General features: G+C 66.0%; 59 protein-coding genes (2 of these 59 only partly in view). 32 read left to right on the plus strand and 27 right to left on the minus strand.

Annotated features, from left to right (window positions below; translation table 11 throughout):
• The 4 genes in view from EPL00_RS14070 to EPL00_RS14085 are tightly spaced (at most 33 nt apart) and all read left to right on the plus strand, a layout consistent with a single transcriptional unit that may run on beyond the window.
• Positions 1-98, plus strand: the end of a protein-coding gene (locus EPL00_RS14070; protein ID WP_162224224.1) for a hypothetical protein. The gene continues 448 nt to the left of window position 1, outside the view; only the last 98 of its 546 coding nucleotides appear in the window; its start codon lies beyond the left edge, outside the window; the stop codon is at positions 96-98.
• Positions 99-131: 33 nt separating this feature from the next.
• On the plus strand, positions 132-425 hold the full coding sequence (locus tag EPL00_RS14075) for a ubiquitin-like small modifier protein 1 (protein WP_135853779.1): 294 nt from the start codon (positions 132-134) through the stop codon (positions 423-425).
• Positions 422-694: a hypothetical protein gene (locus EPL00_RS14080; RefSeq protein WP_135853778.1), complete on the plus strand. Its 273-nt coding sequence runs from the start codon at positions 422-424 to the stop codon at positions 692-694. The genes EPL00_RS14075 and EPL00_RS14080 overlap by 4 nt, the downstream gene beginning before the upstream one ends.
• 25 nt (positions 695-719) lie before the next feature.
• Entirely contained in the window at positions 720-1,079 is a 360-nt protein-coding gene (locus EPL00_RS14085; protein WP_135853777.1) for a hypothetical protein, read from the plus strand.
• 5 nt (positions 1,080-1,084) lie between these two features.
• Here the strand turns inward: EPL00_RS14085 and EPL00_RS14090 are convergent, their stop codons facing one another.
• Positions 1,085-2,383 (minus strand): trans-sulfuration enzyme family protein, encoded by a 1,299-nt coding sequence (locus EPL00_RS14090; protein ID WP_135853776.1) that lies wholly within the window; start codon positions 2,381-2,383, stop codon positions 1,085-1,087.
• 225 nt (positions 2,384-2,608) lie between these two features.
• Positions 2,609-3,106 (minus strand): GNAT family N-acetyltransferase, encoded by a 498-nt coding sequence (locus EPL00_RS14095; protein WP_135853775.1) that lies wholly within the window; start codon positions 3,104-3,106, stop codon positions 2,609-2,611.
• 188 nt (positions 3,107-3,294) lie between these two features.
• Here EPL00_RS14095 and EPL00_RS14100 point away from each other — a divergent pair, with 188 nt between their 5' ends.
• Both EPL00_RS14100 and EPL00_RS14105 read left to right on the plus strand, forming a co-directional pair.
• The gene (locus tag EPL00_RS14100) at positions 3,295-3,465 is read left to right on the plus strand and encodes a hypothetical protein (protein WP_162224225.1); all 171 of its coding nucleotides are present in this window, start codon (positions 3,295-3,297) and stop codon (positions 3,463-3,465) included.
• Between the two features lie 88 nt (positions 3,466-3,553).
• Positions 3,554-3,856: a type II toxin-antitoxin system RelE family toxin gene (locus tag EPL00_RS14105; RefSeq protein ID WP_162224226.1), complete on the plus strand. Its 303-nt coding sequence runs from the start codon at positions 3,554-3,556 to the stop codon at positions 3,854-3,856.
• An 11-nt stretch (positions 3,857-3,867) separates the two neighbouring features.
• Here the strand turns inward: EPL00_RS14105 and EPL00_RS14110 are convergent, their stop codons facing one another.
• Positions 3,868-5,799, minus strand: coding sequence for an aldehyde ferredoxin oxidoreductase family protein (locus EPL00_RS14110; protein ID WP_135853773.1), 1,932 nt, complete (start codon positions 5,797-5,799; stop codon positions 3,868-3,870).
• A gap of 155 nt (positions 5,800-5,954) precedes the next feature.
• Here EPL00_RS14110 and EPL00_RS14115 point away from each other — a divergent pair, with 155 nt between their 5' ends.
• Together EPL00_RS14115 and EPL00_RS14120 are read left to right on the plus strand one after the other, a co-directional pair.
• Positions 5,955-6,407: a VanZ family protein gene (locus tag EPL00_RS14115; protein WP_202932649.1), complete on the plus strand. Its 453-nt coding sequence runs from the start codon at positions 5,955-5,957 to the stop codon at positions 6,405-6,407.
• A gap of 297 nt (positions 6,408-6,704) precedes the next feature.
• Positions 6,705-7,790 (plus strand): archaeosine biosynthesis radical SAM protein RaSEA, encoded by a 1,086-nt coding sequence (locus tag EPL00_RS14120; protein WP_135853772.1) that lies wholly within the window; start codon positions 6,705-6,707, stop codon positions 7,788-7,790.
• Between the two features lie 360 nt (positions 7,791-8,150).
• Here EPL00_RS14120 and EPL00_RS14125 read toward each other — a convergent pair whose 3' ends face one another.
• The gene (locus EPL00_RS14125; RefSeq protein ID WP_135853771.1) at positions 8,151-8,690 is read right to left on the minus strand and encodes a hypothetical protein; all 540 of its coding nucleotides are present in this window, start codon (positions 8,688-8,690) and stop codon (positions 8,151-8,153) included.
• On the minus strand, positions 8,690-9,364 hold the full coding sequence (locus EPL00_RS14130; protein ID WP_135853770.1) for a hypothetical protein: 675 nt from the start codon (positions 9,362-9,364) through the stop codon (positions 8,690-8,692). The genes EPL00_RS14125 and EPL00_RS14130 overlap by 1 nt, the downstream gene beginning before the upstream one ends.
• A 473-nt stretch (positions 9,365-9,837) precedes the next feature.
• Here EPL00_RS14130 and EPL00_RS24070 point away from each other — a divergent pair, with 473 nt between their 5' ends.
• Complete coding sequence (locus tag EPL00_RS24070) at positions 9,838-9,963, plus strand: hypothetical protein (protein ID WP_255457533.1); 126 nt, start codon at positions 9,838-9,840, stop codon at positions 9,961-9,963.
• Complete coding sequence (locus EPL00_RS14135) at positions 9,924-10,175, plus strand: hypothetical protein (RefSeq protein WP_135853769.1); 252 nt, start codon at positions 9,924-9,926, stop codon at positions 10,173-10,175. The genes EPL00_RS24070 and EPL00_RS14135 overlap by 40 nt, the downstream gene beginning before the upstream one ends.
• 36 nt (positions 10,176-10,211) lie before the next feature.
• Here the strand turns inward: EPL00_RS14135 and purQ are convergent, their stop codons facing one another.
• Together purQ and purS are read right to left on the minus strand one after the other, a co-directional pair.
• The gene (purQ, locus tag EPL00_RS14140) at positions 10,212-10,889 is read right to left on the minus strand and encodes a phosphoribosylformylglycinamidine synthase I (RefSeq protein ID WP_135853768.1); all 678 of its coding nucleotides are present in this window, start codon (positions 10,887-10,889) and stop codon (positions 10,212-10,214) included.
• Positions 10,886-11,137, minus strand: a complete 252-nt coding sequence (purS, locus tag EPL00_RS14145; RefSeq protein ID WP_135853767.1) for a phosphoribosylformylglycinamidine synthase subunit PurS — start codon at positions 11,135-11,137, stop codon at positions 10,886-10,888. The genes purQ and purS overlap by 4 nt, the downstream gene beginning before the upstream one ends.
• Before the next feature lie 154 nt (positions 11,138-11,291).
• Here purS and EPL00_RS14150 point away from each other — a divergent pair, with 154 nt between their 5' ends.
• Together EPL00_RS14150 and EPL00_RS14155 are read left to right on the plus strand one after the other, a co-directional pair.
• Entirely contained in the window at positions 11,292-12,290 is a 999-nt protein-coding gene (locus EPL00_RS14150; protein ID WP_135853766.1) for a formyltetrahydrofolate deformylase, read from the plus strand.
• A gap of 119 nt (positions 12,291-12,409) precedes the next feature.
• Positions 12,410-13,828: an arylsulfotransferase family protein gene (locus tag EPL00_RS14155; RefSeq protein ID WP_135853765.1), complete on the plus strand. Its 1,419-nt coding sequence runs from the start codon at positions 12,410-12,412 to the stop codon at positions 13,826-13,828.
• Between the two features lie 453 nt (positions 13,829-14,281).
• Here the strand turns inward: EPL00_RS14155 and EPL00_RS14160 are convergent, their stop codons facing one another.
• A complete protein-coding gene (locus EPL00_RS14160; protein ID WP_135853764.1) occupies positions 14,282-15,358 on the minus strand; it encodes a phosphoribosylaminoimidazolesuccinocarboxamide synthase in 1,077 nt (358 codons plus the stop codon).
• Positions 15,359-15,665: 307 nt separating this feature from the next.
• On the opposite strand from EPL00_RS14160, the gene cofH reads away from it, so the two are divergent.
• From cofH to EPL00_RS14185, 5 genes are all read left to right on the plus strand, one after another.
• Positions 15,666-17,057: a 7,8-didemethyl-8-hydroxy-5-deazariboflavin synthase subunit CofH gene (gene cofH, locus EPL00_RS14165; RefSeq protein ID WP_135853763.1), complete on the plus strand. Its 1,392-nt coding sequence runs from the start codon at positions 15,666-15,668 to the stop codon at positions 17,055-17,057.
• A 48-nt stretch (positions 17,058-17,105) separates the two neighbouring features.
• Positions 17,106-17,663, plus strand: coding sequence for a metal-dependent hydrolase (locus EPL00_RS14170; RefSeq protein WP_135853762.1), 558 nt, complete (start codon positions 17,106-17,108; stop codon positions 17,661-17,663).
• A gap of 80 nt (positions 17,664-17,743) precedes the next feature.
• Positions 17,744-19,195, plus strand: coding sequence for a sensor histidine kinase (locus tag EPL00_RS14175; protein ID WP_162224227.1), 1,452 nt, complete (start codon positions 17,744-17,746; stop codon positions 19,193-19,195).
• The gene (locus EPL00_RS14180) at positions 19,188-19,640 is read left to right on the plus strand and encodes a response regulator (RefSeq protein WP_135853760.1); all 453 of its coding nucleotides are present in this window, start codon (positions 19,188-19,190) and stop codon (positions 19,638-19,640) included. Before EPL00_RS14175 ends, EPL00_RS14180 begins: the two co-directional genes overlap by 8 nt.
• Positions 19,633-20,793 (plus strand): hybrid sensor histidine kinase/response regulator, encoded by a 1,161-nt coding sequence (locus tag EPL00_RS14185; protein ID WP_135853759.1) that lies wholly within the window; start codon positions 19,633-19,635, stop codon positions 20,791-20,793. The genes EPL00_RS14180 and EPL00_RS14185 overlap by 8 nt, the downstream gene beginning before the upstream one ends.
• Before the next feature lie 27 nt (positions 20,794-20,820).
• On the opposite strand, the gene cofG is transcribed toward EPL00_RS14185, so the two are convergent.
• The 3 genes from cofG to EPL00_RS14200 are packed head-to-tail and all read right to left on the minus strand — an operon-like array spanning position 20,821 to position 23,868.
• Positions 20,821-21,948 carry a 7,8-didemethyl-8-hydroxy-5-deazariboflavin synthase subunit CofG gene (gene cofG, locus EPL00_RS14190; RefSeq protein WP_135853758.1) on the minus strand — a complete coding sequence of 376 codons (1,128 nt, stop codon included), beginning with the start codon at positions 21,946-21,948 and terminating at the stop codon, positions 20,821-20,823.
• A 55-nt stretch (positions 21,949-22,003) separates the two neighbouring features.
• On the minus strand, positions 22,004-22,612 hold the full coding sequence (locus EPL00_RS14195) for a hypothetical protein (RefSeq protein WP_135853757.1): 609 nt from the start codon (positions 22,610-22,612) through the stop codon (positions 22,004-22,006).
• Positions 22,613-22,617: 5 nt separating this feature from the next.
• Entirely contained in the window at positions 22,618-23,868 is a 1,251-nt protein-coding gene (locus EPL00_RS14200) for an ATP-binding protein (RefSeq protein WP_135853756.1), read from the minus strand.
• Between the two features lie 277 nt (positions 23,869-24,145).
• Between EPL00_RS14200 and EPL00_RS14205 the strand changes: the two genes are divergently transcribed.
• Positions 24,146-24,937, plus strand: coding sequence for a TrmB family transcriptional regulator (locus EPL00_RS14205; protein ID WP_135853755.1), 792 nt, complete (start codon positions 24,146-24,148; stop codon positions 24,935-24,937).
• An 8-nt stretch (positions 24,938-24,945) separates the two neighbouring features.
• Here EPL00_RS14205 and cofC read toward each other — a convergent pair whose 3' ends face one another.
• The 4 genes from cofC to EPL00_RS14225 all read right to left on the minus strand — a co-directional run bounded on the left by cofC (position 24,946) and on the right by EPL00_RS14225 (position 29,064).
• Entirely contained in the window at positions 24,946-25,635 is a 690-nt protein-coding gene (cofC, locus tag EPL00_RS14210; protein WP_135853754.1) for a 2-phospho-L-lactate guanylyltransferase, read from the minus strand.
• Positions 25,636-25,917: 282 nt separating this feature from the next.
• Positions 25,918-26,706, minus strand: coding sequence for a DUF4398 domain-containing protein (locus EPL00_RS14215; RefSeq protein ID WP_135853753.1), 789 nt, complete (start codon positions 26,704-26,706; stop codon positions 25,918-25,920).
• Complete coding sequence (locus EPL00_RS14220; RefSeq protein WP_135853752.1) at positions 26,684-27,865, minus strand: tubulin/FtsZ family protein; 1,182 nt, start codon at positions 27,863-27,865, stop codon at positions 26,684-26,686. The genes EPL00_RS14215 and EPL00_RS14220 overlap by 23 nt, the downstream gene beginning before the upstream one ends.
• A gap of 311 nt (positions 27,866-28,176) precedes the next feature.
• Positions 28,177-29,064 carry a complex I NDUFA9 subunit family protein gene (locus EPL00_RS14225; RefSeq protein ID WP_135853751.1) on the minus strand — a complete coding sequence of 296 codons (888 nt, stop codon included), beginning with the start codon at positions 29,062-29,064 and terminating at the stop codon, positions 28,177-28,179.
• A 136-nt stretch (positions 29,065-29,200) separates the two neighbouring features.
• Between EPL00_RS14225 and tmk the strand changes: the two genes are divergently transcribed.
• The 3 genes from tmk (at position 29,201) to deoC (ending at position 31,111) form a co-directional block, all read left to right on the plus strand.
• Complete coding sequence (gene tmk, locus EPL00_RS14230) at positions 29,201-29,794, plus strand: dTMP kinase (RefSeq protein WP_135853750.1); 594 nt, start codon at positions 29,201-29,203, stop codon at positions 29,792-29,794.
• Positions 29,795-29,824: 30 nt separating this feature from the next.
• The gene (locus EPL00_RS14235; RefSeq protein WP_135853749.1) at positions 29,825-30,277 is read left to right on the plus strand and encodes a hypothetical protein; all 453 of its coding nucleotides are present in this window, start codon (positions 29,825-29,827) and stop codon (positions 30,275-30,277) included.
• A 192-nt stretch (positions 30,278-30,469) separates the two neighbouring features.
• The gene (gene deoC / locus EPL00_RS14240; RefSeq protein ID WP_135853748.1) at positions 30,470-31,111 is read left to right on the plus strand and encodes a deoxyribose-phosphate aldolase; all 642 of its coding nucleotides are present in this window, start codon (positions 30,470-30,472) and stop codon (positions 31,109-31,111) included.
• 161 nt (positions 31,112-31,272) lie between these two features.
• Here deoC and EPL00_RS14245 read toward each other — a convergent pair whose 3' ends face one another.
• Together EPL00_RS14245 and EPL00_RS14250 are read right to left on the minus strand one after the other, a co-directional pair.
• Complete coding sequence (locus EPL00_RS14245) at positions 31,273-32,043, minus strand: mechanosensitive ion channel family protein (protein ID WP_135853747.1); 771 nt, start codon at positions 32,041-32,043, stop codon at positions 31,273-31,275.
• Between the two features lie 451 nt (positions 32,044-32,494).
• The gene (locus EPL00_RS14250) at positions 32,495-33,499 is read right to left on the minus strand and encodes a sodium:calcium antiporter (RefSeq protein WP_238398209.1); all 1,005 of its coding nucleotides are present in this window, start codon (positions 33,497-33,499) and stop codon (positions 32,495-32,497) included.
• A gap of 99 nt (positions 33,500-33,598) precedes the next feature.
• Between EPL00_RS14250 and EPL00_RS14255 the strand changes: the two genes are divergently transcribed.
• Together EPL00_RS14255 and EPL00_RS14260 are read left to right on the plus strand one after the other, a co-directional pair.
• Positions 33,599-33,817: a hypothetical protein gene (locus EPL00_RS14255; RefSeq protein WP_135853745.1), complete on the plus strand. Its 219-nt coding sequence runs from the start codon at positions 33,599-33,601 to the stop codon at positions 33,815-33,817.
• 102 nt (positions 33,818-33,919) lie between these two features.
• Positions 33,920-35,170, plus strand: a complete 1,251-nt coding sequence (locus EPL00_RS14260) for a tRNA (N(6)-L-threonylcarbamoyladenosine(37)-C(2))-methylthiotransferase (RefSeq protein ID WP_135853744.1) — start codon at positions 33,920-33,922, stop codon at positions 35,168-35,170.
• Between the two features lie 38 nt (positions 35,171-35,208).
• Here the strand turns inward: EPL00_RS14260 and EPL00_RS14265 are convergent, their stop codons facing one another.
• From EPL00_RS14265 to EPL00_RS14275, 3 genes are all read right to left on the minus strand, one after another.
• Positions 35,209-36,039, minus strand: a complete 831-nt coding sequence (locus EPL00_RS14265) for a plastocyanin/azurin family copper-binding protein (protein ID WP_135853743.1) — start codon at positions 36,037-36,039, stop codon at positions 35,209-35,211.
• A gap of 131 nt (positions 36,040-36,170) precedes the next feature.
• Positions 36,171-37,097, minus strand: coding sequence for a cation diffusion facilitator family transporter (locus EPL00_RS14270; protein ID WP_202932650.1), 927 nt, complete (start codon positions 37,095-37,097; stop codon positions 36,171-36,173).
• Between the two features lie 56 nt (positions 37,098-37,153).
• Positions 37,154-37,696, minus strand: a complete 543-nt coding sequence (locus EPL00_RS14275; RefSeq protein ID WP_135853742.1) for an HIT family protein — start codon at positions 37,694-37,696, stop codon at positions 37,154-37,156.
• A 416-nt stretch (positions 37,697-38,112) separates the two neighbouring features.
• Between EPL00_RS14275 and EPL00_RS14280 the strand changes: the two genes are divergently transcribed.
• On the plus strand, positions 38,113-38,313 hold the full coding sequence (locus tag EPL00_RS14280) for a DUF7835 family putative zinc beta-ribbon protein (RefSeq protein ID WP_135853741.1): 201 nt from the start codon (positions 38,113-38,115) through the stop codon (positions 38,311-38,313).
• 258 nt (positions 38,314-38,571) lie between these two features.
• Here EPL00_RS14280 and map read toward each other — a convergent pair whose 3' ends face one another.
• Entirely contained in the window at positions 38,572-39,468 is an 897-nt protein-coding gene (gene map / locus EPL00_RS14285; protein WP_135853740.1) for a type II methionyl aminopeptidase, read from the minus strand.
• 266 nt (positions 39,469-39,734) lie between these two features.
• Here map and EPL00_RS14290 point away from each other — a divergent pair, with 266 nt between their 5' ends.
• Entirely contained in the window at positions 39,735-41,294 is a 1,560-nt protein-coding gene (locus EPL00_RS14290; RefSeq protein WP_162224228.1) for a hypothetical protein, read from the plus strand.
• A gap of 30 nt (positions 41,295-41,324) precedes the next feature.
• Here EPL00_RS14290 and EPL00_RS14295 read toward each other — a convergent pair whose 3' ends face one another.
• Positions 41,325-42,263 (minus strand): isoaspartyl peptidase/L-asparaginase, encoded by a 939-nt coding sequence (locus EPL00_RS14295; protein ID WP_135853739.1) that lies wholly within the window; start codon positions 42,261-42,263, stop codon positions 41,325-41,327.
• Positions 42,264-42,377: 114 nt separating this feature from the next.
• Here EPL00_RS14295 and EPL00_RS14300 point away from each other — a divergent pair, with 114 nt between their 5' ends.
• The 3 genes from EPL00_RS14300 (at position 42,378) to EPL00_RS14310 (ending at position 45,509) form a co-directional block, all read left to right on the plus strand.
• Entirely contained in the window at positions 42,378-43,085 is a 708-nt protein-coding gene (locus EPL00_RS14300; protein ID WP_135853738.1) for a hypothetical protein, read from the plus strand.
• A gap of 95 nt (positions 43,086-43,180) precedes the next feature.
• Positions 43,181-44,458: an NADP-dependent isocitrate dehydrogenase gene (gene icd / locus EPL00_RS14305; RefSeq protein ID WP_135853737.1), complete on the plus strand. Its 1,278-nt coding sequence runs from the start codon at positions 43,181-43,183 to the stop codon at positions 44,456-44,458.
• 160 nt (positions 44,459-44,618) lie between these two features.
• A complete protein-coding gene (locus EPL00_RS14310; RefSeq protein WP_135853736.1) occupies positions 44,619-45,509 on the plus strand; it encodes a hypothetical protein in 891 nt (296 codons plus the stop codon).
• A 317-nt stretch (positions 45,510-45,826) separates the two neighbouring features.
• Here EPL00_RS14310 and EPL00_RS14315 read toward each other — a convergent pair whose 3' ends face one another.
• From EPL00_RS14315 to EPL00_RS14325, 3 genes are all read right to left on the minus strand, one after another.
• Positions 45,827-46,165, minus strand: a complete 339-nt coding sequence (locus tag EPL00_RS14315; protein WP_135853735.1) for a cupin domain-containing protein — start codon at positions 46,163-46,165, stop codon at positions 45,827-45,829.
• Positions 46,166-46,245: 80 nt separating this feature from the next.
• Complete coding sequence (gene hmgA, locus EPL00_RS14320) at positions 46,246-47,502, minus strand: hydroxymethylglutaryl-CoA reductase (NADPH) (protein WP_135853734.1); 1,257 nt, start codon at positions 47,500-47,502, stop codon at positions 46,246-46,248.
• A gap of 462 nt (positions 47,503-47,964) precedes the next feature.
• The gene (locus tag EPL00_RS14325) at positions 47,965-48,495 is read right to left on the minus strand and encodes a DUF5817 domain-containing protein (RefSeq protein WP_135853733.1); all 531 of its coding nucleotides are present in this window, start codon (positions 48,493-48,495) and stop codon (positions 47,965-47,967) included.
• Between the two features lie 249 nt (positions 48,496-48,744).
• Between EPL00_RS14325 and EPL00_RS14330 the strand changes: the two genes are divergently transcribed.
• The 4 genes from EPL00_RS14330 (at position 48,745) to EPL00_RS14345 (ending at position 52,480) form a co-directional block, all read left to right on the plus strand.
• Positions 48,745-49,068: a hypothetical protein gene (locus tag EPL00_RS14330; protein WP_135853732.1), complete on the plus strand. Its 324-nt coding sequence runs from the start codon at positions 48,745-48,747 to the stop codon at positions 49,066-49,068.
• A gap of 305 nt (positions 49,069-49,373) precedes the next feature.
• Positions 49,374-50,345, plus strand: a complete 972-nt coding sequence (locus EPL00_RS14335; protein ID WP_135853731.1) for a ribose 1,5-bisphosphate isomerase — start codon at positions 49,374-49,376, stop codon at positions 50,343-50,345.
• A gap of 101 nt (positions 50,346-50,446) precedes the next feature.
• Positions 50,447-51,034, plus strand: coding sequence for a DUF302 domain-containing protein (locus EPL00_RS14340; RefSeq protein WP_135853730.1), 588 nt, complete (start codon positions 50,447-50,449; stop codon positions 51,032-51,034).
• Positions 51,035-51,103: 69 nt separating this feature from the next.
• A complete protein-coding gene (locus EPL00_RS14345; protein WP_135853729.1) occupies positions 51,104-52,480 on the plus strand; it encodes a M28 family peptidase in 1,377 nt (458 codons plus the stop codon).
• Between the two features lie 124 nt (positions 52,481-52,604).
• Here EPL00_RS14345 and EPL00_RS14350 read toward each other — a convergent pair whose 3' ends face one another.
• Together EPL00_RS14350 and EPL00_RS14355 are read right to left on the minus strand one after the other, a co-directional pair.
• Positions 52,605-53,393, minus strand: coding sequence for an ABC transporter permease (locus EPL00_RS14350; protein ID WP_135853728.1), 789 nt, complete (start codon positions 53,391-53,393; stop codon positions 52,605-52,607).
• Positions 53,390-54,155 carry the 3' portion of an ABC transporter ATP-binding protein gene (locus EPL00_RS14355; protein ID WP_135853727.1) on the minus strand. It continues 338 nt past the right edge of the window, so the window shows 766 of its 1,104 coding nt (coding positions 339-1,104); the start codon falls outside the window, past its right edge; it ends in the stop codon at positions 53,390-53,392. The genes EPL00_RS14350 and EPL00_RS14355 overlap by 4 nt, the downstream gene beginning before the upstream one ends.

Below are 54,155 nucleotides of genomic sequence, written 5' to 3' on the forward strand. Positions count from 1 at the left end.
TCGGTGCCGTCGTCGGCGCTGTCGTCGGGGGCGTCGGCGGCCGTCGGAAGCGTCGGCACCTGCGAGGAGACCCGCCGGAGCGCGAGCGCGACGCCTGAGTGTTTATACTCGCGGGACTCCAACGGCGTGATATGACTCTCGAACTCCGCTTCTTCGCCAACTTCCGAGAGGCGGTCGGCCAGAAGACCGTCGAACGCGAGTACCCCGACGACACCACCGTCGGCGAGGTCCTCGCCGACCTGACCGACGAGTACGGCCTCGACCTGTTCGAGGAGGGCGACCTGCGACCCCAACTGTCCATCATGAAGAACGGCAAGGACGTGGTTCACCTCGACGGCGTGGACACGCTCCTCTCGGACGGCGACACGTTGAGCGTCTTCCCGCCGGTCGCTGGCGGAAGCTACCGGCCCGAAACGACCACATGAAGCGCATCGAGAAGTCCTATCGCGGCATCTCCGAACGCCTCGCCAGACGCTACCTCTCGAACCTCGGCGGCGACATCGAGGGCGGCGACCCGGAGGGCGACGGCGACGTGATCGGCGACGAGTGGCGCGCCAGCGTCTCCTCGGAGAAAGTACAAATCGGCGCGTCCGTCACGCTGACGGAGGTCACGGTCGTCTTCGAGGGCGAGGAGGACGCCCTCGACGGGCTAATCGAGAAGTTCTCCCAGAAGGCGATGCGAGCGGGCGGGTAAGCGTGGATTGGAAACGTCTTCGACCATGACCGCCGACAACCCCATCGAAGGCCAGATTCTCGTCCTCACGGCCGCGAAGGCCAGCGTCGGGGGCGAGCGCGTGCCCGACCTCGTGGCCGAGGCCCGCCGAGCGGTCGAACCGCGGGCCGATGAGTTGCGCCGCCGGTACGAGCGCGTCCACCGAGACGAGGTGCGCGAAATCTTCCTCGTGCCCGATGGATTTTGGGCCGACGAGGGCGAGAAACTGGGCTGGTCGCGCCGCGCTCACGAGGCGGTCGCCCGCGCCCACGCCGAGCAACTGTTACGGGTGGGCAAGCGCGAACAGCGCCGCGACGAGTTCGAGACCGCCTTGGAGGTGCGCGAGGCCGTCGTTATCGGTGCGTAGGCGTCTCAGTCGTCGTCGGATGTCGCTTCGGCGACGGTCTCCTCAGACTCGCCGCCGTCACCGGTCGCGGCCGCCATCGCGTCGAAGCCCCGTTCCAAGTCCGCGAGCAGGTCCTTGGGGTGTTCGACGCCGACCGAGACCCGGAGGAGACCGTCGGTGATGCCCAACTCCGCGCGCTCGTCCGCGGGGAGCGGCGAGTGGGTCATGCTCGCGGGATGCTCGATGAGGCTCTCGACGCCGCCGAGACTGACCGCGAGGGTGAACTCCTCCAGCGCCGCCACGAAGTGTTCGACGGCTTCGAGGCCGCCCTCCAACTCGAAGGAGAGGACCCCGCCGTGACCGTCCATCTGGTCGTCGGCGAGGTCGTGTTGGGGATGCGATTCCAGACCGGGATAGTGGACCGCCGCGACCTCCTCGTGAGATTCGAGGTAGGCCGCGACCTCCGCGGCGTTCTGCTCGTGCTGGCGCATGCGCAGGGGCAGGGTCTTCATCCCGCGCAGGACCATGTAGGCGTCGAACGGAGCCATCACGTTGCCCATCCCGACCTGCTGGAGGAAGCCGATTTCTCGGGCGTACTCGTCGTCCGAGAGGACCGCCACGCCGCCCAGCGAGTCGCTGTGACCGTTGATGTACTTCGTCGTGCTGTGGACCACCACGTCCGCGCCGAGTTCCAGCGGCCGCTGGAAGTACGGTCCCATGAAGGTGTTGTCCACGCCGAGGAGCGCGCCGTTCTCGTCGGCGATGGCGGCCATTTCTGCGATGTCACAGAGCCGAAGCAGTGGGTTCGTCGGCGTCTCCATCCACAGCAGGGCGGTCTCGTCGGTCGCGGCCGCCCGGACCTCCTCAGGGTCGGTCGCGTCCACGAAGTCCACCGCGACGTTCAGTTTGTCGCGGAACAGCTCCTTGAGCATCGTGTTGGTGCCGCCGTAGAGGTCCTCGAAGGCGACGACGTGGTCGCCCGGTTCGACCGCGGCCATCACGGTCGAGACGATGGCGCTGGTGCCCGAGGCGAACGCCATCGCGTGGTCGCCGCCCTCCAGCGCCGCGACGCGCTTCTCGACGGCGTGGCGGGTCGGGTTCGAGAGCCGCGTGTAGAGGAACTCGTCGGCGTCGGGGTCCAAGTCCTCCAAGGCGGTGTCCATGTCGATGCCCTCGACCGCGTAGGTCGAGGCCAGATGAATCGGCGAAGTCACGTCGCCCACGCCGTTCGAGAGGTCCGGCTCCTCGCCGTAGGTCACGGATAGCGTCTCGAATCGTCGGTCGCTCCGCCCGTCGTCAGCCCCAGTCGGTTTTTCGGAAGACATACACAACCATCGGAACTCCGACGGAGAGCTATTTTATTCCTTCGACTGTGTAATGCGCCGAAAGAATGTATTCTCGGGAGAGATTACCACGGCGAATACCGGCAGAAATTGCCATCCCTTTCAGTAAAATTTCATCCCCGTGCAATATCGGATGGAAGTGAATCGGAGTCAGGCGCGCTCGCGCGTGAGTGCGCCGGGACAGCGACCGCACGCCCGGCGGGCGAGTCACGACGCCTTCGCGTAGACGTTCTCGGTCCGGGTCGTCCCGTCGAGTTGGGTCTCGGCCTCGCCCACCTTCTCGAAGCCGCGCTCCTCGTAGAAGTCGTTACCCATCTCGTTGTCGGCCAACACCATCGCCTGCATTCGCTCGGCCCCCATCTCGGCGAGTCGGTCTTCCATCGCGTCCAACAGCGCGGACCCGATGCCCTCGTGCCAGCGGTCGGGGTGGACGTAGAGGCGCAACACGTCGCCTTCGCCATTATCGGTCGCGCCGTGTGCGAACCCGACGATTGCCTCGTCGCCGCTCCGGTCGTCCACCGCGACGAGACAGACCTGTTCGTCGTCGCCGACGATTCGGGTCATCGTCTCGTCGGCGTACCACTCCGCGACGGCCTCCTCGATGATAGATTCCGGTACCACGTCGGCGTACGCTTTCAGCCACGATTCGCGGGCGACCGACCGGACGGTGGGTACGTCGTTGAAACTCGCGTCTCGGATTTCCATGACTCATGTTAGCGTGCGACGAGGATAGCCGTAGCGGTCGGATTCTGCTCTGCAACTCCCTGAACGATGAGAGAAAAGTGAAACGGGGAAGCCAGCGCGCTCAGTCGTCGCCCGAAGCCGCCGAACGGCCGGAACTCACGCCGATTCCACCGGAATGCTTTTGTTTCAGACGGCCTATCTGTACCGACATGGCCGCCGATTCAGGGAGCGATGCGGACGAGCAGGACGGAATCGACCGCCGCGACCCGGAACTCGCAAACGGTGACTCCGTGAGCGAACGCCTCGACGAAATCGAGTTCGAGGAGAGCGAGGGGCACTCCGTCGCCGAGATGCGTGAGAAGCTCGATGCCGATAGCTGATTTAGTCTAAATAGCTAATTTTATCCCCCGTTGCGGCCGTTAGCTTCTCCACATGCACAACGTCGGGACGGTGGAGATACACGACTGCGTGAGCGACGACCTCGCACAGTTCGACCCACCCGAACAGGAGCGAATTCTCGGCGACCACGACAGAGGGATTCAAAAGGTGGAGAGGAAAGTCGAGGAGTGGGGTGCCGACTTTCGGAACTACGTCACGCCCCTCACGGTCGCTACCGACGAAACCGTCTACCGGCAACAAATCGGAAAAAGCGATTACCGGGCGTACTACGTCAGACGAGAGGATACGCTCTGGTGTATCGGCGTCGGCAAGCGCGACACCACCTACGAGAGAGACCTCGATAGTATCGTGAATCGCGCAGAAAGACTGTAATCGAAGCCGTTTCAGTCGTCGCCCGACGCCGCCGCGCCGCCCGAACTCACGCCGGTTCCGGGACCGATGTCGATGCCGAGTTCGTCCAGTTTCTCGTCGGGGACTACGCCGTCCTCCCAGCCGCGGACCTCGTAGTACTCGTCTTTGAGTTGGTCGAGTTCCACGAGTTGGCCCTCCGAGCCGCCCTGTCCGGGGATGGCCTTGGGGTCGCCCTCCACGAACCGGGCGGGTAGGTCGTCGTCGCTCCCGTCGAAGCCGACGAGGTTGTTGTAGTAGCGTTCGAGGTTGTAGATGCGCTCGCCCGCCTCCATCAGTTCCTCCTCGGAGAAGTCCAGTCCCGTCATGCCGTTGAACTGGAGGACGTACTCCTCGATGCCCTCCGCGAAGGCGTTGAACTTGCAGATGTCGAACGAGTCGCTGATGGCGTGGAGGTCTTGGAACGTCGCGCAGAGTTCGCCCTTCCCCTCGGGTTCGCTCGGGTCCACCTTGGTCGGGATGCCCAGAATCTCGGCCGAGGGCGTGTACCCCCGGAGGTGGCAGGCCCCGCGGTTCGAGGTGGCGTAGCCGATGGCCATCCCCTTCATCGCCCGCGGGTCGTAGGCCGCCATCGTCTGGCCCTTCACGTCGAGGCTCATGTCGGGGTCGCCGAACTCGGCGGCCGCCCTGCCCGCGCCCTCCGCGAGCGAGTCCGCGAGGTCGTCCTCGCGGTGGGCGATGCGCTCTATCATCTCTATCATCGTGTCGGCGTCGCCCCAGTCGAGGCCCTCCTCGATGTGGCCCTCCTCGGTCGCCTCCATCGCCATCGCCATCGTGTTGCCCACGTCGATGGTGTCCACGCCCATGTCGTTGCACCGGTCTATCATCATCGCGACCTTGTCGCGGTCGTCGCTCATCGAGTTGGGACCGAGCGCCCACGCCGACTCGTACTCGTAGGACTCCATCCGGATGTTGTGGTCCTCGCCCTTGTGGTGAACGTCAACCTCGACCTCCTTCTTACACGCGACCGGACAGGAGTGGCAGGTCGGTTCGTCCACGAGGATGTTCTCGCGGACGTTCTCGCCGGAGACGTTCTCGGCGTCGATGTTGGGTTCCGAGGGGTCTTCTTCCGCCTCGCTACTGGTCGAGGTGTTCTTCGCGTTGCGGGTGGGGAGACCGTCCATCTCCTCGGTCAGGTTCATCAGGACGTTGGTGCCGTACATCGAGAGACCGCCCTCGTTGGGCGCGGTCACGTCGGACTCCTGAATCACCTGCATCGCCTGCTTGTGGCCCTCTTGGAACGTCTCGGGGTCGGCGGGCTTGGGCATCTTTGTCGAGGACTTGACGACGACGGCCTTGAGGTTCTTCGACCCCATCACCGCGCCGGTGCCGCCCCGACCCGAGGCGCGGTCGTCCTCGTTCATGATGCAGGCGTACCGGACCTGATTCTCGCCGCCGGGACCGATGGCCATCACCGAGAGGTTCTTGCCGACCTCGCCGTCCACCTCGTCGCCGAGTTCGTCTATCGTGTCGTGGACGCCCCAACCCCAGAGGTGGGAGGCATCGCGGAGTTCGACCTCGCCGTCCTCCACGACGGCGTAGACGGGGTCCTCGGCCTCGCCATCGAACAGCAGGCCGTCGAATCCGGCCCACTTGAGGCGCGCACCGGACCACCCGCCGTGGTGGGAGTCGGTCACGGTGTTCGTGAGCGGCGACTTCGTGACGACCGCGATGCGCCCGCTCATCACGGTCTGAGTTCCGGTGAGCGGCCCGTTCATGAACGCGAGCAGGTTGTCCGGGCCGAGGGGGTCCACGTCCGGCCCTTGGTCGAAGACGTACTTCACCCCCAAGCCGCGCGCGCCGATGTACTTCCGAGCGTCCTCGTCGTCGATGGGCTCGTAGGCTACCTCCTCGTCGCTCAGGTCGATGCGGGCGACGTTGTCTTGGAATCCGCCGAGGTCAGTCATAGTAACGTTGTACACTTGTATTAGGGCGGTAACGTGTTAGTGGTTGCCGTACGGGCGTAACCGATTGTGGTTACGTCGAACTCCGCACCGAGGAGCCCCACCTCCAGCGTCGCCGACCGTCGCTTTTTAGCGCCGGACGCGCCAACGCTCGGTCAATGAAGACGAGCGCAGTTCGGCCGCCGACGTGGCTCCGCTGGCTCGCCGTCGCGGTCGCGGCCGGTGGCATCTTCTTCGCCTCCGTGTTGGACCCGCCCTCCTCGGGCGTCCCGCCGGTGGGTCCGCTCGGGCTCCTCGGGTTCGACAAGTGGCTCCACGCGCTGGCCTACGCGGGCCTCGCGGGGGCGCTCGCCACCGCGCTCGCGCCCAGCCACGGTCCCGCGGCCAGTCGCAGTCCTGCGGTCACGGCCGCGCTCGCGGGCCTGCTGGCGGTCGGCTACGGCGTCGGCATCGAGTTCGTGCAGGCCCCGCTTCCCGAACGCTCCTTCTCGGTGCTTGACATGGCGGCCAACGCGACCGGTGCGGTGGTCGCGGTTCTGGGATGGCGGTTACTGGTCGGCTTCGTCGCCGGGTCTCGGAGTCCCAGCGAGTCGTCGGAAGTAGAGTCGTGATACGAGTCGGCAGTAGCTAGTTTCTCTAATTTTTCAGCCAGTATGCGCTAGCTCCTGCCGACAAAAAGGAGTCAACTGCACCGCTCCGCACAGCACCGCGCCTCGTCCTCCCCAACCTCCTGCGTTGTCTGCGAACTGCGTTCGCAGACTACTCGTCCCTCGCGCGATTGGCGGACCACGAGGGTCCGCCAGCACGCGCCAAATGACCGTCATACCAGCAGTCGCGGGAGAACCGAGGAGAAACGGGGTGAGTCGGACCCGAAGCCGATTTACGCGCCCGAACGCTACCAACGCCCAATGAGCAAGCCGACGCCCGACGTGTACGAGCAGGGTAGGGGGATGGACGCCCACAACAAGGTGATGCGCGAGATTCGCGCGGAGAAGGACAAGACGTACGACCCCCACGAGCCGACGCGAGTCTGGATAGACGAGGACCGCACGCCCGGCGGCGTCTACCAGAGTCTCACCATCATCCTCAACACCGGCGGATGTCGGTGGGCGCGCGCTGGCGGCTGTACGATGTGTGGCTACGTGGCCGAGTCGGTCGAGGGCGGGTCGGTGGCCCACGAGGCGCTGATGGACCAGATTCAGGTCTGTCTCGACCACGAACAGGAGCAAATCGAGGCGGGCGAGGCCGACGGCGAGTCGGGACTTATCAAAATCTACACCTCCGGGTCGTTCTTGGACGAGCGCGAGGTCGGCGCGGAGACTCGGCAGGCCATCGCCGAGACGTTCGCGGACCGCGAGCGCATCGTGGTCGAGAGCCTGCCCGACTTCGTGTCACAGGAGAAAATCGAGGACTTCACCGAGCAGGGCCTCGATACGGACGTGGCCATCGGGCTGGAAACCGCGACCGACCGCGTGCGCCACGACTGCGTGAACAAGTACTTCGACTTCGAGGACTACATCGAGGCGAGCGACGAGGCCGAGGCCGCCGGAGCAGGAATCAAGGCCTACCTCCTGATGAAGCCGCCGTTCCTCTCCGAATCGGAGGCCATCGAGGACATGAAGTCCTCGGTGCGCAGGTGCGCCGAGTACGCCCACACGGTCTCGATGAACCCGACCAACGTCCAGCGGTACACGATGGTAGACCAGTTGTACTTCCGGGACGGCTACCGCCCGCCGTGGCTCTGGTCGGTCGCCGAGGTGCTGGAATCGACCGCGGACGCCGACGCCATCGTGGTCTCGGACCCGGTGGGCCACGGGTCGGACCGCGGCCCGCACAACTGCGGTGAGTGCGACGACCGCGTGCAGAAAGCTATCAAGGACTTCGACCTGCGCCAAGACCCGAGCGTCTTCGAAGAGGTCTCGTGCGAGTGCGAGGCGACGTGGGAGGCCGTCGTGGAGCGCGAGAAGAGCTTCAGCCTGCCGCTCGCGCGGTAAGGGTCGTCACGCCTCCGTCGTCGTTCTCTCTGTCCCCGTTCTTCGACTGGTAGACTATCGGTCGTATTCTCTCGGCTCTCCACCGCGGCGCGTGCGGGCGGACCCTCGTGGTCCGCCCAGCGTGCGAGGTCTGCGCGAACGGATGTGAGCGCACGGCTCGGGAGACGCGGTTCGTCTCCCGGTGGATGAGGACCGCAGGCCTCGGCCGAGGACCGCAATCGGTTGGGGAGGCGTGAGGCCGTCGCGGTCGCGGTGCCGTGCGGTTTCGGTAGCGGTGACTCCATCGCTCAAGCCTGAAGCTAGCTTCTCGCCGTTGTCGTCAGTTGGTCGGTTCCCACCGTCACTCTCGGGTGGTCGATTCTACCACAACCCACCACCACAGCCCTTCTCGGTCGTGACGCTCGCCACGTCGAATTTCTCGTCTCGAATCACCACGTCGGTCGCCGTGGCGTTGCAGTCGAACCACGACTTCGGGTACTCGACGGTCTCCGAGCGGTCGCCGACTCGGACGCGAATCGCGTAGTCGCGCTCCTCGCGCAGGTCGATAGCGAGGTTCGCCTCGGCCGCGAGGTCGTAGGTCTCCCGAAACCACGGCTTTGCGTCGGCGCTCCCGCCGATTTCGATTGCGACCGACCGACTCTCGCCGGTCTCGTTCCAGACCCAGATCTGCTCGTCCCGGTCCTCGCCGTCGCCGACGACCAACGTCGCGTGGGTCGAATCGGCGTAGAGGGTCGAGTTCGCAGGCTGAAGTCGGGGTGGGGATAGCCCGGTCTCCTCGCGGACCTCGGGTGGACCGCCGACCAGCGGCACCGAGGAGAGACACCCCGACGAGGCTACCCCTAACCCGACGAGCGCGAGCGCCGACCCGCCGCCAGCGAGGAGGTCCCGGCGCGTCGCCATCACTCACCTCCGGCGGTGGTCGTGCAGGCCGCCGCCGTCGAAATCGTGCCGGACTCGATGGTCTCGGGCCGGACCCGCACGTCGGTCGCGGTGGCGTTGCACCGGAACCGGTCCGGGCCGACGGTGACGGTCTCGTCGCGGTCGCCGACGCGGACCGCCACCTCGTACGTGCGCGGCTCGTAGAACACGACCGCGAGGGGCGCTCCGGCCGGGAACTCGGTCTCGACGCGGTGGAGTTCGGTATCGTCGGTCGCGACCGTGACCGCGACGGTCGCCGGTTCGCCGGTCAGGTTCCAGACCCAGACCGCGGGCGTCTCGTAGAAGTTACCGGGCGAGTCGGGACGGTCGCCGACCACCACGCCGCGGAACGGTTCGTAGGTCTCGGACTCGATGGTCGGCAACCGGGGCACGCCGCGCTCGGCGACCGCGGACGGGGCGGCCTCCTCGGCGGTCGGCAGTGGGGCGGTCGTCTCCGCGGGCGGTCCGCTGGTCTCCTCGGTCGGCCGCTCGCTGGTCGTCTCGCCCGGCGGCCCGGTAGTCGTCTCGCTCTGCGACGAGGAGTCGGTGTCGGCCGTCGTTCCGCCGGGCGCATCGACGCCGGAGCCGAGACAGCCAGCGACGCCGAGGAGCGTCCCGCTGGCGACGGTTCCCAAGAGCGCGCGTCTGGAGGGCATGGCCGGGAGGTGGTCGGCGGCCGACAAGTGTCTTCTGCCGCGGGTGAGTTCGAAAGACGCATTTTCGTTTCTTATGGAATTGTTTTTGTTGCTTTTAGGAGCCTCTATCCACGTCTACACCTCGTCGTACACGTCCGTTCGCTCCGGGCCGTCGGTACCGACCGAACGGCCGACGTGCCCGTCGAGCGGCCGGAGCGTCCGCACTACCGAACCCCCGGAGAAAATATATCCTACCCGAATATAATCGGTGAATCGACCCACCGGTAGGCGCGTCGAAACGAACGAAACTGCCAGCAGGCGGGAGGTAACGGTTCGTTCAATCACCGTTGCGAGCGCCTAAGCCGACCCTACCCGCCGGATACCGGCCGGATAACAAAGTCCTCGCTCGCCATCTGTCGTCGTGGGGGTGGCACACTGGGGCGGCGTCCGGCGACCGGGGAGTTCGTCGGACCGCCGTCCGGTGTGTCGGACACATGTCCGAGGGATGGGGCGACTACGAAACTATCTTCTGTTCGAACGGCTGGATAGAGATTCGGAACAGCGACGAGACCGACGACCAGTGGATAGCCAGCGACACGCCGGTCTCTATCGAACGATGACGGTCGGCAACGGTTCGCTGGCGGTCGGCGCGAGTCCGATACCGGGGGTGTCGGGCGCGTCGGCCCTCGCCGGAGACCCGCTGGCGGTCGCCGCCGGGCCTGTCTCGGCGTGGTCGGTCGCGGTCGTCGTCGGTTGGCTCGTCGTCGTGCTACTCGTCTGGTCGCTGTTCTACGCCTACGGTCGCGCCAATCGCCGAACCTCTCGGCCCTGAGCGGTCGCTCGGCCCGAAACGACGCTCGGCCCGAAGCTACGCCTCGAAGCCGCGCAGGATGCCCTGCCCGTCGGTCCCGCCGATGTCGGGCAACGAGATGCGCTCGGGGTGGGGCATCAACACCGCTACGGATTCGTTCTCACCGAGGACGCCAGCGACGTTCTCCTTCGAGCCGTTGGGGTTGGCCTCGTCGGTGACCGCGCCCTCCTCGTCGCAGTAACGGAAGAGGACGCGATTCTCGTCGTTCAGTTTCGCCAGATGCTCGTCGGTCACTTCGAAGCGGCCCTCGCCGTGGGCGATGGGCAACTCGATTACCTCGCCCTCGTCGTAGTTCGCGGTCCACGGCGTGTCGGCGTTCTCGACGCGGACGTGGACGCGCTCGCACTGGAACCGCGAGGAGGCGTTGGTCGTGAACGCGCCGGGCGTGAGCCGAGACTCCGAGCCGATTTGGGCACCGTTGCAGACGCCGAGGAGGGGCACGCCGTCGGCGGCCGCCTCTCGAATCTCGGCCATGATGGGGCTGTTGGCCGCGATAGCCCCGGCTCGGAGGTAGTCGCCGTAGGAGAACCCGCCGGGGAGCATGATGCCCGAGGGGTCTTCGGGCAGGCCCTCCTCGTGCCAGACGAGTTCGGCGTCGATGCCGAGGTGCGAGAGTGCGCGCCGGGCGTCCCGGTCGCAGTTGCTCCCGCCGAACTGAATTATGGCTACGGTCATCGCTCCTCGACTTCGACCTCGTAGTCGTGGATGGTCGGGTTCGCCAGCAGGCGCTCGGCCATCTCGTCGGCGCGCTCGGCGGCCGAGTCGGCGGACTCCGCGTCTACGTCCACCTCGAACTGGTCGGCCGACCGCAGGTGGTCCAACTCGAAGCCGAGTCGTTCCAGCGCCCGCTTGGTCGTCTCTGCCTCGGGGTCGAGGACGCCCTCCTTCAGGCGGACCGTCACCGTGGCGGTGTAGGCAGTCATCGGTTCGAGATGGTCGTTCATGCTCAAAAGCCCTTTCGGAATCCGAGTTCGTTTCACAAACGTGCATATCTCCGGGAATGTTGCGCCGAAGCGTCCCCTTTTAGTGTCGAGTCCCGTCGATACCTGCATCTATGTCCCCCGAGCAGGTGGTCCGATGACCCGGAGCGAACTGACCGAAATCACCGTCGTCGGCGACGACGACACCGGACTGGTCGCCCGCGTTACGACCTTGCTGTTCGAGCGCGGAATCAACATCGAGGACTTGGACCAAGCGGTCCGCGACGACCTCTTCCGGATGACGATGCACGTCGATGCCACCGGGATGGCGGGGACTCGCGAGGAGCTTCGCGCGGACCTCGACGAACTCGGCGACGACCTCGGGGTGGACGTGCGCGTCCGATTCCCCGACGACCGCGAGACCAAGCGCATCGCGGTGCTGGTCACGAAAGAGAGCCACTGTCTCGAACAGCTCTGCGAGGCCGAAGACGAGTTGGACGCCGAAATCTCGGTCGTCATCGGGAACCACCCGGACCTCCAACCGGTCGCCACCGAGTACGGCATCCCGTTCCACGACATCGGCGACGAGCAGGGCAACGCCGACGAGGACGAACTCCTCGACCTGCTCGGGGAGTACGACACCGACCTCGTGGTGCTGGCCCGCTACATGCGCATCCTCGGGCCGAACGTGGTCTTCCGCTACGAGGGCCGCATCGTCAACGTTCACCCGAGTCTCCTCCCCGCGTTCCCCGGCGCGAAGGCCTACCGGCAGGCCAAGGAGGCGGGCGTCCGACTGGCGGGCGTGACCGCCCACTACGTCACGACCGACTTGGACCAAGGTCCCATCGTGGCTCAGCGCGCGTTCAACGTGCCCGACGGCGCGAGCGTCGAGACGCTGAAAGAGCGGGGGCAACCCCTCGAAGCCGACGTTCTCCTCGAAGCGGTTCGGCTCCACCTCAACGACGACGTGAGCGTCCACCGGGGTCGGACCGAACTCCGGGACGACGCCGCGGAGGTAGCGACGGCGGAGAACGAAGCGGACGGCGAGCGCGACGCCGACGCCTACCAACTCGGGATGCCCGCCGAACTCGACCGGGCGACCCCCGACGAACCGACCGACGAGCGACCGGTCGCGCCACCCCGGTCCGACGACTGACCGAGACCTGACTCGGCGTTTCTTTCCGGTTCCGTCCTTCGATTCTCCGGCCGGTAACGCGACGATGCGCGCGCTTAGTCGGTGGATAACAAAGACGGTTCGTCGTCAACTCCGAGTCGATGCGTTTTCGGGATGCCGTTAGGGTGTTGTTCGTCGGTATCGTCGTCGCCTCCTCGTTCGTGGTCGCCTCCGGCTACATGTCCGCGGAAGCCTCGTCGTCGTCCGCGGACGGGCGACCGACGTTCGACGCGGCCCCGCGCGACGGAATCACCGTGGTCGCCACCGACTCGAACACGTGGATGGGGAAGGCCGGAGACGGGCCGCGAGCGCGCGCCGAACTCGTCGCGTTCGCGCCCGACGGGAGCGTGATGTACTACAACGACACGCACACCCGGTACTGGGACGTGGACCCGGTGAAAGGCACGGAGACGACAGTCGAGTACGTCGCCGCCGACCACCTCAACGCCTCGGAGTGTCACGCGACCGAACCGTGTACGCGGAACGTGGTCGAGCGCGTCAACCTCACCACGGGCGAGGTGACGCGCCTCTACGGGCGAATTACGCCGGGCAAGCACTCGACGCGGTGGCACGACGCGGACCGAGTGGACGAGGACAGCATCGCTATCGCCGACATCGCGCAGGACCGCGTGTACGTCGTCAACACGACCAGCGGCCTGATAGAGTGGGAGTGGGACGCCCAGAGCGACTACTCGACTGCCAGCGGAGGTCCGTATCCCGAGGACTGGACCCACCTCAACGACGTGGAAGTCCTCGCGGACGGCACCATCATGGCCAGCCTGCGCAATCAGGACCAAGTGGTCTTCTTGGACCGCGAGACCGGTCTCGTCGAGAACCGTACACTCGGCGAGGACGGCGCACACGACATCATCTACGAACAGCACAATCCCGACTACATCAACTCCTCGAACGGCGGCCCGGCGGTCCTCGTCGGCGACTCGGAGAACAACCGCGTCGTGGAGTACCAGCGCGAGGAGGGCGAGTGGGTCCGCTCGTGGACGTGGCAGGACGCCCGGATGCAGTGGCCCCGCGACGCCGACCGCATGCCAAACGGCCACACGCTCATCACCGACTCGAACGGCAACCGCGTCTTCGAAATCAACGAGGAGGGCGAGGTCGTCTGGAGCGTGGACGTGGCGTTCCCCTACGAGTCCGAGCGCCTGAACACCGGCGACGAGAGTTCGGGCGGTCCCTCCGCGGCGGAGGCGAACCTCGGGGAGGCGTCCGGCGGCGGTGACGGAAACGGCGAGGGAAGTGCGGGCGAGTCCGGCGGGCAGGTCGTGGCCGACCGCGAGGAGACCGGTCTCCTCGACAGGGCGTGGGCGGTCGTTCGGGGTCTCCTGCCCGGCCGGACCGCGAACGGACTGATGTACGTCACGCCGGTCTGGATGGGCGGCCCGGAGGTGCTGGCGCTCGGGGCAATCGTGCTGACTCTGCTGGTGTGGCTGGTCTGCGAGGCCTACTGGTCGTCGTGGAGCGCGTCGGTCCACAAACCGGTGTCGCTCTCGCGGCGAAAGTAGTCGATGAATTTCCGGACTGAGTTTTCGTTTTTGATTCTCGGCGTGCGCGAGCAACGCGCGCGAGGGACGAGGACCGCAACGGAGTCTGCGTGAGCGGACGCGAACGCAGGCACGGAAGTCGCAGCCCGCGCAGCGAAGCGAGCAGGAACGTCTTCCGGTGTGAGGACCGCAGGAGGCTGGGGAGGACGAGGTGGCGGTGCTGTGCGGTTTTGCGGTGACTCCTTGGAGTCGGCAGTAGCTAGCGTGTACCTGATTGAGGTTGTAACGGAGCTAGCTACTGCCGACTCCTATCATACCGCACTGCATCCGCACCGCCACCTCGTCCTCCCCAACCGACTGCGTTGCTCGTTTCACTGCGCTACTCGTCCCTCGCACGGTTGGCGCGACACGAGGTCGCGCCAGCGCGCGCCGGGAAGAAATTCACGCAATCGCGCTGGAGTAGAACAGAACTGTTCAGAGATTCCGGACGACGGCAACCGCGTCCTCTAGCGCCGGAGCGTCGAACAGTTCGCGGCCGACGTAGGCGTTGGTCCCCGCGGCGTAGAGGTCCCGCGCGGCCGCGACGACCTCGCCGTCCAGCGGTTCGGGCGACGCCTCGCAGAGCGATTTCCAGTCGGCCACGTTCCGTGCCTTCGCCTCCTGTTTGGCCGCCTCGACAGCCTCGACCCACTCGGGTTGGGTGCGCTTGTGGTACTGGCGGACGAACTCCTTGCTGACTTGCTGGCCGTGGAAGGTGAAGCGGTTCTCGTCGAAGGTGCCCACCACGTCGGCGACCCGGACCTCGCCGTCGAAGTAGCAACACTCGATTTTGCCGTCCTCGTGGACCAGTTCGGCCTCGGCGGCCCGCTCGGTCACGACGCGGTTGACCTCGCGGGCGACCGATTCGAGTTCCTCGATGTCGGCCAGTCCCGCGATGCGGTCGGCCTCCCGCCGGGTGAGATAGCGGTCGCCCTCCTCGTACTTCGTGGAGAACTCCACGATTGGCTCCTCCAACTGGACGACGCCCTCGGGCCACTCCTCGAAGTCGAGGCCGTGGTCGGCGGGGTCGGTGCGCCGCCGGAGGCTCGACCCCACGGGGACGCTGTTCCGGAAGACGACTTCGAGCGGAATCAGGTAGTTGTCGCCCGCCTCGTCGTGGTAGGCGTCGTAGTCGTAGTCCCGGCCCTCGTGGGGCAGGTCGGGGACTTGGGTCAACTCGATGGCCATCTCCGTCGGCGGAGCGTCGGCCTCGGCGAGGGGGACGACCTCGCCGGTGTCGGAGTCGTCTCGCGGCTCCGCCGCTCGACTGTCCGAGGCGCGACGCGCCTCGCTATTTACGACTCCTCGGTAGTGGGTCGGGACGCCTTCGTCTTCCAGCAACTCGAAGTTGAACGCGCCCATCGCGCAGAGACTCGCGCCCTTGTCCGGAATCTCGTCGGGCATCTTCCCCCAGTCGAACACCGAGTAGTCGTCGGTGAAGACGAACGACCCGCGCCCGAGCGTCGTCGCGGTCGGTTCGCGCTCGACGCGGAACTCCTTGACGCTGGTCACCGTAACCACCTCGCGCTCGACGCTCGACTCGCGGTCCCTGAATCGCTCGCCCCTGTCTCGCCGTCCCCGTCGCTGTCCGTCATGTGCGAGGGGTGGCCGCGACCGGACTAAGGCGTTTCCATTCCCGTGCGTACTTTCCGACACTTCGACGCCGGAATTGTGCATCTTCGCGCATTGGTTCGTCGGGTACGTCGTCGCCGGTCGCGGGCCGTCGCTCCTTCGACGGCGAGACGACGTTCGGACGCCGAGACCAACCGCTCTGCCGTAACCCGTCAGTTTTTACCACTCGCAACCCTCGTAGCGCGTGATGGTAGACGCGGCCCGGACGAACGTTCCGCGAGGAGAGTTCGACTTCCAGTACGTGCCCGAGACCGACCAGTCGTTCGAGAACGCACTGGCGAAGGCCAGCGACGGCGAGCGCCTGACGGTCGCCGACGGCATCGAACTCATGACCACCGGTACCGACCGGGAGGGCATCGACCTCGCGCGCAAAGAGGAGGTACTGGAGGCGGCCGACCGACGCCGGGCCGAGGAGGTCGGCGACGAGGTCACGTTCGTCGCCAACCTGAACAACAACGTCACGACCGCGTGCAACACCGGCTGTCTGTTCTGCAACTTCAAGAACACCGCCCAGAACTTCGAGGAGAACGCCGACGAGGAACACGGCGGGTTCACCAAGACGCCCGCCGAGTCGCGCGAAATCGTGGAGCTGGCCCGCGAAACCGGCATCTACGAGGTCACGTCGGTCAGCGGATTGCACCCCGGTCTCGCGCTGGACGACGAACATCTCGAACGCCTCGAATCGAGCGACAGGGGCGACCTGAACTACAAGTCCCCCGAGGCGTACGAGACCGACCCCGGCACCTACGTCGAGCAGATGGAGGCGATGAACGTCGAGGGAATCCACCTCCACTCGATGACGCCCGAGGAGGCCTACCACGCCAGACGAGGCACCGACTGGTCGTACGAAGAAGTGTACCGCCGCCTCAAGGACGCCGGACTCGACAGCGTGCCGGGCACCGCGGCCGAGATTCTGGTGGACGAGGTGCGGTCGGTCATCTGCCCCGGCAAAATCGGGAGCGACGAGTGGGTCGAGGCGATGGAGGCCGCCGCGGCGGTCGGTCTCGACACGACCGCGACCATAATGTACGGTCACGTCGAGAACGAGGCCCATCGCGTGATGCACCTGAAACGCATCCGAGACCTACAGGACCGGACCGACAACATCACCGAGTTCGTGCCATTGTCGTTCGTCCACCCGAACACGCCCCTCGCCGAGCGCGGGATTATCGACTCGGGCGCGACGACCCACGAGGACGAACTGATGATAGCGGTCTCCAGACTCTTCCTCGACAACATCGAGAACATCCAGTCGTCGTGGGTCAAGTACGGCGACGAGCAGGGACTCAAGATGCTCTCCTGCGGCGCGAACGACTTCATGGGCACGATTCTCTCGGAAGAAATCACGAAGCGCGCGGGCGGCGAGTTCGGCGAGGCCCGGTCGTTCGCGGAGTACGTCGAGATGATAACCGCCGTCGGTCGGACGCCCGTGGAGCGTTCGACCGACTACCGCCAGCGGCGGGAGATAGACCCCGAGGACCCGCCGTTCGGTCCGGAGTTGGGTCCGGCCGCCGACGGGACGCCGCTGGTGTCGGACGACGACCGCCCCACTACGACCGAGACGGTCGCGGACGACTGAGGGGAACGAGAGCGTGACGGCAACGAGACCGACGCGAGGAGTCCGACCATGATGAACACGACTCACGCCGCGATGGGGGTCACGCTGGCGGCCCCGCTCGCGGTCGTCGCGCCCGAGTTCGCGCCCGCGGCCGCGCTGGCCGGACTCGCCGGGGGCGTCTTCCCGGACCTCGACCTGCTGTCGGGCCAGCACCGCCGGACGCTCCACTTTCCGGTGTACTACGGCGTCGCCGGACTCGCGGCGGGCGGCGTCGCGCTCGTCGCTCCGACGACGTGGACGATTGCGGTGGCGTTCTTCCTGCTGTCGGCCGCGCTCCACTGCGTGACCGACGCGGCGGGCGGCGGCCTCGAACTCCGGCCGTGGGAGGCCACCGACGACCGGGGCGTCTACGTCCACCCCGCGGGTCGGTGGACGCCGCCGCGGCGCTGGATTCGCTACGACGGCGCGCCCGAGGACCTCCTGTTGGCGGGACTCCTCTCGTTGCCGGGCCTGTTAGTCTTCGACGGCACGATTCGCGCGCTGACGGTCCTCGGCCTCGCGGTGTCGGTCGTGTACGTCGCGGTCAGGAAACGTCTGCCGGACGTTGAGACCCGATTCCTGCGATGAAAATCCGCCGACAGTTCGGGCGAAACGAACGGCGGCTACTTCATCACATTTATGACATCAGGTGGGATTGGACGACACACATGGACACCGCTATCAGGGTGTTGGTCGTAGACGACAGCAACTTCTACGCGCAACTCGTCGCCGACACCCTCGCGACGGACTACGACATGGAGACGCTGACGGGCAACGACGCCCGCGAGGGACTCGACCTCCTCGAAACGTCGGAAGTCGATTGCGTGGTGACGGACTACCAGATGCCGGAACTCGACGGCATCGAGTTTCTGGAGGCGGCCCGCGAGCGCGGCTTCGAGCAACCGTTCATCCTCCTGACCGGGACCGGGAGCGAGACGGTGGCCAGCGAGGCGGTCGCGGCGGGCGTCACCCACTACTTCCAGAAGGACGAGGGCGACCAGCAGTTCGAGAAACTGGCGAACCAGATAGACAACGCCGTCGAGCAACGCCGGACCGAGAGGAAGTACGAGTTGCTGGTGGACAACTCCCCGGACCTCATCGCGCAGGTGAACGCCGACGGGGAGTTCGTCATGACCAACGAGGCGATGGCCGACTCCTTCGACGCGACGCCGGGCGCGCTGACCGGCACGTCGCTGTTCGACCTGATGCCCGAGGAGATAGCGGCCGAACGCCTCGAAGTCGGTCGGGAGGTCATCGAGACCGGCGAGACCCGACGGTTCGAGGACGGCTACGACGGCCAGTACTTCCACAACGTCTTCGTCCCGGTGGACCTGCCCGGCGAGCGCGAGACGTTTCAGGTCATCGCTCGGGACATCACCGACCGCAAGGAGACCGAGATAGAGCTGAAAGAGACCGTCGAGAAGTTAGAGGAGTCCAACGCCCAGTTGGAGCAGTTCGCCTACGTCGCTTCTCACGACCTACAGGAACCCCTTCGGATGGTGTCGAGCTACATGCAACTGCTCGAACGCCAGTACGCCGACGAGTTAGACGACGACGCGCAGGAGTTCATCGAGTACGCCGTGGACGGAGCCGACCGGATGAAACAGATGATAAACGACCTCCTCCAGTACTCGCGGGTGGACACCCGAGGAGGCGACTTCGAGGAGACCGACTTCGAGGCGGTCTTCGAGCAGGCCCGCGACAACCTCCAAGTCGCCATCGCCGAGAGCGACGCCGAGATAACCCGCGACTCGCTTCCGACCGTGGTCTGTGACGAGAGCCAGATGGTGATGTTGCTCCAGAACTTCGTGAGCAACGCCATCAAGTACTGCGACGAGGGGTCGCCCCGCGTCCACGTCAGCGCCGAGCGCGACGGCGACGAGTACGTCTTCGGGGTCAGCGACAACGGTATCGGGATTCCCGAGGACCAACTCGACGAGGTGTTCCGCATCTTCGGGCGACTCCACGGCAAAGACGAGTACTCGGGCACCGGCATCGGACTGGCGATGTGCCAGAAGATAGTGGACCGCCACGAGGGCGACGTGTGGGTCGAGTCCGAAGTCGGTGAGGGTTCGACCTTCTACTTCTCGCTCCCCGCGGGAGGTGTCGCGGATGACTGAGGGTTTCGCGGGCGAGCCGATAGAGATTCTGCTGGTCGAGGACAACCCCGGCGACGTGCGACTGACCGAGGAGGCGCTGGAACGCGGCGACGTGCTGAACAACCTCCACGTCGTCGGCGACGGGGTGGAGGCGATGAAGTTCCTCGAATGCGAGGGTGAGTACGCCGACACCCCGCAACCGGACCTCGTGTTGCTGGACCTCAATCTGCCCCGGAAGGACGGCACGGAGGTGCTGAAGGAGATAGACGAGGACCGGGAACTCCGGCGCATCCCGGTGGTCGTGCTGACCAGTTCCGAGGCCGAGGAGGACATCGCCCGGAGCTACGAACTCCACGCCAACGCCTACATCACCAAGCCCGTGGACATCGACCAGTTCATCGAGGTGGCACAGAACTTAGAGCAGTTCTGGCTGTCCATCGTCAAACTCCCGCCCAACGATGAGTGAGCAATCGCCCGACGGGACCGCCGAGACGGTCGGCGACCACGCCGACGACGAGGCGTCGAGCGACGCGCCCGACGAGACGACGATTCTCCTCGTGGAGGACAACGACGGCGACGCCCGCCTCATCGAGGAGATGATTCAGATGAAGAGCAACATGCTCGACGACAGCAGCAGTTTCCCCAACGTCTCGCTCGTCCGGGAGGACTGTCTCGAAGACGGACTGGACCGACTCGCCGCCGAGCCCATCGACATCGTTCTGCTTGACCTGATGCTCCCCGACAGCAGCGGCAAGGGGACCCTCGACGCGGTCCTCGACCAGACCCGCGAGGTGCCCATCGTCCTGCTGACCGGCCTCAACGACCGGGAGTTCGGGGTCGAAGCGGTCCAGCGCGGCGCGCAGGACTACCTCGTCAAGGGCGAGATAGACGGCGAACTCCTCGTCCGGACGATGCGCTACGCGATGGAGCGCAAGAAGAACGAGCGCGAACTCGCCCGGCGAAACGAGCAGTTGGCCATCCTGAACCAGATTCTCGAACACGACATCCGCAACGACATGAACGTCGTCTGCGGGACCGCCGAACTCCTGCGCGACAGGGTCGAGGAGGGCGACCACGCGACGCTCCTCGACCGGATGTTGGAGAACAGCGAACACGTCGTGGAACTCACCGAGACCGTCTCGACCCTGCTGGAGACCATCACCGGCGAGCAGGACCCCGACCTCGAACCGGTGGACGCGGGCCGGATGCTCGAATCCGAACTCCGGAAGGCCCGGACCTCTCACGAGGGCGCGACCTTCGCCGTGGACGGCGAGATTCCGAGCGTGTCGGTCCGGGCGAACAACATGCTCTCGTCGGTGTTCAGCAACCTGTTGAACAACGCGGTCCAGCACAACGACACCGACGACCCGCGAGTCGAGGTCGGCGTCGAGGTCGGCGACGAGCGCGTCGAGATTCGAATCGCGGACGACGGGCCGGGCATCGCGCCCGACCGCCGCGACGAAATCTTCGGCCGAGGAGAGCAGGGCATCGACAGTTCCGGCACCGGCATCGGTCTCTATCTGGTGGACACGCTGGTCGAGCAGTACGGCGGGTCGGTTCGCGTCGAGGACAACGACCCCCGCGGCGCGGTGTTCGTGGTCGAGTTGGTCGCGCTGTAGGCGGCGAGCGCGGTCGCACCGCAGTTTTCAGAGGAGATTTCGATACCGCTCGCCCGCCTCGTCGTCGGCCGCGATAGCGTCCCGAATCGTCCCGGAGACCCACTCGTCGCGTCTCACGTCGCGGTCTTCGCCACCCGACGCCGCCGGAAGGTAGCGCCGATACACCGGCAGTCGCTCGCGGAGGGGCACCCCGGCCTCGTCGGCGATGTCCTCTAACTCCCGCAGGGCGGGCCACTCGTACTCGGGATTGATGTGGTCGTCGGTCACGGGCGAGACGCCGCCCAAGTCGTCCACGCCGCAGTCCAGCAACTCGCGGGTCGGCGAGAGGTTGGGCGGGACCTGCACCGACACCTCGTCGGGGAGACAGTCGCGGGCCATCGCCACGACCCGGCGCATCGTCTCGACGGAGGGTTGCTCGTACGACGACCGCTCGTTCGGGACGACGTTCTGGACGATGACCTCTTGGACGTGGCCGTACCGCTCGTGCAACTCCCGGATTGCCAGCAGGCTCTCGGCCCGGTCGCGCCACTCCTCGCCGATTCCCACGAGGAGGCCGGTGGTGAACGGCACGCCCAACTCGCCCGCATTGCGGATGGTGTTGAGGCGCTGGCCGGGGTTCTTCACGCGCGGCCCGGCGTGGGCGTCCACGTCGGCGGTAGTTTCGAGCATCACGCCCATCGAGGCGTTCGCGTCCGCGACCGTCGCCATCTGCTCGCGGGTCTGGTCGCCGGGGTTGCTGTGGGGGAGCAGGCCCTCGTCCAGCGCGATTTCACAGACCTCTCGGAGGTACTCGTGGATGGAGTCGTGGCCCCAGTCGGCGAGTTGGGCGTGAATCCGGTCGTAGCGGTCGTCGGGGTCGTCCCCGAAGGTGAACAGGGCCTCCGTACACCCGGCGTCCGCGCCAGTTTGAACGATGTCCCGGACCTCCTCGGGCGATAGCAGGGAGGCCTCGCCCGGCGGGTCGAAGTAGGTGCAGTAGGTGCAGGTGTACCGACACGCGGTCGTGAGCGGGACGAAGACGTTCTTCGCGAAGGTGAGTTCGTCCGCCGCGTCCACGTCGTCGGGGGTGACTTCGAGGAGTCGCGCGACCTCCTCGTCGGAGATGGAGAGGTCGATGTCGTACTCGTCTGCGCCCGGAATCTCGGCACCAGCCATCCTCGGGAACTACGCTACCGCGAGGAAAAGGGTTTGGAAGTTCCGTCAGCGCGGTTCAAAGAAGCGTTCGCCGGAGCAGTCTGTCGAACGACCCGCCGTCAAGCAACGACGCCAGTTTCTGGGCCTGTGTTTCCGGGCCGTCTTCGTCCTTGTCGATGCCTGCGGCCGTTTCGAGGTCGTCGCGGAACGCGAGAATCGTGAAACCGGTTCGGGGGTCGTTACCACGTTCGTTTTCGAGCGTGACCTCCCGAGCAACCATCTCGCGGCACCGACCGAGACGTTCCGTCTCACCGATTCGAAGTCCCGCCCCTCGATGGCGCTGTCGGACGCGCTCTCGAATGTCGCTCACGAAGTCGCCGATTTCGGTCGTATCGAGGTCCACGAGAACGTACTTTTCGACCGGTTTCGTCGCCAAGTCGCGGATGACGACCGAGAATCCAGTCTTGAGGTTCGGTTTCCCGTTCTCAGACTTGACGAGGAGGTTGTGGTCGTTCCACCCACCCAAGAACGACCGTATCTTGTCGGACTCTTTGTGGGGAAGGTCGTCCCGCGAGACGTTTCCGATTACGAGGTCGTCAAGTCGTGGATTATCGTGATACTTATCGAAGAACTTACGCATGAAACGCACGTCGCGCTCACCCTCGCTGAAGACGATTTTCGACATCGGCGCTAAATCCCTCGCAGATCTAAATGAAGGTCTTTGAGTTGGTGTTCGGCCTCCTCGTAGGTCGAAACGTCCGCGCCGAAGTCGTCCATCTTGACGAGCGAGAACTCGTCTTCGAGGTAGTCGCGCTTCTCCTCGGGCATATCGGTGAAGAAGTCCCGGATGAAGTCGTGGTCGTGTGTAGTGATGAAAAATTGGATGTCTTCGTCGCGGGCGAGGTCGATGAGGAAGTGGACGAGTTCAGTGACGTAGCCGGGATGCATGTGAGTCTCCGGTTCCTCGATGAGGACGATTTCGTTCTCCACGTCGTCGTCCATGAGTTCCCAGAGAAGGCCGACGATAGACTTGAAACCGTCGCCCATGAAGTCGTACGGTACCTGCTCTTTCTCTCCATTTTCGTCTTCGAATATCAGGCTTTCGAGCGTGAACGTCTTGAGGTCGTCCACGATTCCTTTTTCTTTGACAAAATCGCCGATGTCGTCTATTTTAATCGGCTCTCGGTCGTCGCCTTTCCTTTCGATACCCTCTGCGAGGTTGATAGACTCGATAAAAGTCACCGAACCGCGATTCTCAGGGGAGACCAGGTGTAGTTTTCCAGTTTCGAGTCCAAGTTCTACGTCTTCAGAACCGAAGTCAAGATATCCAACAAGTGCTTCATTGCTGATTACGAGAATGGAGTCGAGTTCTTCTCGCTGGCCGAGATTTTTACGGACTTCTTCCCAAGCAGTCTTCAGTATGGCCTTGCTCTGGTCACCGCCGAGTAAATAAGGGAATTTGCTCCCAGAGATGGAAAGCACCAGTATCTCTTCTCGAAGTTCAGCGATAGATTCTTGAGTCAATTGCTTTTCTACGCTCCGCTGTACTATCTCGTCAATCTCGTCTTTAAGACCAGTTTCTTCGGCATCGTCGAACGGAGGACTGTTGAACTGTAAATTGTACTCTACTTTTTCCAAAACCACCTCTGAGAAATACTTTCTCGCCTCAGACGGGGACGGATGTTCGAGACTGATTTCGATATCTGACGCTCTTGTTTCAGCACCGAGGTTACCTGTTTCGTACCTGTTATTGATTACATGGCCCAGATTGTCCCCAAAATCGGTTATTCTCTTGGGAGTAAATAGCAAATCCACAGCCTCCAAAAACGAAGTCTTCCCCGTATTGTTCCGTCCAGTAATCAGATTGATGTCGGTAGGCTCGAATTCGACGTACTCCAACCCCTTGAACCCCTCAATCTCGACGTATTCGAGTTCCGTCATCGGTAGTCGCTCGCCCGAAGGTTGGCCGTCATGATATAAAAACGATAGCCTTCAGATGTGCCGAACTGATTTTTCACTGTCTTCGTAAAGTCGCATTTTGTCTGAACAAGTAAACCGGCCTTTTATGAACCGCATCCTTCGATACAAGTAATGTCACCTCCCGACGGTCTCGAATCGAAGTTCCGGACTCTCCGGCCCGAAGCGTCCGCCGAGGAGAACCCGCCGTGACGAGATATCGCAACTTTTTGGCCAGCGGAGGCCCTTTACCTGACGCTTCATGGCCCGAGAGATAGACGACCTGCCCGGCAAACGGGCCGCCGAGACGTTGCAGGAACTCGGTCTGACCGAGTACCAGTCGCGGTGCTTCGTCGCGCTCGTTCGCGTCCCGAGCGCGACGGCCAAGGACGTGAGTCGCATCGCCGACGTACCGTACACCCGCGTCTACAACACGGTCGAGGACCTACAGGCGAAGGGGTTGGTGGAGGCCCAAGAGACCGACCCCCGCGAGTTCCGGGCGATTCCCGTGGACGACGCCGTCCGGGCGCTCCGCGAGGAGTACGAGTCGCGGCTCGAAACTGCCGAGAAGACCCTGACCGCGCTCGAAACCACGGGCGACACCCGCCACTCGGGGTCGTGGGAGATATCCGACCACGAGCAGGTCACGCGCCGCGCGACCGAAATCGTCGCCGAGGCCGACGACGAGGTCATCCTCGTCGGGACTGACGAGCGCCTGTTCGAGACGCAGGTCCTGCGGCGACTCGACGGCGCGGCCGACGACGCCTCGGTCGTGGTCGGCGTGCCGGGGCGAGACGCCCACGAGCAGGTCGAGGAGCGCGTACCCAAGGCCGACATCATCGAGTGGGACACCATCCCGGACAACGACTGGTCGCTCGGGCGCATCCTGATGGTGGACCGCTCGACGGTCCTGCTGAGTTCGCTCCGCGGGACCGACCTGCCGGGCGTCCCCAACGAGTCGGCGGTCTGGGCGCGGGGGTTGGACCACGGCCTCGTGATGGGAGTCAGCGACCTCCTCGTGACGCTGATGAATGCACGCGGTATCTACGAGTAGTCGGACGATTACCGCCGGGCGGACTCGTCGGCGCGCTCGACGGTCGTCCGGCCCTCGTCGGCCGCGAGGTCGAACCCGGCGCGCCGGAGCCACGACCGGGCGCGACTCGTCCGGCGAGGGTCCGTTTCGGCGTTGTCCCGCTCCGACTCGGTGTTTCCGGGCGCGCTGCCGCCGTGAATCAGTATCTCGGCCAAGTCCGCGCGCTCGTCCACGTCGGTCGCCAGCCGATGAGAGTCCACCACCGTCGGGTCCGCGCCGACCGCCCGTGCGGCCCGACGGTGGTCCAGATACGAGGAGCCGTGATAGTCCACCCGGAAGTCGTCGTCGCGCGCCACCAGCGCGTTCGTCCCGCCGCCCCGGCCCGGCGCGAGAACGACCGCGCCCTCGGCGTCGAAGAGTCGGGCGAGCGCGTCGGGGGTCGCCAGCGCGAGGTCGGCCATCACGACCGCGACCGGGCCGTCGGTCTCGGCGAGGACGGCGTTGACCGCCTCGGTGAGCGGTCGCCGGTCCACGGTCACGGACGCGTCGGTCTCGACCGGTTCGGTGGCCAGCAGTTCCGGGTCGCGGCCGGTCGCGCGAATCGCCGCGAGGAGATCGGCCAGCATCTCGTCGGCGAACGCCGACCGCTCGGCGGGCGACAGCGCGTCGGCTAACCGGGTCTTCGGCTCCGCGGCGGCGTACGGGACGACGACTCGCATGCTCGATTGCCAACTCGCGCGCGCTTCCTTAAGAGGCTACGGAATGGCGGTCGGAGCGGCGTCGCCGAGCCAGAACGACGCCGGTCCCGCCGCTCGAACGGAAGAATGTGTTCGAGGAGTCGCTACAGATTGCTAAAACGAAGATGACGATTGCTTTCGGACAGCGGGCGTTCGTCGGTGAACGCCCGCCGTCAGTTCACTCGGCGACCGGTGGGCCGACGGTTTCGAGTCCCCCGAAACCACCCCGTCGAACGCGAACGACGGTCCGAAAGCGAGTTCGCGTCAGCGAAGCTTGTCGTAGTCGTCCTGTTGGTTCGAGCGATACCAGAGCGCACCGCCCACGATGACGACCAGCGCGAGGAGTCCCGCGCCGCCGTACAGTAGCATCTGGGTCTGTTGGCTCGACTGCTGGGAACTCTCGGCCTTCGACTGGGCCTCGTCGGCGAGGTCCACCGCGTTGCCGAAGTTCTCGGCGTCGAACGCCGAGACGGCGTTGTCGAGCGTGTCCTCTGCGCCCGAGACGCCCGCGCCGGAACTCTCCGCGGTGTCGATGGCGTCCCGAGCCGAGTCGATGGCGTCGCGGGCCTCTTGGCTATCCGCGGTGTACGGCCGGAAGCTCCACGAGTCGATGGGGTCGCTACTGCCGCCCTCGCGGACTTGGTTCAGGTCGGCCAGCGTCAGTTGCTGGGCGGGGTCGTAGGTGAAGTTCGACACTTCGGGCACGGTCCCCTTGACGACGACCTTGACCTCGTACGCGTCGCTCTTCTCTAAGGCGTGGTCGAACGACTGGCCGTCGTAGGACTTCTGGTCTATCTTCGACCCGCCTTGGTCGAACAGTTGGACGGTCCACGTCACGTCCTGTAGCTCGGTCGTGCCGTTGAGCGTCCACGTGTCGTACTCGCTGAACGGCTTGGTGATGGTGAACGTCGAGTTCACGTCCGTGCCGACTTCCTTCTCGTCGGGCGCGCCGCTGGCCGACGCCGACATCGCCGCGGCGGGTCCGACCGCCGAGACGACCAGCGTGGTGGCGAGCAACAGCGCCAGTAGTTTAGAACAGTGGTTCGAGTTCATCGTCGTCGTCCTCTACGAGTTCTTCCAAGTTCTCCTCGCTCTCCTCCTGAATCTCGTCGATGTTGTCCTGCGCCTCGATGGCGACCTCCTGTAGCTCCTTGATTCGCGGGACGTTGTTCACGCCCGAGAGGAGGACGACGCTGGCGACGTACTGGGAGTCGGCGACGGGGTAGTCGCCGCCCCGGACTTCCATCGAACCGGTCTGCTCTTCGAGCCACTTCCGCCCGCGCTCTATGCCTTTCCGGTTGAGATGCCGGGGCGGACCGCTCAGCACGAGGAGGGCGCGTTCGGTCCCCTCGATTTCGCAGGGCAGGGTGAGGCGACCGAGCGCCGCCTTCCGGACGAGGCTGGTGATGCGGTTGGTGGTGTTGGCGGTGTCGGTCTGGGTGTCCTCCTCGCCGCCGGTGAACCGCGAGAGGAGACCGCTAGACGACTGCTCGTTCTCGACCTCCTCGGCGGCGTAGCCGATGGTCGAGACGCCGCCGCCAGCGAGCGTGTTGATGATCTCGCTGGAGTCGACGACGCTTTCGGCCACCTCGTCGTCGCCGGTGACTTCGCCCGCGCCGAAGAGGATGCCGAACCGCCGGACTATCTCCTCGTTTATCTCGGCGTAACCGCCCTCGATGGACTCGCCGGACTGTCGCCACGCGTCGTTGTCGAACACCATCAGATTGTCCACTTCGCGGACGAACGTCTGGAACGACCGCGCGGCGTTCAGGGTGTAGATGCCGCCCTCGTCGCTACCGGGCAGGATACCGAGACCGTACACCGGTTCGGTGTAGATGCGCTTGAGGTGCTTGGCCAGCACCGGGGCACCGCCCGACCCGGTGCCGCCGCCCATCCCCGCGACGATGAGGAACGCGTCGACTTCGTGGACGGGGATGTTGTCGATGGCCCCCTGCACCTCGTCGATGTCCTCCTCGGCGATTTCCGCGCCGAGTTCGTTGTCCGCTCCGACTCCGTGACCTTTCACTCGGGATTGACCAATGAGGACGCGATTGTCCTTGGGGACCTCACTGAGGCCCATCAGGTCGGCCTTCGCAGAGTTAACTGCGACCGCCGACCGGACGATGTCGCTTCCAGTTCGCTGGTCGTATTCCAGGAACTTGTCCACGATTTTCCCACCGGCCTGCCCGAAACCAATCATTGCAAGCTTCATTTTCCGGACCGTGCTCCGTTGGGAGAAACACAACCACGAAGGGGTGATAATCCTTTTGGTCCGCACCACGATACCCGGAAATGGCGGGTTACACCGAATCGCGCCACGATAATCGGGCATTTACCGGTCGCTCGAACCGCCACCAAATCCCGAACATGTCCTTTTAAGTTTATACCGAATCGGAGATGTGGTTCAACTAACCAGTCGAACCACGTCTGACGGCCGTCTGCCCGGTGTCAGACGTGCGTTTCTCCGACGCCTGCCGAGACCGTCGGGCGAAGCCTCGAAACCCCCGGCCCGAACCCTCGGGACTACCGACCGGCGATACCGAGGTACTCCGCGAGCGTCGTCAAATCAGCCTCCTCGACGCCGAACGCGTCGATGTCGTTGCGCGAGACGGTGTTGTCGAACTTCAGCGAGCGGTACTGGTCGCTCCCGAACGGGACGAACGGCACCGGGTCGGCCATCGTCAGGCCGACGCGCGCGAGCGGCATCGGCAGGGGCAGGACGGTCACGGACTTGCCCTCCGCGCGGTAGGCGAGGCGGGTCACGTCCGCGAGCGTCAGCACCTCCGGGCCGCCGATTTCGTAGGTCTCTCCGTCGTGGGTCTCCTCGACGCTCGCGGCCAGCATCGGCGCGAGGTCGCCGACCCAAATCGGTTGGAAGCGCGTGCGACCGCCGCCGGGCAGGGCCGTGACGTAGGGCGTCGTCAGGACCTTCGTGAACGAGACGAACTCCCCGCCCTCGCCGAAGACGACGGAAGGCCGGAAGACGGTCGCGGCCAGTTCCGAGTCCGCGACGACCTCCTCGGCTTGGCCCTTCGAGCGCAGGTACTCGGTCGTCGCGTTGGCGTCCGCGCCGAGCGCGCTCATCTGGACTATCTTCCGGACGCCGTGTTCCTCGGCAGCCTCCACGACGTTCCGGGTCCCGCCGAGGTGGACCTCGGTGTGGGTGGTGCCGCCCGAGGGCTTGAACAGCGGCGAGAGCGCGACGAGGTTTATCACCACGTCTTGCTCCTCGAACGCGCCCTCGATGGAGTCGTACGCGGTCACGTCGCCCCGGACCGCTTCGACGCCCGGCGGAAGGTCGGCCTCCTCGGGGTCGCGTGCCAGCGCGGTCACGTCGTGACCCTCGTCGTCCAGTTCGCCCACGAGATTCGTCCCGATGAACCCGGTTCCTCCCGCTACGAGAATGTTCATATCCGGGATAAGTACCGTCGGAAAGTAAAACTAACTGCCGCGACGGGCGTTTCCGGGACTCCGCGCCGACTCCCGACCGGCGGCGTCGGCGTCCCGACCCGCAGGTCTTTATACCGAGCCGAAACCACCACCGAGTATGCTTATCACCTTGGAGGGTCTCGACGGGAGCGGCAAGACGACCGTCTGGGAGGTCCTGCGCGAGGAGTTCCCCGAGTTCGTCTTCACTCACGAACCGACCGACACGTGGTACGGCGAGGCGGTCAACCGCTCCATGGAGGACGACGATACCGACCCGCTAGCCGAGTTGTTCCTCTTCACCGCCGACCACGCGGCCCACCTCTCGGAGACGGTCCGGCCCGCGCTCGACGAGGGGAAGGTCGTCGTCTCCGACCGCTACTCGGACTCGCGGTACGCCTATCAGGCCGTCAGCATCGAGGGAGCGGTCAAGCGCCCGCTGGAGTACATCCGAGGAGTCCACCAGCCGTGGACGCGGCCGCCGGACGCGACGCTGTACTTCGACGTGGACCCCGAGACGGGCGCGGCCCGGAGCGGCGCGACCAACAAGTTCGAGCAGGCCGCGTTCCTGAGTCAGGTCGAGTCCAATTACGAGCGACTGCGCAACGCCGAACCCGAGCGGTTCGTCCGCATCGACGCCTCCCGGTCGCCCGAGGAGGTCATCGACTCGGCGGTGGACGTGGTAGAGCGCCTGCTCTCGGAGCGCGACGAATAGCCTTTGACCCTCGGTGGCGTAGCACACGCCATGGCAGACGAGGACGCCGGTCGGAGTCGAGCCAGCGAGCGCGGCCGACGCGACCGCGACCGACGCGACCGCGACGACGAGACGGGGTTTCGCTTCTCGCTCCCGCCGGTGGTCCTCCCGGAGATGCGACTTCCCGAGCGCATCCGCCTCGTCTTTCCGATTCCCGACCCGCCCGAGAAGGTCTCGCGGCCGACGAAGGTCCGGGTCTCGTGGGTTCTGCTCGCGGTCGTCCTCGCGGACGCGCTGGACGCCGCCGTCGTCCTCGCGGCGGGTCCCGAGACGCTGACGTGGGCGCGAGCGGCGGTCGGCCTCGTCGCCGCGGCGTTCCTCGTCGGCGGGCCGGGACTCCTCTACGCGTGGGAACTGCTGGCGGTGCTGGGCGGTCTCGGGTGGCTCTCGGTCGCGCCGACGCTGACGGTGCTGGTGTTGGCCCGAATCGTGCTGTCACAGTAATTCGGCGGGGTTTCTGGGTGGATTTCGGACGCTCCTCGGCGCGCGGCGGCGGTGCGGTGCTGTGCGGCGTGACCGGAGTCGGCAGTAGTCCGGTTCGACTCGCCTCACATCGACTTCTTCACCCTTCGTTCGAGTACAGTCGAGACTCCACAGATAATCGCCTTTTTACCGTCACGGCGTCTCGTCCCGAGCATGAACGACGCGGAACTCGCCGCGAAGATAGACCACACCGTCCTCGGACCGGAGACGACCCTCGCCGACGTGGAGGAACTCCTCGACGCGGCCGCGGAGTACGGCATGAACGCCTGCATCCCGCCGTGCTACGTCGCCGAGGCCGACGAGTACGCACCGGACGTGACCCTCGCCACGGTAATCGGCTTCCCGCACGGTCAGCACGCCACCGCGGCCAAGCGCGAGGAGGCCGTCCTCGCCTACGAAGACGGCGCGGACGAGTTGGATATGGTCATCAACGTCGGCCGTCTGAAGGCCGGAGACCACGAGACGGTTCGCGAGGACATCGAGGAGGTCGTCGCCGCGGTCCCGATTCCGGTGAAGGTCATCATCGAGACGGCGCTGCTCACCGACGACGAGAAACACGCCGCCTGCGAGGCCGCCGAGGAGGCCGACGCGGCGTTCGTCAAGACCTCGACCGGGTTCGCCGACGGCGGTGCCGAAGTCGCGGACGTGGAACTGATGAGCGAGTACCTGCCGGTGAAAGCCAGCGGCGGCGTCGGCAACTACGAGCAGGCGAAGGCGATGTTCGACGCGGGGGCCGAGCGCATCGGCGCGAGTTCGGGCGTCGAAATCGTCGAAGACTTCCGGAACAACTACTGATAGGGATTATCGTAGCAAGCTATAGATTCGTGCGACCATTCTCTGCGTAATCGAGCGACGGCACCCGCAGTCAGCGTAGTGAATCTCCGCAGTTCTACGATAATACCTATGAGCGCCAGCGACCGGGTGTCAACGACCGAGTGTCCGCGACCGGGCGGCGTTCAGTCGTCGTCACCCGACGGCGACCCTTGGCTTTGCTGGGACGACATGCTCGATGCGCCGCTCCGGGCGGTGCCCGCCCAGCGGTTCATGTTGTTGGCGATGTAGTCTTTACTCCCCCAGCCGAAGCCGACGCCGATGGCGAGCGCGAGGCCCGCGGCGAGTCCCCACGCGAGGGCTTGGGCGAAGATGTACAGCAGTTCCACGTCGATGCCCATCGTGTCCAGACCGATGACGACCGCGGTGAAGTACAGGAACATCCGGACGCCGTTGGCGAAGTACTTCGCGTAGGCGGTCTGGGTGGCCGCGCGCGTTCGTTCGATGGCGTCACCGATGAAGTCCGAGACGATGAACCCGCCGATGATGACCAGCAGTCCGGCGACGAACGCCGGGAGGTACGACACCGCGGTCGCTATCCACTCCGAGAGAATCGGGATGGCGAGCGTGTTCGCGGCCGCGAGGACGGCCAGCGCGTAGACGAACCACGCGGTGACCTTCCCGAGGAAGTTCGACAGCGCGTCGCGTGAGTCGCCCATCATCCGGCCGATGGGCGTGCCGCGGGCGCTCCGGTCGAGTCCGGCCTTGTCGGCGACGCCAGCGACGACCTTCCCGAGGGCTTTCCCGACGACCCATCCGATGAGCAGGATGACGATAGCGCCGACGAGTCTCGGGAGCGCCGCGATAATTTCCGAGAAGGCGTTTCCGAGCCAGTCGGGGACGTTTCCGAACAGTTCTCCGCCGTCCGCTTGCAGTAGTACGTTTGGTCCGTTCATGTGTTCTCACCGGAATCGCTCCGGTGTCAGAGCGAGGGTCCCGGCGTAGTTTGTTCTTGGCCGCATACCGATTTCGGACGCTCGGGCGGGGCGAGTCGGTTTTCAGAGCCTGAGCGCCGTAGTCGCGAGCTAGTGTAAGATTTCGGCCTATTCGGCCGGGCGGGCGAGACGCGACGTGAAACGAGACGAAACGAACGCGTGATTGAAAATTCGACGGAATAAATCGACCGGTGAGCGTGCGACCGCCGGGAAACTGACCGACGCGACGGCGGTCGGACCGACGTAGCCACGACCGGTTGACTCGTCTCCGCTCCGGAACGAAACCCGACCGCGTGCCGCGCCGCCGCGACCGTCGGCGGTCCCGGCCAACGTGTTTCGATTGGGGCAGGTGAAATCGACGTTTTCTACGACGCCGAAAGACCGAGAGAATGCGGGCCGGACCCGAGGAGACTCATCCGATGAGCGTCGTCACGCCCGCGGTTTCGAGCAGGAGCCACCCGACGAACGCGGCGTAGGCGACCAACAGCGCGTAGGCCTCGCCGGGCGTGAGTTCGAGGTCGGTCCGAGCGAGCGCGAAGAACAGGACCGTCGCGGCGACCAGCGCGGCCATCATCGGGACCGCGACGCCGAAGTTCACCGTGGTCGCGCCTGCGACGAGGACGCCCGCGGGGAGCGCCACCAACAGGTCGAAGACGTTGCTCCCGAGGACGTTCGCGAGGCTGGTGACGCCCTCGCCCTTCTGCGAGGAGCGCACGCTGACGAACGTGTCGGGCAGGCTGGTGACGATGGCGACGACCGTCAGCCCCCAGAAGAAGCTCGGGATGCCGAGTATCTCCTCGAATTCGAGGACGGCATCGACCAGTCCCTCGACGCCGACCACGATGACGACGAGGCTCACCGCGAGCGTCGCCCAGAGGCGGAGCGGGTTCGCGTCCACGGTGCGCTCCTCGCGCAGGTCTCGCGTGTCGAGGTACTGGATGAAGACGTAGAGGACGTAGAGCGCGACCAGCAGGAGCGCGAGCGGTCGATTGAGCGTCCCGCTGAGCGTCCCGTCGGAACTCGGGAAGTAGATGACCGCAAAGGAGAACACGACCAGCGTGGCCGCGACCGAGACCATGTAGAACTGCGTCTCCTTGAACACGACCGCCCGGTCGGCTTCGAGGTTCTCCGTGCCAGCGAGCGTCGAGACGGCCGGAATGACGAGGATATTGAACACCGCCGAACCGACGATGGCCGCCGCGCCGAGTTCGAAGTCGCCGTGGACGAACGTGGCGATGACCGTACTCGACAGCTCCGGGAAGCTAGAGCCGACCGCGGCGACGACCGCGCCTTGGATGATGGCGGGCAGGCCGTAGTAGGCCGCTAACTCCTCGGCGGCCTCCTCGAGCCAGACGCTTCCCTTCCAGATGACGGCGGTCGAGACGACAGCGATGCCGAGCGAGAGCGCGAGGGACACGGCGGAGAGATGCACCTCGGCGGACAAGTCGGTTGTGGAGTCCGACTGGCGACGAACGCGACCAGAAACGTTAACTCCTCGTTCGGCCAATCGAGTGATATGTCAGACATCCCGGTCGGCGGTGCAGTTGGCGCGGTACGGGAGTTCGACGACGCGTCCGGCGTCTCGCTGGTCGCGGTGGCGGTGGCGTTCCTCGCGGTCGGCTACGCTGGCGGGAGCGTACTCGCTGGCGAACCGGTCGAGTCCCAGACGTGGCTGATCGCGGCGATTCTCCCCTGTCTGGTGGCGGTACTCGCGTTGCACGCCAGCGAGTCGTAGCTGGCGAACCGGTTCACGGACCGCGAACGCCTCGATGCGGCGGGCGGCCGCGGGCCAATCCGTCGCGTTTTTGCCCGCGTAGTCGAAACGCTTCCATAGCGAATGGCCCGGTATCACATCGAAACCTACGGTTGCACGTCGAACCGGGGCGAGAGCCGCCAGATAGAGCGGCGGCTCCGCGACGCGGGCCACCACCGCGTCGAGGGCGCCCAGCAAGCCGACGTGGCCATCCTCAACACCTGCACGGTCGTCGAGAAGACCGAGCGCAACATGCTCCGGCGGGCCGAGGAGCTAGAGGACGAGACGGCCGACCTCATCGTCACCGGTTGCATGGCTTTGGCGCAGGGCGAGGAGTTCCGCGACGCGGGCGTGGACGCCGACGTACTCCACTGGGACGAGGTGCCCGAGGCGGTCACGAACGGCGAGTGTCCGACGACGACGCCGGACGCCGAACCCGTGTTGGACGGCGTTATCGGCATTCTGCCCATCGCTCGGGGCTGTATGTCCGACTGCTCGTACTGCATCACGAAGAAGGCGACCGGGAAGATAGATTCACCGCCCGTCGAGGAGAACGTCGAGAAGGCCCGCGCGCTGGTCCACGCCGGGGCGAAGGAGATTCGAATCACGGGACAGGACACCGGCGTCTACGGCTGGGACGAGGGCGAGCGCAAGCTACACGAACTGCTGGACCGCATCTGCGACATCGAGGGCGACTTCCGCGTCCGGGTCGGAATGGCGAACCCGAAGGGCGTCCACGGCATCCGCGACGAGTTAGCCGAAGTCTTCGCCGAGAACGAGAAGCTGTACAACTTCATCCACGCGCCGGTCCAGTCCGGAAGCGACGACGTGCTGGGCGACATGCGCCGCCAGCACCAAGTCGAGGAGTACGTCGAAATCGTCGAGACCTTCGAGGAGCATCTGGACTACTGGACGCTCTCGACCGACTTCATCGTCGGCTTCCCCACCGAGGAGGACGAAGACCACGCCCAGAGCATGGCGCTGCTGCGCGAGACCCGCCCCGAGAAGATAAACGTCACCAGATTCTCGAAGCGCCCCGGCACCGACGCCGCCGACATGAAGGGACTGGGCGGGCAGGTCAAGAAGGACCGCTCGAAGGAGATGACCGACGCGAAGATGGAGGTCGTCGCCGAGGCCTACGACGCGATGGTCGGCGAGACCCACGAGGTGCTGGCGGTCGAGGAGGGAACCGGCGACTCCGTGAAGTGCTACGACGAAGCCTACCGGCAGGTCATCGTCCAGAACGCGCCCGACCACGGCGTCGAGGTCGGTGACTTCGTGGACGTGGAAATCACGGGCCACCAGACGGTGTACGCGTTCGGCGAACCGGTCTGACGGGCCGCCGCGCGGACGCCCGTCTCCGGAGTTCTACGCTACTCGTCTTCGACGACGATAGTGGCGACCATGCCCGCCGAGCGGTGGGCCTGACAGTAGAACCGATAGGTCCCGGCCGTCTCGAAGGTGTGGCTGTACTCGTGGCCCTCGTCGTAGAGGGTCGTGGCGTCGCCCGCAGTCCCTTCCCAGTCGGCGTCGTCGGGTTGGCTCTCGACCACGACGTTGTGGTCGTCGGACTTCCAGACGAACGGTACCTCGGTCCCGGTGGCCACCGACAGCGGCCGGTCGGTGCCGGGCGAGAACGTCAGTTCGTCGTTCGGCCCGACTTCCACGGGGAGGTCGTCGGCCGTGGCGAACTCGGCGGTCGCGTCCTCGGGCGTGACGAATATGGTGCCCCTCATGCCGATGGACTCGTGGGGCGCGCAGTGGAACGCGTATCGCCCCGGCTCCTCGAACGTGTGCGACAGGGAGTAGCCCCGCTCGTAGACGGTTCCGGGGCCGTCGGGCGTTCCCTCCCAATCGGCGTCGTCCGGTTGGTCGTCCACGACGACGTTGTGGTTGTCGGACTTCCAGACGAACTCGACGGTCGTTCCGGGGGCGACGACGAGCGGCCGGTCGCCGGAGGGCGCGAAGGTGAACTCTCCGCCGGGACCCACCTCCACCGTAGCGGTCGAGCCGTCCGAATCGGTCGTCGTCTCGGAATCGGTCGTCGCCGAATCCGACGGCGTTGGGGTCTCCTCGGTGTCGGTCGCGGAACCGTCGGGACTGCCCTGCCCTCCGGCGAGACACCCGGAGAGCGCGCCGGTCGCGAGGACCACGCCGCTGGTTTTCAGCACGGTTCGGCGGTCGGGGCGGCGATTACGTGACATAGGGACCACACACGAACTTGTTCGGCAAAAATCATAACAATGGCGCGCGATTCCTAGAACGTGAAAACCGGGTAACTATTTCGAGGGCGGGTGGGTCGGGGCGAGTGACGGTCCACCGGAGTTCCGCGCGCTCACGGTCTCGACGCGCCGTCCTCGACCAACTCGTCTATCGTCTCGTCGTCTTTCCACTCGCCCAACTCTTTCGGGTCCACGTGGACGAACACGTCGTCTACCTCGTCCAACTCGCGGATGGACTCCACGATGTCGGTCTCGATGTCGTGGGCCTCGAACAGCGTCCGGTCGCCCTCGACCTCGATGTGGAGGCTCACGTCTATCTCCGGGCCGACGTAGTGGGCGATAACGTCGTGGGCACCCTCCACGTCGGGGTGGTCCAGCGCCCGGCGGATAATCTCGACGCGCAGGTCCTCGGGCGGCGCGCTCCCGACGAGGTAGTCCACGTTGTCCTGCACGATTTCGTAGCCCGTGTAGAGGATGCCGACCGAGACGACGGCCGCCGCGATGGGGTCCAACACCGGCAAACCGACGGTCCCGCCCAGCACGCCGACCAGCGCCGCGCTCGCGGTCAGGATGTCGTTGCGGTTGTCGAGCGCGGTGGCGGTCAGCGCGGGCGAGCGGGTCTCCTCGGCGACTCGCAGACAGTAGCGGTAGAGACCGAACTTCACCGCGGCGGTGCCGACCAGCACGCCCACCGCGGCCGGGGAAGTGACGGCGGCCCCGACCTGCCCCGAAAGCACGGAGGAGGTCGCCCGCCAGAGGACGCCCGCGCCCGCCGCGAACACGCCGACAGCGATGAACAGCGAGACGAACGGCTCGATGCGCTCGTGGCCGTGCGGGTGGCTGAAGTCGGGCGGTTGGGTCGTCAGATAGAGTCCCGCGAGGATGACGATGCTGTACGCCGAGTCGGCGAGGCTGTTGACCGCCTCGGAGCCGACCGCGAGGCTCCCGGTCGTCCACCAGACCAGCCCCTTGGCGACGACCAGCAGGACGTTGACTCCGAGGACGATTGCGCCGACGCGGCGCATGCTCCGCTCGCTCATCGGAGGTGTCTTCGGACTCCCGAACAAAGGGCGTATCGTTCTGGCTTCCTGCCCCTTCAGAACCGAAAGCGAATCGCGCGCTCGTCGTCGTCGGGGACCTCCGCGCCGTCCTGCTCGGCGAACGCCTCGCGCACCCGGTCGTAGGTCTCGTCTATCGCTTCCACGATGACTTTCGTGTCCGAGACGACGGGCATGAAGTTAGTGTCGCCCTCCCACCGCGGGACGACGTGGGTGTGGAGGTGGTCGTCGATGGAGCCGCCCGCGCCCTGCCCGAGATTGAGACCCGCGTTGAACCCCGTCGGCGAGAGCGCCGCCTCCAAGGCGTCGAAGGTCCGTTGCTTGAGGCGAGCGTGGTCCAGCAGGGCCTCCTCGGAGAGGTCTCGGTAGTCGCCGGTGTGGTCGCGGGGGATGACCATCGCGTGGCCCGGATTGTAGGGGTAGTTGTTGAACAGCACGAAGGCGTGGTCGCTCCGGGCGACGACGAGGTTCTCGCGGTCGTCGTCCCGGTCGGCGAACGTACAGAAGACACAACCCTCGATGTCCTCGTCATCGTCTCGCTCCACCCACTCGATGCGCCACGGTGCGAAGACCTGTTCCATACGGCTTCGAAGGGCGACGAGGGTTTAGGCTCCGGCGGTTCGCGGCCAGCTCCCGCGTCGAGTCAGTCGGGGGCTCCTCGACCAGCGCACCGCTCCGGGGTCCCCCAGTGCTACGAGTGAATGGCCCGGCTTAACAGGTGGATAGAACGGCTCGAATCCGAACTGATGCTGGTGTTTTTGCGGTTTGCGATGTGCGGTCTCGACAGCCGAAACGAATATATAAAACCTCCGGCCGTTGCACGGAGTTTTTGTTTCATTACTCGCTCTAACGAGAGTATAAACTGTTTCGGCCGTTCTCGCTCTACGCCACGGGTGAATCGACAGACTGCGGCGGAATGAACGGTTCGAACGCCCCCCAACGGAAGGGGGTTTTTATGCTCCTATCAGCGCAAGAAGAGACCGAGAGGAAGGTCACGATGGCTACACAAAATCACAACTTCCAAGCGATAACGGAATCGTGCGACCAGTGCGGACGCGAGACGCCACACGAGGTCTCCGTCCAAATTCGGACCGAGAGCCAGAAGCGCGAGAACGCCGAGTTCTCGCGGGAACCCTACCGCGTCACCGAGTGCGAAGTCTGTGGCGCGGAGTCCAGCCAGCGGATGAACAACGCGTAACGCCGCCACATCCCCTGCTGCCCGGCCCCATGGGGTGGGGTTCTGTTCCTGCTTTCGAGTTGCGTCGAGGAGGTACCATCCCTGCCGTACAGTCGATGCCGAGGAGTTCCGCCACTGCGCTCCGGTATGGCTCCCGTGCTGAAAATAAAACACGTCGCCGCGAAAGGTATCGTCTTTTCCAATGGTATCAACGGGCTGGAAATCGGGAGCGCAGAGAGGTTCCCCGAGGCCCGCTCCTCTCTCGGGAGCGTCGCGGGACTACTCGGTCGTGACTTCACACCCGTCTTCGGTGACGATGAGGGTGTGTTCCTTCTGGCTGACCAGCTTCCCGTCGTCCTCCTTCAGAACCGGGTAGCCGTGGACGATGTCGTTCATCTTGAGGCGGCGCAGCGCCATCTCGGCGCGGGGCACGTCGAGCCACCGCTGGGCGAACGGGAGCGTCCGGAACTCGTCGGTGATCTGTTCGAGCGCCTTCCGGGCCTGTCGGTCGCGGACCGACCCCTCGCGTTCGAGGGCGAAGATCTCCTCGTCGTTGCCCTCCGTCACCTTGCCGGTGCCGTCGGTGGCGAACGGTTCGATAGCCACCACGTCGCCGACCTCCAACTCGACGCCTTGGGAGACGGCGCGGTTGGGGATGTTCGGCGCGACGTGTTGCTGGTACTGGTCGAGGCCGTGACCGGTGAGGTTGACGACGGGGTTGAACCCGTAGCCGTCGATGACCGACCCGATTTCGGCACCGATGTCACCGGTCTCGACGCCGGGTTCCACCATGTCGAGGGCCGCTTCGAGGGCCTCCTCGCTGGCCTCCTTCAGCTCGGGGTTGCCCGACAGGTCCACCGTAATCGCGGTGTCGGCTATCCAACCGTCCACGTGGACGCCGATGTCGAGGTTGATCATCTCCTCGCCGAACTCGGTGTCGTCGTCGGCACCCGGCGTGGCGTGGGCGGCCTCCTCGTCCACGCTGATGTTGACCGGGAACGCGGGTTCGCCGCCGAGTTCGCGGATGCGCTCCTCGGCGTACTCGGCGACCGCCAACTGCTCGGTGCCGACTTCCACGCGGTCGGCGGCCTCCTCGCGGACCTGTGCGAGGATTTCTCCGGCCTCGCGGTGCTTCTCGTACTTCTCGGCTTCGAGGTCCACCTCGGTTTCGCTCATGGATCTACGTTGTCCTGAGTCCCGGAAAGAGTTTCCGTCTCGGAGAGGCCCGAACCGAAGTCGGCGACGACGGGCGAGGAGGCCGTCGGGGAGTCTCGACCGGCGAGGAAAGGCCGTTCACGCGGGAACGCACCGCAAAGTGGTTAGGGCCGTCGTACCAGCGGGATAATTCCGCTGTAACGGCAGTAATAGCCCGTCAAAACCCCAAACGGAACGAAACGGTTGGTCCCGTTTATTGGCGGTTCCGGCGATATGACTGCCTGCATATGCAACGAGAAACCGGCGCAGTGCTGATGGTGACGGCCCTCGTTCTCGCCAGCGTCCCGCTGGCGGCCCTCGGAGGGACCGCATCGTCGCCTGCCGCGCAATCGGAGAACGTTACCTTGCAGAACGTGCAGGTCGAACAGTTACAGTTAGCGAACGCGACAGTCGAAGACGCGACGATTCAGAATCTACAGGTGAACACGGTCGAGATTACTAGACAGAACCAGACACTGGAGAACGCGACGCTCCAGAACGTCCGACTACAGAGCCTCTCGGTCCAGAACGTCTCGATGGAGAGCCTCCAGACAGAAGACCAGACGCTCTCGCAGGCGCTGAGCGGGAACACGTCGGTCCAGTCGGCCACGGTGCAGGACCTGACCATCGAGCAGATGAACGTCTCGCAGTTGACCGTCCAGAGCCTCCGCGTCGAGAGCGGTCAACAGATGGGCGGCGAGACGACTCAAGAGACGACGACCCAAGAAGGCGCGCTCCAAGACGAGACCACCACCGCGATGGGTCAGGAGACGACCCAAGAAGGTGAGGAGACCACCACGGAGGCGGCCGAGGAGACCACCGTGATGGACGAGGAGACGACGATGGCCGAAGAGACGACGATGGCCGAGCAGGAGACCACGACCGAAGCGGGTGGCGAGGCCCAACTCGGTAGCGTCACGGTCGAGAGCGCGACCATCGAGAACTTCCAAGTGGACCAGATGAACGTCGGGACGATGGTTCTCATGGACATCGGTGCCCAAGCGGGCCAGATGACCGCCGAGGAGACCACCACCGCCGCGGAAGAGACCACGACCGAAGAGGAGACCACGGAAGCCGCTGAGGAGACCACCGCGGCTGACGAAGAGACCACGATGGCGGCCGAGGAGACGACCGCGGCCGCCGAGGAGACCACCGAAGCCGCGCTCCAAGACGAGACCACCACGGAAGGCGAGACGACCGAAGCCGGTGGCGAGACCGGCCAAGCAGGGGACACGACTATCAGTAGCGTCTCGGCCCAGAGCGTGAGCGTCGAGCGCGCCGTCGTCGGCTCGGCCGCGGCGAGTTCGGTCAACGTCGGAAGCGGGCAGGTCGCGCTCATCTCCATCCAGAACCTGAACGCCCCCGACGCGGTCGAGCAGGGCGAGTCCTACACCGTCGAGGCGGTCCTCGTCAACGTCGGTAACGACCAAGTGGCCAAGCAGGTGTCCTACCGCATCGCGGGTAACGTCATCGACTCCGAACTCGTGCAGGTGCCCGCGGGTGGCTCGGCGACCGTCACGTTCAACGCGAGCATCGGTCAGTTCCCGTCCGGGACTTACACGCACGGCGTCTACACCGACGCCGCGCGCTCGACCGCGCAACTCGACGTGACCGCGGCCAACGACACCGACGGCGAGGAGATAAACGTGGACGACGAGACGACGACCGAAGCCGAGGAGACGACCACGATGGCAGAAGAGACGACGACCGAAGCCGAGGAGACGACCACGATGGCAGAAGAGACGACCACGATGATGGACGGCGAGACGACCACCGCGGCCGAGGAGACCACCACCGCCGAAGCCTGACGACGCCCGGTTTCGACTCTTTTTTCGACCTCACTCGGTCGGCGAGCGACCGGCGACCGCGGTCTGCATCGCCTCGGAGTTGAACGCGCTTCCCGCGTTCCCGCCGCCATCTAGCAGGATGACGCCCGCCGACGAGCCGGTGAGTTCCGCGAACTCCTCGATGGCGCGGTCGGCCGCGGCTTGGGCCTCGTGGCCCGATTCGAGGTGGCGGACCGCCCGCCGGGTGAGCGTCGTCTTGGCGATGTCCTCGCCAGCGCCCGTCGCACTGGCCGCGCCCGCGGGGGCCGCGAAGAAGCCGCTCCCGATTTGGGGCACGTCGCCGACCCGGCCCGCCAGCGCGAGCCACCGGCCGCCGGTCGAGGTCGCGGCCGCGAACTCGTCGCTCGCGGGGTCGTAGGCGACCGCGCCCACGGTGTCGTGGTCCTTCGGGTCGCGGTCGGTCGGGTCCTCGTTCGCCGAATCGTCGCCCTCCGCGTCGTCCGGACTCCCGCCGAACTTCTCGGTCAGCCAGTCGAGGTGTTCGCGGGGGGTGCCCTCCGGCGTCGAGTCGAGGTCGGCCCACTTCTCGCGGGTCTCCTCGGACCAGAGGTCCACGCCGGTCTCGACCCCGAAGTCGGCGGCGAGTTCGACCGCGCGGTCGCCCGAGACGAGGACGTGAGGGGTCTCGTCCATGACGACGCGCGCGGCACTGACGGCGTGTTCGACACCGGGCATCGAGCAGGCCGCACCCGCCTCGCGGTCGTCGGTCATCAGGCCCGCGTCGGTCCGAATCGCGCCGTCGCTCTGGACCGCACCCCCGACTCCGGCGTTGAATCGCGGCGAGGATTCGAGGACTCGGGTGGCCTCCTCGACCGCATCGACGACCGACGACTCGGCCGCGCCGGTCTCGGCCGCGTCGTTTAGCACTGCCTGTCGGGGTTCGGGTTCGTCCGGGGCGCTTCCGGCCCCGCCGTGTACGATGACGTGCATGCGATGGAGTGGTTCGCCATCGGCCTTAAAATCGGGCTCCTCGGCAAGCCACCTCGCTCGCACCCTCCTCCAGAACCCAAACAGCTACGTGCGCCGACCAATCACTAACCAGACATGCCGACCTATCTCAGAGACGACGCCACGGACCTCCGGGTAATCGACCGCTGGGACGACGGCGTTGGCTGGCTCGCCGCGCCCGCCGAGGAGACCCGCCGTGCCAGCCACGCGGTTCGAGGCGACGAGGGTGGCGTCTGGCTGTTCGACCCCATCGACGCGCCGGGCGTGGACGACCTCGTGGCCGAGTTGGGCGAGGTCGCGGGGGTCGCGGTGCTGTCGAACTACCACGCCCGCGACGCCGGCGCTATCGCCCGACGACACGACGTGCCCGTCTCCCTCCCGGCGTCGATGACCCGCGTCGAGGAGCGCGTCGATGCGCCGGTCGAACGCTTCAGCGGGACGCTCGGCGACTCCGGGTTCCGAGTCCGGACGCGGACGCCGCTACCGGGGTGGCGCGAGTCGGTCGCCTACCGGCCCGACGACGGGACCCTCTACGCGCCGGACATGCTCGGGACCGCGCCGCTGTACCGCGTCGGCGACGAACGACTCGGCGTCTACCTCTTCCGGCGACCCGTCCCTCCTCGGGAACTGTTCGAGGGATTCGACGTGGCCCGAATCGTAGTCGGTCACGGCGAGGGCGTCTTCGAGCGTCCCGACGAAGCACTGGAAGACGCGCTGTCGGGAGCGCGCGAGCGGTTCCCGCGGGCGCTGGTCGAGAACGGCGCGAGTCAGCTCCGGGCGCTGGCCGGGGCGATGTGGGAATGAGTCACGTCCACGAACTAGGAATATTAGGACGTATGGAGGGCTCGCAGGACTAAACGGTAGCCCTTTTATTCCTCTCGCTCGCAGATTCGAGTGTCATGAGCTACGACAAGGTGGAAGTCCCCGAAGGCGGGGAGCCGGTTACCGTCGCGGAGGAAGGCGAAGACGGACTCGACGTACCCGAGAATCCGATCATCCCCATCATCCACGGGGACGGAATCGGGCAGGACGTGGGTCCTGCCGCCCAGAAGGTCCTCAGCAAGGCCGCAGAGGAGACAGGCCGCGAGGTCCACTGGATGCGACTCTACGCCGGTGAGAGCGCACGACAGAAGTACGGCGAGGACGTGAACCTCCCCGACGAGACCGTCGAGGCCATCCGCGAACATCGCGTCGCCATCAAGGGGCCGCTCACGACCCCCGTCGGCGCTGGCTTCCGGTCGCTGAACGTCGCCCTGCGCCAGACGCTCGACCTCTACGCGAACGTCCGACCGACCTACTACCTCGACGGCGTTCCCTCCCCGATGAAAGCGCCCGAGGAGATGGACATGGTGACGTTCCGGGAGAACACCGAGGACGTGTACGCCGGTATCGAGTGGGAAGCCGGAACCGACGAGGCCGAGAAGGTCCGGAACTTCGTCGAGGACGAGATGGACTTCGACGGCGTCATGCACGACGGCCCCATCGGTCTCGGTCTCAAGCCCATCTCCGAGAAGGGTAGCAAGCGCCTCGTCCGCGAGGCCATCGACTACGCCATCGAGAACGACCGCGACAAGGTCACGCTCGTCCACAAGGGCAACATCATGAAGTTCACCGAGGGCCAGTTCGGCGACTGGGGTATGGAAGTCGCCGACGAGGAGTACCCCGACGACGAGGTCTTCGCCGCGCCCGACTCCCTCTGGGAGGAGCAAGACGAAGTGGACATCCCCGAAGACGCCGTGATGGTCGAGGAGCGCCTCGCCGACGCGATGCTCCAGTGGATGCAGCTTCGCACCGACGAGTTCGACGTGCTGGCGATGCCGAACCTCAACGGCGACTACCTCAGCGACGCCGCGGGTGCCCAAATCGGCGGTCTGGGCATCGCGCCCGGCGCGAACTTCGGTGACAACCGCTGTCTCGCCGAACCGGTCCACGGCTCCGCGCCCAAGCGAGCGGGTCAGGACAAGGCCAACCCGAGCGCGCTCATCCTCTCGGGTCGGCTCCTGTTCGAGTACCTCGGCTGGGAGGACACCGGCCAGCTCATCCGCGACGCCGTCGAGGAGACCATCTCGTCGGGCAAGGTCACGTACGACCTCGAACGGCAGATCGAGGGCGGCGAGAAGCTCTCGACCACCGAGTACGCCGAGGCCATCTGCGAGAACATCGAAGACCTCGCGTAGAGTCGCCGCGCTTTCGACCGCATCCCGTTTTCGACCGCATCCCGTCTTTCTTTTCGCACGTCCACCGTCGCCTGCCAGTCGATACGGTAACCGAATCGGCTTCATAAATTTAAATTCAACGAGGGAGAGATTTATAAAATCTCGCGTGAGAGGATACCATATGAGTGCGCCGCAAGCTCCGGGGACCGGAAGCCGACTCGACAGGTGGCTGGAATCGAACCTCTCGGAACTCCTCCCGTGGAAGCACCGCGCCGAGGCGGTCTACCACGAGAAGCGCGCGGAATCGGCGCGCGGGAGCGACTACGAGACCGCCCGCGACCACTACGAGGAGGCCGTCAGCCTCCGCGGCCGCCTCGGCGACTCCGAGCGAGCGATGGCGCTCGGCACGGAGTTGGCCACCCTCGCCCGCGAGCGGGGCGACGACGCCACCGCGCTCGACCACTACGAGCGCGTGGTCGAACTCCGCGCCCGCCGGGAGGACGCCCGCGGGGCGCTCGACGCGCTCGAACCGATGCTCGACCTCCTCGAAGCGCGGGGGAGCGACGACGAACTCGCCGAGCGGTGGGGCCACGCGCTGATGATTCTCGGGAAGGCCGAGCCGGGCGAAATCGCCGACCAGCGCCGCGACGAGTTGATTCGGCGGTACGCCGACCAAATCCACAGCGAGGACAGCGCCGGACGCCTCTACGGGTTCGCGCTCACGCGCCTGCTGGCGGGCGAGGAGGACGAGGGCGCGGCGCTACTGGACGCGACGTGGGAGCGGCGCGACGTAGTGCGCGAGCAGGTCGGCCAGTTCCTCGTCGTCCTCGCGGCGGGCGTCGGCCGGGTCGCTCACGCCGACCTCACGGACCGCGAGGAGACCCTCGACTTCGTGGCCGACCACCGCGAGAAGCTTTCGGACCCCGCGAGGGCGCTGTTCGACCGACTCTACGAGGGCGAGACCGACGTGGACCCCGACGAACTGAAGACCGGCGTCGAGCCGAACGACGGCGCGGAACTCCGCGCGGTCGAGGCCGAGGTGTTCGGGGACCTCCTCGAACGGCTGGACTGAACCGGCGCGAGCGACGGCGGAACTCCTGTCTCGGCGCGCGGGGCGCGGCGCGCTCGTGCGCCGCACCAACTGCGCGAGGGATGAGGACCGCAACGCAGTGAGGACCGCAATCGGTTGGGGAGGTGTGTGGCTGATGCGGTGCTGTGCGGTCGCGGTGACTCCTTTGAGTCGGCAGTAGCTAGCTTCGACTCGACTTCTGGTGCAGCAACTTGCTCCGATTCGACTTCTGCTGTGGCGACTCTTCGATTCGACCTCCACTATCAACTCCGAGACCGGTCTCCGATAGCGACAATTGAAAATTCCACAGAAACCGCTTTTCAGTCCTTCCAGTCCGGGTTCTCCCGAGGAGGGCTGAACACGTCCACGCCCTCGACCGGCACGTCCCCGCGGTTCTCGGCGGCGTGGGGTTCCTCACCCGGAATGGCGTACGAATCGCCCTCGCTCACGGCCAACTCGTCGCCGTCCACGAGGAAGGTGAGCGTCCCCTGCGTGATGTAGCCGGTCTGCTCGTGGGGGTGGCTGTGTTCGGGCACCGCCGCGCCGGGTTCGATTTCGAAGTGCTGGACGTTCATCTCGTCGGCTCCCGCGAGCAACGACAGGTGGACGCCATCGACGGCTTCGGTGGACTCCTCGGCGTCTGTGGGTACGACTTCCATGGTCGCGTGTACCGAGGAGCGCAAGCGACGTAAAGGTTCGAGTACGGGAAAGCGACGAGCGCACCCTCCGCTCGCCCGTCTCAGCGCCCGAGGTCCTCGTGGGCGCTCGACAGGTTCCGGGAGGCCAGCGCCGCCAGCAGGGAGAGTTCTCCGGCGAGCGCGCCCACCGCGATGATTTCGGCGAGCGCGTCGGCGTTGCTTCCCGCGGGGTCGCCGCCGCCGCGCAGTCCGAGTACGTCGAGGGCTTCGGATTGGGTCCCGAGTTTCGTGCCGCCGCCGACCGTGCCGACCTCCAGACTGGCGAGGCTCACGCTGGCGTAGAGCGCGTCGTCGCGCGCCTCGACGGTCGTGATGGCGTTGGACCCTTCCACGACCTGCGCGGCGTCCTGCCCGGTGGCGAGGAACGCCGCGGCGACGACGTTCGCGGCGTGGGCGTTGAACCCGAGGCTCCCCGCCTTGGCGGAGCCGACGAGATTCTTGCGCGTGTTGGCCTCCTCGATGGCCTCGGGCGTCGTGTGCAGGCGCTGTTCGACCGTCTCGCGCGGGATTTCCACGTCGGCGGTGACGCTCCGGCCGCGACCCTCGACGGCGTTGATTGCGGCCGGTTTCTTGTCGGTGCAGAGGTTGCCCGAGAGCGCGACGAGCGAGGCGGGCGTCTCGTCCTCCACGAGGTCGGCGGCCTCTCGGGTGGCGATAGTTACCATGTTCATCCCCATCGCGTCCTTGGTGTCGTAGACGAACCGGAGGAACACCGAGTCGCCGACGACGTAGGTGTCCACGTCCAGCAACTCGCCGTGACTGGTGGTCGATTCCGCGGCTTCCCGGAGTCGGTCGGTGTTCTCGCCGACCCACGAGACGACCTCCTCGGCCTCCGCGATTCCGGCGACGCGGAACACCGGCGCGCGGGTCATCCCCGATTTCGTAACGCGGGCGTCCGCACCACCCGACCGGGCGATGACCGAGCAGCCACGGTTCACGCTCGCCACGAGCGCGCCCTCTGTCGTCGCCAGCGGAAGGTAGAACTGCCCGTCGGCCGCGCCGCCCGCGACCTCGACCGGGCCGACGACGCCCATCGGAATCTGAGCCGCGCCGAGCATGTTCTCGACGTTCGTATCGGCGACCTGCTCGGCGTCGAGCGCGTAGTCGCCGACGGTCTCCAAGTCGGCGTCGGTCTCGGCTTCGAGGAGCCTCCTGCGCGCCGTCGCGGCGGTCTCGGCGTCGGTGCGGTCGTCGAGTTCGTGGAGTCGCAGTTCGCCCTCGCGGACCAGTTCGGCGAGCGCGTCGGGGTCGCTCGCGGCGGTGGCGTCCCCGTCGTTCGCGCCGGAGTCGTCGGTCATGTCCGGGCGATGGCGCGCGCGGCCCCTAACAGTTCTCATTCGGGTTGGGCACGCGAATCGGCGGCGACGATTCGCTCGGCCGACAGGCGACGACTCGCTCGGCCGACCGGCGACGCGGCCGACTTCGCCACGGGAGGCCGCGACCACTTTTACTTTCACCGCGCACATGGATGAGGTATATGGCGGTCTCGGTCGTAGCCGTACTCGGTCCCGGCGTGGCCGACCGGAGCGGGTGAGTTCCTGCACCAGCGCCTCCTCGGTCGGGGTGCGACCCCAGCCAGTTCGATTCGGTCTCCACCCGACTGCTGTCATCCACCCCATCGCGCACCCCTGCCGCCACCGCGGGACCGCTCGCCGCGACCGCGACGAAATCCGAGAGGGAGGCGTCCCTCGCCGATTCGCGGTCCGTGTAGCTTTCTGAGACTGGTGAAACCCGTCTCGACCGTCCCGACGCTGGCCGTCTCAGAGCAACCGATAGTGCCCGCGACTCTCGCTGACCTCGCCGCGCCGGGTTAGTTTGTCGAGCGCGTCGCGGACGTACTCCGCCGGGACGCCCTCGTCGCTCGCGTAGGCGACGACTTCCTCCTCGGTGGGCCGGTCGAGGTCCCGCAGAGCCGCCAGTACGGTGTCCTTGCGCGAGGAGCCCCGCGTGCTGGCCGACCGGTTCTCGACGCGCTCGGCGGCCGCCTCTACTTCGTCGCTGTCGATGCCCGACGCTTCGAGGTACTCGTCGTCGGCGACGACGGCCTCCTCGACCTGCGACTCCATCTCGGCGAACGAGTCCAGTTCCGCGAACGCCTCGCCCTCGCCCTGCCGGTTGGCGAGCATCGACGAGCGGACCTCGCGGGCGTGTTCCTCGTCGTCGGTCTCCACGAACGTCTTCAACTTCTCGAACTTCCGGCGCTTCCCACAGCGGGGACACTGCGTGGTCTCCGGGCGGCCCTCTACGATTGTGAGCGCCTGACAGTCGCTACAGCCGACGACGGCGTACATACTCCTCGGTCGGGCTTTTTCGTACGTGAATCTTCGGACTCAGAGGGGTTGAGACGGCTTCGAGACGTGTGTAGATTTCTTTTGTACAGATTTTTCTTGCCCTTGGGATTCGACGGGCGACTCCTCGACTGCCGACACGGCGGGTCCCGCCCGAGACCCCGACCTGACTTCGACCTGACACCGACCCGACCGCGCCCCGTCGCGTATCCGGTAGCCACAAAAACGAGCGGTCCCAAGACCGACGTAGCAATGGTCTCGGCCGCCACAGTCATCGGGTTCCTGCTCATCATGGTCGTCAACACCGTCCTCGCGGCGGTCTCCATCCGGTTTTTCAGGCTCCGCCTCTCGACGCAGTGGGGTGCCGTGGTGTACTCGGCGGTGTTCATCCCGCTGATGTACTTCGTCACCACCATCCTGCTGTCGGGGTTCATCGGTTTCGGCGGGAGCGGCGTCGAGGACAGGGGGACGGCCCTCATCATGGTCTGGGTGATTCCGTTCACGCTGGCGGTGTCGCTCGAACTGTTCTGGATGCCCGCGCCCGACGAGGTCGAACTGCCCGAACAGACGGGGTAGAGTCGAGTCATTCGTCCCGCTGACGACTGGACGAGAGACGATATTTGGAGCGAAGACCAGTTACGAAGTCCCCATCCGGTCACTACAGACCGAGTTATCGTGAGAATCTCGGCAACCACGGTCAGAGAGAACACTTCTGAAGCCTCCGCCCGCTCGCGGCCCCTTCACCCCACCCACGGTAGATTGACGAGTCGAGTTCTTCCGGTGGACTGGTCAGGCGAAGATTGGGACGACCTGTCGGGTTAGGCGACGGGATTCCGAGGAGACCCCGTGGCTTTTCCCGCCGTGGCGCGTACCCCGCGGACATGAACCCCGACCTTCACGAGAGCGTCGAGGAGGCCGCGTCCGACATCGCCAGCATGGAGATTCGGGGCGCGGCGACCATCGCCGACGCCGCGGCCGAGGCGCTCGCGGCGCAGGCCGAGGACAGCGCGGCCGACGACCCCGACGAGTTCCGCGCGGAGATGCGCACCGCGGCGCGGCGACTCCGCGAGACCAGACCGACCGCGGTCAGCCTGCCGAACGCGCTCCGGTACGTCCTCCGAGGGATGGACGGCGAGACGGTGCCCGACCTCCGGGAGTCGGTCGTCGAGAGCGCCAGCGAGTTCCGGCGGGAACTCGACCAAGCCCAAGAGAATCTGGGCCGCATCGGCGCGAACCGCCTGCGCGACGGCGACACCGTGATGACTCACTGCCACTCGACCGACGCGCTCTCCTGCGTCGAGGCCGCCCTCGAACAGGGCAAGGAAATCGAGGCCATCGTCAAGGAGACTCGGCCGCGCAAGCAGGGCCACATCACCGCCGAGCAGTTGCGGGAGTGGGACGTGCCGGTCACGCTCGTCGTGGACAACGCCGCGCGCCGGTATCTGGACGAGACCGACCACGTGCTGGTCGGTGCCGACTCCATCGCGGCGGACGGGTCGGTCATCAACAAAATCGGGACCTCCGGGCTGGCGGTCAACGCCCGCGAACGCGGCGTCCCCATCATGGTCGCGGCCCAGACGCTCAAACTCCACCCCGACACGATGACGGGCCACACGGTCGAGATAGAGATGCGCGACGAGCGCGAGGTCCTGACCGAGGAGGAAGAGCGCGAAATCGACGGCGGGACCGGCGGCGACGAGTTCACCGTCGAGAACCCCGCGTTCGACGTGACGCCGCCGCGCTACGTGGACGCCATCGTGACCGAGCGCGGGCAGTTCCCGCCCGAAAGCATCGTGACGCTGATGCGGGAACTGTTCGGCGACCAGCAGGGCGGCGAGCCGTGGGAGGAGTAGTCGAAGGGTCGGATTGTCCGCCGAATCGCCCGCGAAACCCCGATTTCGCTCCGGAATCGACCGGATAACTTTCCGTCGGAGCGTCGTCTCCTCGGCGAGCCATGAACGAGACAGAGCGACGCCAGTTCCTTCGGACCGCACTCGCAGGTGCGGGCCTCGCGGTCGCAGGCACGGCGGCCGGACAGGAGACGGCGACCGAAGGCGGCGAGACGACCACCGAGGGCGGCGAAACGACGACGGCGGGCGAGGAGACCGCGGAAGGCGGAGCGACCGAGGACGAGACCACCGCCGCGCCGACGACCGACGAGGGACTCGTCACCGTCCCGAGCGACGAGAGCGTCGGCGCGACCGTCGAGCGAATCGAGGAGGACATCGAGGACGACGGCGACCTCATCCTCGTGACGACCATCGACCACGCGCGAAACGCCGCGAACGCGGGACTCGACCTCCGACCGACGACGCTGGTCCTGTTCGGCAACCCGAACCTCGGCACGCAACTCATGCAGGCCAGCCAGACCGCGGGCATCGACCTACCCCAGAAGCTCCTCGTCTGGGAGGGCGCGGACGGGTCGGTCAACGTGACCTACAACGACCCCCAGTGGCTCGCCGAGCGCCACGATATCGAGGGACAGGAAGCGGTTCTGAACCAAATCTCGAACGCGCTCCGGACGCTGGCGACCGGCGGGTAGGGTCGCCGAGGTCGGTCGCGGGATTTCCGGCATCCACACCTTCTTGCCGACACCTGCCGATGCCCCGCTATGTCACGACTACCCGACGGCGTCGTCGGCGACGCCTACACCAGTCGATTCGCGTGGGAAACGCTCGAAGCCCTCGTGGAGGTCGGCAACCGGATGGCCGGACAGGAGGGCGAACGCGACGGAGCGGAAGTAATCGCCGACGCCTTCGCCGAGGCCGGACTGCGCGAGGTCGAAATCGACGAGTTCGAAATTCCCGGCTGGTGGCGCGGGTCCTCGGAGTTGACGCTCGCGGACCCCCACGACCGCACCTACGACCAGTCCCACGAGGTCGTCGCGCTCCCCGGCACGCCCGCCGGAGACGCCGCGGGCGAGGTCGTGGACGTGGGCTACGGCACGCCCGCCGAGTTCGAGGAGGCCGACCTCGACGGCAAGATTGCGATGGCCTCCAGCGAGACGCCCGAGGACCACGGCCGCTGGATTCACCGGATGGAGAAGTACGTCGCGGCCGCCGAGGCCGGGGCCGAGGGGTTCGTCTTCCGGAACCACGTCGAGGGGTGTCTCCCGCCGACCGGCGAAATCGGCTATCACAACCGTCCCGGCCCGATTCCGGCGGTCGGGGTCTCGGCGGAGGTCGGCGCGCGACTCGCCCGCTACTGCGCCGACGACGAGGCGACCGCGACCCTCTCGGTCGAGTGTCGCAACGACGAGACCTCCTCGCGGAACGTCGAGGCCGTGGTCGGTCCCGACGAGACGGAGGCGGGCGACGTGCCGGAGGTCCTCCTCACGGCCCACGTGGACGCCCACGACATCGCGGAGGGGGCCAACGACAACGGCGCGGGGTCGGCGCTCGTCGCGGAGGTCGGCCGCCTGATCGCACAGGTCGAGGAGGACCTCGACGCGCGCGTCCGGTTGGTCACCTTCGGCTCCGAAGAAATCGGCCTCTGGGGCGCGTACCACTGGGCCGAGAGCAACGACCTCGATTCGGTCAAGGCGGTCGTCAACGTCGATGGCGCGGGCAACTCCCGGAACCTCGGCGTCGGCGCGAACCAGTTCGACGCGCTCGGCGAGGTGTTCGAGGAGGTAACCGACGAGTTGGACGCCCCGCTCTCGCGCCACGACACCATCAGCCCCCACGGCGACCAGTGGGCCTTCGTGCAGGAGGGCGTCCCCGCGGTCATGGCCTACACCGAGTCGGAGGGGTCGGGCCGCGGGTGGGGCCACACCCACGCCGACACGCTCGACAAACTCGACGTGCGCGACCTGCGCGCGACGGCGGTTCTCCTCGCGGAGTCGGTGCTTGCGGTGGCCGACGACGAGCGCGAGATTCCGCAGAAGTCCCGCGAGGAGATACGGGACACCATCGACGAGGGCTACGTCGAGGAGCTGAAACGCGGCGGCCGCTGGCCCTACGAGGAGGGCGCGCGGAACGCGGAGTAGGTTGGTCGTCTCTGGGTGGTCGTGGGGCTGTCGTGAAACCACCTGAAAAGTCGCCTAAGCTCGGCTTATCCGACTTTGAAGCGAGAAACGATGGATTTCCAGTCGGAAATCCGGCGTCGGGCGGTCAGTCCGTTAGCCCGTAGCCGCGCTTGAACAGCGCCACGTCGAGCGCGACCAGCGCCGCGGTCAGCGCCGACAGCACCGCCAGCGACCAGTTGGGGTCCACCTCCGAGACCCCGAGGAAGCCGTACCGGACGCCGTTGACCATGTAGACCATCGGATTCAGCATCGAGAGTTCCTGATACGGCGAGGGAAGCTCCCGAATCGCGTAGAACACCCCGCCGAAGAAGACCAGCGGGCGGACGATGAACTGGTTCATCATGGTGAGGTTGTCCCAGTCGTCGGCCCAGAGACCGACCACGACGCCGAAACTGGCGAACAGCAGGCTGACGACCAGTCCGAACGCCGCCAGATAGAGCGGCCGGGCGACCCCGACCGAGGTGAAGAACGCGCCGATGACCGCGATGAGGGTGCCGACCAGCAGGCCGCGGGTCGCGCCCGCGACGATGTAGGCGACCACCATCCGCGAGTAGGACATCGGCGAGGTCAGGGTCTCCTCGATGTAGTCGTTCCAGCGCCCGTGGAAGATGGAAAAGGAGGCGTTCTCGAAGGCGTTTGAGATGGACCCCAGCACCACGAGACCGGGCAGGATGAACAGGATGTAGGGAATCGGCTCACCGCCGCTGATGCTAATCTGCCCTACGCGGTCGCCCAAGATGACCCCGAACACCGAGAAGTAGAGGACGTTCGTCACGAACGGCGGGACGAAGGTGTTTCGCGGCCGCCGGAGGAATCGCAGAATTTCGCGATGGACGAGCGTCTTGAACCCCGTGAGACCGGAGACGAGGCTCACCGGCCGTCACCTCGTTCGTCTCGTTCGTCCGCCACCGTCTCCCCGCCACCGCTATCGACGCCACCGTCCGCGGCGACGGTCTCGCCTTCGGTCTCGGCCTCGCCCTGCTGGTCGCTCCCGCCCTCGCGGGTCATGTCCACGAACACCTCTTCGAGCGAGGTCCGCGAGATGTCGAAGTCCACGATTTCGAGGCCAGCGCGGTCGAGCGCCCGCACGAGGTCGGGCGCGACCAGTCCGCCCTGCGTGGCGGTGACGACCAGTTGGTCGCCGTCGAGTTCGACGCTCTCGACCCGGCCCTCGTCGGTCGTCCCGTCGGCATCCGGCGTCCCGTCAGCGCCCGTCGTTCCGCCAGCGCCAGCGAGCATGGGCAGGTCTGGCGCGCTCTCGGGGGCGTCCCGGAGCGTCACCCGAATCTTGTCCGGGCCGCGGTCCATCAACTCCTCGGGGGAGGCGACCGTGAGCAGATTGCCGGAGTCCAAGATTGCGACCTCGTCGCAGAGGCGCTCGGCCTCCTCGATGTAGTGAGTCGTGAGGAGAATCGTGGTCCCCGACTCGTTGAGTTCGGTGATGAGGTCCCAGAGGTCGTGGCGCAACTGCACGTCCACGCCCGCGGTCGGTTCGTCCAGAATCAGCAGGTCCGGGTCGGTGATGAGCGCCCGCGCCAGCATGAACCGGCGTTTCATCCCGCCCGAGAGCCAGTTGAATCGGGTGTCGCGCTTCTCGTGGATGCCGACCTTCTTCAGCACCTCGTCGGCGCGCTCC

Origin of the sequence: Halorussus salinus, assembly GCF_004765815.2 — an archaeon.
Classification (GTDB): domain Archaea; phylum Halobacteriota; class Halobacteria; order Halobacteriales; family Haladaptataceae; genus Halorussus; species Halorussus salinus.

What these genes read in the sequence shown, in the direction of transcription:
- EPL00_RS14275 (WP_135853742.1), bottom strand. Translation starts at nt 37,696, where the DNA reads ATGGAACAGGTCTTCGCACCGTGGCGCATCGAGTGGGTGGAGCGAGAC.
- EPL00_RS14155 (WP_135853765.1), top strand. Translation starts at nt 12,410, where the DNA reads ATGCGTTTTCGGGATGCCGTTAGGGTGTTGTTCGTCGGTATCGTCGTC.
- EPL00_RS14175 (WP_162224227.1), top strand. Translation starts at nt 17,744, where the DNA reads ATGGACACCGCTATCAGGGTGTTGGTCGTAGACGACAGCAACTTCTAC.
- EPL00_RS14335 (WP_135853731.1), top strand. Translation starts at nt 49,374, where the DNA reads ATGAACCCCGACCTTCACGAGAGCGTCGAGGAGGCCGCGTCCGACATC.
- EPL00_RS14125 (WP_135853771.1), bottom strand. Translation starts at nt 8,690, where the DNA reads ATGGCGACGCGCCGGGACCTCCTCGCTGGCGGCGGGTCGGCGCTCGCG.
- hmgA (WP_135853734.1), bottom strand. Translation starts at nt 47,502, where the DNA reads ATGACCGACGACTCCGGCGCGAACGACGGGGACGCCACCGCCGCGAGC.
- EPL00_RS14280 (WP_135853741.1), top strand. Translation starts at nt 38,113, where the DNA reads ATGGCTACACAAAATCACAACTTCCAAGCGATAACGGAATCGTGCGAC.
- EPL00_RS14345 (WP_135853729.1), top strand. Translation starts at nt 51,104, where the DNA reads ATGTCACGACTACCCGACGGCGTCGTCGGCGACGCCTACACCAGTCGA.
- EPL00_RS14120 (WP_135853772.1), top strand. Translation starts at nt 6,705, where the DNA reads ATGAGCAAGCCGACGCCCGACGTGTACGAGCAGGGTAGGGGGATGGAC.
- EPL00_RS14315 (WP_135853735.1), bottom strand. Translation starts at nt 46,165, where the DNA reads ATGGAAGTCGTACCCACAGACGCCGAGGAGTCCACCGAAGCCGTCGAT.
- icd (WP_135853737.1), top strand. Translation starts at nt 43,181, where the DNA reads ATGAGCTACGACAAGGTGGAAGTCCCCGAAGGCGGGGAGCCGGTTACC.
- EPL00_RS24070 (WP_255457533.1), top strand. Translation starts at nt 9,838, where the DNA reads ATGTCCGAGGGATGGGGCGACTACGAAACTATCTTCTGTTCGAACGGC.
- EPL00_RS14255 (WP_135853745.1), top strand. Translation starts at nt 33,599, where the DNA reads ATGTCAGACATCCCGGTCGGCGGTGCAGTTGGCGCGGTACGGGAGTTC.
- EPL00_RS14295 (WP_135853739.1), bottom strand. Translation starts at nt 42,263, where the DNA reads ATGCACGTCATCGTACACGGCGGGGCCGGAAGCGCCCCGGACGAACCC.
- EPL00_RS14110 (WP_135853773.1), bottom strand. Translation starts at nt 5,799, where the DNA reads ATGACTGACCTCGGCGGATTCCAAGACAACGTCGCCCGCATCGACCTG.
- EPL00_RS14225 (WP_135853751.1), bottom strand. Translation starts at nt 29,064, where the DNA reads ATGAACATTCTCGTAGCGGGAGGAACCGGGTTCATCGGGACGAATCTC.
- EPL00_RS14310 (WP_135853736.1), top strand. Translation starts at nt 44,619, where the DNA reads ATGAGTGCGCCGCAAGCTCCGGGGACCGGAAGCCGACTCGACAGGTGG.
- EPL00_RS14130 (WP_135853770.1), bottom strand. Translation starts at nt 9,364, where the DNA reads ATGCCCTCCAGACGCGCGCTCTTGGGAACCGTCGCCAGCGGGACGCTC.
- EPL00_RS14075 (WP_135853779.1), top strand. Translation starts at nt 132, where the DNA reads ATGACTCTCGAACTCCGCTTCTTCGCCAACTTCCGAGAGGCGGTCGGC.
- EPL00_RS14090 (WP_135853776.1), bottom strand. Translation starts at nt 2,383, where the DNA reads ATGTCTTCCGAAAAACCGACTGGGGCTGACGACGGGCGGAGCGACCGA.
- EPL00_RS14300 (WP_135853738.1), top strand. Translation starts at nt 42,378, where the DNA reads ATGCCGACCTATCTCAGAGACGACGCCACGGACCTCCGGGTAATCGAC.
- EPL00_RS14150 (WP_135853766.1), top strand. Translation starts at nt 11,292, where the DNA reads ATGACCCGGAGCGAACTGACCGAAATCACCGTCGTCGGCGACGACGAC.
- EPL00_RS14220 (WP_135853752.1), bottom strand. Translation starts at nt 27,865, where the DNA reads ATGAAGCTTGCAATGATTGGTTTCGGGCAGGCCGGTGGGAAAATCGTG.
- EPL00_RS14260 (WP_135853744.1), top strand. Translation starts at nt 33,920, where the DNA reads ATGGCCCGGTATCACATCGAAACCTACGGTTGCACGTCGAACCGGGGC.
- EPL00_RS14080 (WP_135853778.1), top strand. Translation starts at nt 422, where the DNA reads ATGAAGCGCATCGAGAAGTCCTATCGCGGCATCTCCGAACGCCTCGCC.
- EPL00_RS14195 (WP_135853757.1), bottom strand. Translation starts at nt 22,612, where the DNA reads ATGTCGAAAATCGTCTTCAGCGAGGGTGAGCGCGACGTGCGTTTCATG.
- cofH (WP_135853763.1), top strand. Translation starts at nt 15,666, where the DNA reads ATGGTAGACGCGGCCCGGACGAACGTTCCGCGAGGAGAGTTCGACTTC.
- EPL00_RS14205 (WP_135853755.1), top strand. Translation starts at nt 24,146, where the DNA reads ATGGCCCGAGAGATAGACGACCTGCCCGGCAAACGGGCCGCCGAGACG.
- EPL00_RS14095 (WP_135853775.1), bottom strand. Translation starts at nt 3,106, where the DNA reads ATGGAAATCCGAGACGCGAGTTTCAACGACGTACCCACCGTCCGGTCG.
- EPL00_RS14215 (WP_135853753.1), bottom strand. Translation starts at nt 26,706, where the DNA reads ATGAACTCGAACCACTGTTCTAAACTACTGGCGCTGTTGCTCGCCACC.
- cofG (WP_135853758.1), bottom strand. Translation starts at nt 21,948, where the DNA reads ATGGCTGGTGCCGAGATTCCGGGCGCAGACGAGTACGACATCGACCTC.
- EPL00_RS14115 (WP_202932649.1), top strand. Translation starts at nt 5,955, where the DNA reads ATGAAGACGAGCGCAGTTCGGCCGCCGACGTGGCTCCGCTGGCTCGCC.
- EPL00_RS14100 (WP_162224225.1), top strand. Translation starts at nt 3,295, where the DNA reads ATGGCCGCCGATTCAGGGAGCGATGCGGACGAGCAGGACGGAATCGAC.
- purS (WP_135853767.1), bottom strand. Translation starts at nt 11,137, where the DNA reads ATGACTGCCTACACCGCCACGGTGACGGTCCGCCTGAAGGAGGGCGTC.
- EPL00_RS14325 (WP_135853733.1), bottom strand. Translation starts at nt 48,495, where the DNA reads ATGTACGCCGTCGTCGGCTGTAGCGACTGTCAGGCGCTCACAATCGTA.
- EPL00_RS14235 (WP_135853749.1), top strand. Translation starts at nt 29,825, where the DNA reads ATGGCAGACGAGGACGCCGGTCGGAGTCGAGCCAGCGAGCGCGGCCGA.
- purQ (WP_135853768.1), bottom strand. Translation starts at nt 10,889, where the DNA reads ATGACCGTAGCCATAATTCAGTTCGGCGGGAGCAACTGCGACCGGGAC.
- EPL00_RS14265 (WP_135853743.1), bottom strand. Translation starts at nt 36,039, where the DNA reads ATGTCACGTAATCGCCGCCCCGACCGCCGAACCGTGCTGAAAACCAGC.
- EPL00_RS14180 (WP_135853760.1), top strand. Translation starts at nt 19,188, where the DNA reads ATGACTGAGGGTTTCGCGGGCGAGCCGATAGAGATTCTGCTGGTCGAG.
- EPL00_RS14245 (WP_135853747.1), bottom strand. Translation starts at nt 32,043, where the DNA reads ATGAACGGACCAAACGTACTACTGCAAGCGGACGGCGGAGAACTGTTC.
- EPL00_RS14085 (WP_135853777.1), top strand. Translation starts at nt 720, where the DNA reads ATGACCGCCGACAACCCCATCGAAGGCCAGATTCTCGTCCTCACGGCC.
- deoC (WP_135853748.1), top strand. Translation starts at nt 30,470, where the DNA reads ATGAACGACGCGGAACTCGCCGCGAAGATAGACCACACCGTCCTCGGA.
- EPL00_RS14170 (WP_135853762.1), top strand. Translation starts at nt 17,106, where the DNA reads ATGATGAACACGACTCACGCCGCGATGGGGGTCACGCTGGCGGCCCCG.
- EPL00_RS14340 (WP_135853730.1), top strand. Translation starts at nt 50,447, where the DNA reads ATGAACGAGACAGAGCGACGCCAGTTCCTTCGGACCGCACTCGCAGGT.
- tmk (WP_135853750.1), top strand. Translation starts at nt 29,201, where the DNA reads ATGCTTATCACCTTGGAGGGTCTCGACGGGAGCGGCAAGACGACCGTC.
- EPL00_RS14200 (WP_135853756.1), bottom strand. Translation starts at nt 23,868, where the DNA reads ATGACGGAACTCGAATACGTCGAGATTGAGGGGTTCAAGGGGTTGGAG.
- cofC (WP_135853754.1), bottom strand. Translation starts at nt 25,635, where the DNA reads ATGCGAGTCGTCGTCCCGTACGCCGCCGCGGAGCCGAAGACCCGGTTA.
- EPL00_RS14185 (WP_135853759.1), top strand. Translation starts at nt 19,633, where the DNA reads ATGAGTGAGCAATCGCCCGACGGGACCGCCGAGACGGTCGGCGACCAC.
- map (WP_135853740.1), bottom strand. Translation starts at nt 39,468, where the DNA reads ATGAGCGAAACCGAGGTGGACCTCGAAGCCGAGAAGTACGAGAAGCAC.
- EPL00_RS14270 (WP_202932650.1), bottom strand. Translation starts at nt 37,097, where the DNA reads ATGAGCGAGCGGAGCATGCGCCGCGTCGGCGCAATCGTCCTCGGAGTC.
- EPL00_RS14330 (WP_135853732.1), top strand. Translation starts at nt 48,745, where the DNA reads ATGGTCTCGGCCGCCACAGTCATCGGGTTCCTGCTCATCATGGTCGTC.
- EPL00_RS14290 (WP_162224228.1), top strand. Translation starts at nt 39,735, where the DNA reads ATGCAACGAGAAACCGGCGCAGTGCTGATGGTGACGGCCCTCGTTCTC.